This window comes from Oligoflexus sp., assembly GCF_035712445.1.
Taxonomy (GTDB): Bacteria; Bdellovibrionota_B; Oligoflexia; order Oligoflexales; family Oligoflexaceae; genus Oligoflexus.
The window spans coordinates 1-56312 of sequence record NZ_DASTAT010000066.1 but is presented as its reverse complement, the minus strand read 5'-3'; the positions used below and the strand labels follow the sequence as shown (position 1 = coordinate 56312).

56 protein-coding genes are annotated in these 56312 nt (G+C 54.9%); 27 read left to right on the top strand and 29 right to left on the bottom strand.

Going from position 1 to position 56312, the window contains the following annotated elements; genetic code table 11:
- Positions 1 to 65: 65 nt before the first annotated feature.
- The gene (locus VFO10_RS14350; protein WP_325141280.1) at positions 66 to 1034 is read left to right on the top strand and encodes a hypothetical protein; all 969 of its coding nucleotides are present in this window, start codon (positions 66 to 68) and stop codon (positions 1032 to 1034) included.
- A 2-nt stretch (positions 1035 to 1036) separates the two neighbouring features.
- Here VFO10_RS14350 and VFO10_RS14345 read toward each other — a convergent pair whose 3' ends face one another.
- Together VFO10_RS14345 and VFO10_RS14340 are read right to left on the bottom strand one after the other, a co-directional pair.
- Complete coding sequence (locus VFO10_RS14345; RefSeq protein WP_349259370.1) at positions 1037 to 1849, bottom strand: methyltransferase domain-containing protein; 813 nt, start codon at positions 1847 to 1849, stop codon at positions 1037 to 1039.
- Between the two features lie 98 nt (positions 1850 to 1947).
- Positions 1948 to 2157 carry a hypothetical protein gene (locus VFO10_RS14340; RefSeq protein WP_325141276.1) on the bottom strand — a complete coding sequence of 70 codons (210 nt, stop codon included), beginning with the start codon at positions 2155 to 2157 and terminating at the stop codon, positions 1948 to 1950.
- Positions 2158 to 2361: 204 nt separating this feature from the next.
- Here VFO10_RS14340 and VFO10_RS14335 point away from each other — a divergent pair, with 204 nt between their 5' ends.
- Both VFO10_RS14335 and VFO10_RS14330 read left to right on the top strand, forming a co-directional pair.
- Complete coding sequence (locus tag VFO10_RS14335) at positions 2362 to 3612, top strand: hypothetical protein (protein ID WP_325141274.1); 1251 nt, start codon at positions 2362 to 2364, stop codon at positions 3610 to 3612.
- A gap of 65 nt (positions 3613 to 3677) precedes the next feature.
- The gene (locus VFO10_RS14330; RefSeq protein ID WP_325141273.1) at positions 3678 to 5726 is read left to right on the top strand and encodes a S9 family peptidase; all 2049 of its coding nucleotides are present in this window, start codon (positions 3678 to 3680) and stop codon (positions 5724 to 5726) included.
- On the opposite strand, the gene VFO10_RS14325 is transcribed toward VFO10_RS14330, so the two are convergent.
- Positions 5723 to 6076: a hypothetical protein gene (locus VFO10_RS14325; protein WP_325141271.1), complete on the bottom strand. Its 354-nt coding sequence runs from the start codon at positions 6074 to 6076 to the stop codon at positions 5723 to 5725. The two genes, VFO10_RS14330 and VFO10_RS14325, sit on opposite strands and share 4 nt — an antisense overlap.
- A gap of 298 nt (positions 6077 to 6374) precedes the next feature.
- Between VFO10_RS14325 and VFO10_RS14320 the strand changes: the two genes are divergently transcribed.
- Positions 6375 to 8003 (top strand): CocE/NonD family hydrolase, encoded by a 1629-nt coding sequence (locus tag VFO10_RS14320; protein WP_325141269.1) that lies wholly within the window; start codon positions 6375 to 6377, stop codon positions 8001 to 8003.
- Between the two features lie 12 nt (positions 8004 to 8015).
- Here the strand turns inward: VFO10_RS14320 and VFO10_RS14315 are convergent, their stop codons facing one another.
- Positions 8016 to 8444 (bottom strand): Hpt domain-containing protein, encoded by a 429-nt coding sequence (locus VFO10_RS14315; protein WP_325141267.1) that lies wholly within the window; start codon positions 8442 to 8444, stop codon positions 8016 to 8018.
- Between the two features lie 146 nt (positions 8445 to 8590).
- Positions 8591 to 10291, bottom strand: coding sequence for a trypsin-like peptidase domain-containing protein (locus VFO10_RS14310; protein WP_325141266.1), 1701 nt, complete (start codon positions 10289 to 10291; stop codon positions 8591 to 8593).
- 114 nt (positions 10292 to 10405) lie between these two features.
- Here VFO10_RS14310 and VFO10_RS14305 point away from each other — a divergent pair, with 114 nt between their 5' ends.
- The 4 genes from VFO10_RS14305 (at position 10406) to VFO10_RS14290 (ending at position 13881) form a co-directional block, all read left to right on the top strand.
- Positions 10406 to 11395, top strand: coding sequence for a hypothetical protein (locus VFO10_RS14305; protein WP_325141264.1), 990 nt, complete (start codon positions 10406 to 10408; stop codon positions 11393 to 11395).
- Between the two features lie 213 nt (positions 11396 to 11608).
- Entirely contained in the window at positions 11609 to 12403 is a 795-nt protein-coding gene (locus tag VFO10_RS14300; RefSeq protein ID WP_349259369.1) for a 2,3,4,5-tetrahydropyridine-2,6-dicarboxylate N-succinyltransferase, read from the top strand.
- Positions 12404 to 12421: 18 nt separating this feature from the next.
- Entirely contained in the window at positions 12422 to 12757 is a 336-nt protein-coding gene (locus VFO10_RS14295; protein WP_325141260.1) for a 2Fe-2S iron-sulfur cluster-binding protein, read from the top strand.
- A gap of 83 nt (positions 12758 to 12840) precedes the next feature.
- Complete coding sequence (locus VFO10_RS14290; RefSeq protein WP_325141258.1) at positions 12841 to 13881, top strand: 3-deoxy-7-phosphoheptulonate synthase; 1041 nt, start codon at positions 12841 to 12843, stop codon at positions 13879 to 13881.
- A gap of 31 nt (positions 13882 to 13912) precedes the next feature.
- Here VFO10_RS14290 and rsmA read toward each other — a convergent pair whose 3' ends face one another.
- The 4 genes from rsmA to VFO10_RS14270 are packed head-to-tail and all read right to left on the bottom strand — an operon-like array spanning position 13913 to position 17114.
- Positions 13913 to 14725 carry a 16S rRNA (adenine(1518)-N(6)/adenine(1519)-N(6))-dimethyltransferase RsmA gene (gene rsmA, locus VFO10_RS14285; RefSeq protein WP_325141256.1) on the bottom strand — a complete coding sequence of 271 codons (813 nt, stop codon included), beginning with the start codon at positions 14723 to 14725 and terminating at the stop codon, positions 13913 to 13915.
- Positions 14726 to 14757: 32 nt separating this feature from the next.
- Entirely contained in the window at positions 14758 to 15780 is a 1023-nt protein-coding gene (gene tsaD, locus VFO10_RS14280; protein WP_325141254.1) for a tRNA (adenosine(37)-N6)-threonylcarbamoyltransferase complex transferase subunit TsaD, read from the bottom strand.
- 12 nt (positions 15781 to 15792) lie between these two features.
- Positions 15793 to 16656 carry a tetratricopeptide repeat protein gene (locus VFO10_RS14275; RefSeq protein WP_325141252.1) on the bottom strand — a complete coding sequence of 288 codons (864 nt, stop codon included), beginning with the start codon at positions 16654 to 16656 and terminating at the stop codon, positions 15793 to 15795.
- Positions 16657 to 16658: 2 nt separating this feature from the next.
- The gene (locus VFO10_RS14270) at positions 16659 to 17114 is read right to left on the bottom strand and encodes a hypothetical protein (RefSeq protein ID WP_325141250.1); all 456 of its coding nucleotides are present in this window, start codon (positions 17112 to 17114) and stop codon (positions 16659 to 16661) included.
- An 85-nt stretch (positions 17115 to 17199) separates the two neighbouring features.
- Here VFO10_RS14270 and VFO10_RS14265 point away from each other — a divergent pair, with 85 nt between their 5' ends.
- The gene (locus tag VFO10_RS14265; protein WP_325141248.1) at positions 17200 to 19110 is read left to right on the top strand and encodes a DEAD/DEAH box helicase; all 1911 of its coding nucleotides are present in this window, start codon (positions 17200 to 17202) and stop codon (positions 19108 to 19110) included.
- A gap of 42 nt (positions 19111 to 19152) precedes the next feature.
- Here VFO10_RS14265 and VFO10_RS14260 read toward each other — a convergent pair whose 3' ends face one another.
- From VFO10_RS14260 to VFO10_RS14230, 7 genes are all read right to left on the bottom strand, one after another.
- A complete protein-coding gene (locus VFO10_RS14260) occupies positions 19153 to 20043 on the bottom strand; it encodes an ATPase, T2SS/T4P/T4SS family (RefSeq protein WP_325141246.1) in 891 nt (296 codons plus the stop codon).
- A 39-nt stretch (positions 20044 to 20082) separates the two neighbouring features.
- Entirely contained in the window at positions 20083 to 20580 is a 498-nt protein-coding gene (locus tag VFO10_RS14255) for a DUF494 family protein (protein ID WP_325141244.1), read from the bottom strand.
- Positions 20581 to 20704: 124 nt separating this feature from the next.
- Positions 20705 to 21676, bottom strand: coding sequence for a DNA-processing protein DprA (locus VFO10_RS14250; RefSeq protein WP_325141242.1), 972 nt, complete (start codon positions 21674 to 21676; stop codon positions 20705 to 20707).
- Between the two features lie 86 nt (positions 21677 to 21762).
- Positions 21763 to 23187, bottom strand: coding sequence for a LysM peptidoglycan-binding domain-containing protein (locus VFO10_RS14245; protein WP_325141240.1), 1425 nt, complete (start codon positions 23185 to 23187; stop codon positions 21763 to 21765).
- Positions 23187 to 23981, bottom strand: a complete 795-nt coding sequence (locus VFO10_RS14240) for a hypothetical protein (RefSeq protein ID WP_325141238.1) — start codon at positions 23979 to 23981, stop codon at positions 23187 to 23189. The genes VFO10_RS14245 and VFO10_RS14240 overlap by 1 nt, the downstream gene beginning before the upstream one ends.
- 13 nt (positions 23982 to 23994) lie before the next feature.
- Positions 23995 to 24693, bottom strand: coding sequence for a PilZ domain-containing protein (locus VFO10_RS14235; RefSeq protein WP_325141236.1), 699 nt, complete (start codon positions 24691 to 24693; stop codon positions 23995 to 23997).
- On the bottom strand, positions 24665 to 25738 hold the full coding sequence (locus tag VFO10_RS14230; RefSeq protein ID WP_325141235.1) for an O-antigen ligase family protein: 1074 nt from the start codon (positions 25736 to 25738) through the stop codon (positions 24665 to 24667). The genes VFO10_RS14235 and VFO10_RS14230 overlap by 29 nt, the downstream gene beginning before the upstream one ends.
- A gap of 50 nt (positions 25739 to 25788) precedes the next feature.
- Here VFO10_RS14230 and VFO10_RS14225 point away from each other — a divergent pair, with 50 nt between their 5' ends.
- From VFO10_RS14225 to VFO10_RS14215, 3 genes are all read left to right on the top strand, one after another.
- Positions 25789 to 26004 carry a hypothetical protein gene (locus VFO10_RS14225; protein WP_325141233.1) on the top strand — a complete coding sequence of 72 codons (216 nt, stop codon included), beginning with the start codon at positions 25789 to 25791 and terminating at the stop codon, positions 26002 to 26004.
- Positions 26005 to 26092: 88 nt separating this feature from the next.
- On the top strand, positions 26093 to 26680 hold the full coding sequence (locus VFO10_RS14220) for a hypothetical protein (protein ID WP_325141231.1): 588 nt from the start codon (positions 26093 to 26095) through the stop codon (positions 26678 to 26680).
- 85 nt (positions 26681 to 26765) lie between these two features.
- Complete coding sequence (locus VFO10_RS14215) at positions 26766 to 27134, top strand: response regulator (RefSeq protein ID WP_325141229.1); 369 nt, start codon at positions 26766 to 26768, stop codon at positions 27132 to 27134.
- Between the two features lie 7 nt (positions 27135 to 27141).
- On the opposite strand, the gene VFO10_RS14210 is transcribed toward VFO10_RS14215, so the two are convergent.
- The 6 genes from VFO10_RS14210 to VFO10_RS14185 form a co-directional block, all read right to left on the bottom strand.
- Positions 27142 to 28125, bottom strand: coding sequence for a hypothetical protein (locus VFO10_RS14210; protein ID WP_325141227.1), 984 nt, complete (start codon positions 28123 to 28125; stop codon positions 27142 to 27144).
- Positions 28126 to 28127: 2 nt separating this feature from the next.
- On the bottom strand, positions 28128 to 29309 hold the full coding sequence (locus VFO10_RS14205) for an acyl-CoA dehydrogenase family protein (RefSeq protein ID WP_325141225.1): 1182 nt from the start codon (positions 29307 to 29309) through the stop codon (positions 28128 to 28130).
- Positions 29302 to 30504, bottom strand: coding sequence for a ribosome small subunit-dependent GTPase A (gene rsgA / locus VFO10_RS14200; RefSeq protein WP_325141223.1), 1203 nt, complete (start codon positions 30502 to 30504; stop codon positions 29302 to 29304). The genes VFO10_RS14205 and rsgA overlap by 8 nt, the downstream gene beginning before the upstream one ends.
- Positions 30476 to 32980: a glycerol-3-phosphate 1-O-acyltransferase PlsB gene (gene plsB, locus VFO10_RS14195; RefSeq protein WP_325141221.1), complete on the bottom strand. Its 2505-nt coding sequence runs from the start codon at positions 32978 to 32980 to the stop codon at positions 30476 to 30478. The genes rsgA and plsB overlap by 29 nt, the downstream gene beginning before the upstream one ends.
- Entirely contained in the window at positions 32977 to 33801 is an 825-nt protein-coding gene (panC, locus tag VFO10_RS14190; RefSeq protein ID WP_349259368.1) for a pantoate--beta-alanine ligase, read from the bottom strand. Before panC ends, plsB begins: the two co-directional genes overlap by 4 nt.
- Positions 33802 to 34241: 440 nt before the next feature.
- Positions 34242 to 35261 carry a helix-turn-helix domain-containing protein gene (locus tag VFO10_RS14185; protein ID WP_325141217.1) on the bottom strand — a complete coding sequence of 340 codons (1020 nt, stop codon included), beginning with the start codon at positions 35259 to 35261 and terminating at the stop codon, positions 34242 to 34244.
- A 132-nt stretch (positions 35262 to 35393) separates the two neighbouring features.
- Here VFO10_RS14185 and VFO10_RS14180 point away from each other — a divergent pair, with 132 nt between their 5' ends.
- Positions 35394 to 36362 carry a tetratricopeptide repeat protein gene (locus tag VFO10_RS14180; protein WP_325141216.1) on the top strand — a complete coding sequence of 323 codons (969 nt, stop codon included), beginning with the start codon at positions 35394 to 35396 and terminating at the stop codon, positions 36360 to 36362.
- Positions 36363 to 36499: 137 nt separating this feature from the next.
- Positions 36500 to 37792, top strand: coding sequence for a S41 family peptidase (locus VFO10_RS14175; protein WP_325141214.1), 1293 nt, complete (start codon positions 36500 to 36502; stop codon positions 37790 to 37792).
- 34 nt (positions 37793 to 37826) lie between these two features.
- Here VFO10_RS14175 and VFO10_RS14170 read toward each other — a convergent pair whose 3' ends face one another.
- The 4 genes from VFO10_RS14170 to hemE all read right to left on the bottom strand — a co-directional run bounded on the left by VFO10_RS14170 (position 37827) and on the right by hemE (position 40563).
- Positions 37827 to 38132 (bottom strand): hypothetical protein, encoded by a 306-nt coding sequence (locus VFO10_RS14170; protein ID WP_325141213.1) that lies wholly within the window; start codon positions 38130 to 38132, stop codon positions 37827 to 37829.
- A gap of 63 nt (positions 38133 to 38195) precedes the next feature.
- The gene (gene lipB, locus VFO10_RS14165; protein ID WP_325141211.1) at positions 38196 to 38876 is read right to left on the bottom strand and encodes a lipoyl(octanoyl) transferase LipB; all 681 of its coding nucleotides are present in this window, start codon (positions 38874 to 38876) and stop codon (positions 38196 to 38198) included.
- 3 nt (positions 38877 to 38879) lie between these two features.
- A complete protein-coding gene (locus tag VFO10_RS14160) occupies positions 38880 to 39506 on the bottom strand; it encodes an L-threonylcarbamoyladenylate synthase (RefSeq protein ID WP_325141209.1) in 627 nt (208 codons plus the stop codon).
- On the bottom strand, positions 39499 to 40563 hold the full coding sequence (hemE, locus tag VFO10_RS14155) for a uroporphyrinogen decarboxylase (protein WP_325141207.1): 1065 nt from the start codon (positions 40561 to 40563) through the stop codon (positions 39499 to 39501). Before hemE ends, VFO10_RS14160 begins: the two co-directional genes overlap by 8 nt.
- 144 nt (positions 40564 to 40707) lie before the next feature.
- On the opposite strand from hemE, the gene VFO10_RS14150 reads away from it, so the two are divergent.
- From VFO10_RS14150 to VFO10_RS14130, 5 genes are all read left to right on the top strand, one after another.
- Positions 40708 to 41556 (top strand): hypothetical protein, encoded by an 849-nt coding sequence (locus VFO10_RS14150; RefSeq protein ID WP_325141205.1) that lies wholly within the window; start codon positions 40708 to 40710, stop codon positions 41554 to 41556.
- Positions 41553 to 42494, top strand: coding sequence for a hypothetical protein (locus tag VFO10_RS14145; protein WP_325141203.1), 942 nt, complete (start codon positions 41553 to 41555; stop codon positions 42492 to 42494). Before VFO10_RS14150 ends, VFO10_RS14145 begins: the two co-directional genes overlap by 4 nt.
- 77 nt (positions 42495 to 42571) lie before the next feature.
- A complete protein-coding gene (locus tag VFO10_RS14140; RefSeq protein WP_325141201.1) occupies positions 42572 to 43720 on the top strand; it encodes an acyl-CoA dehydrogenase in 1149 nt (382 codons plus the stop codon).
- A gap of 44 nt (positions 43721 to 43764) precedes the next feature.
- Positions 43765 to 44748 (top strand): hypothetical protein, encoded by a 984-nt coding sequence (locus VFO10_RS14135; RefSeq protein ID WP_325141199.1) that lies wholly within the window; start codon positions 43765 to 43767, stop codon positions 44746 to 44748.
- A gap of 35 nt (positions 44749 to 44783) precedes the next feature.
- On the top strand, positions 44784 to 45266 hold the full coding sequence (locus VFO10_RS14130; RefSeq protein WP_325141197.1) for a DUF2058 family protein: 483 nt from the start codon (positions 44784 to 44786) through the stop codon (positions 45264 to 45266).
- Between the two features lie 75 nt (positions 45267 to 45341).
- Here the strand turns inward: VFO10_RS14130 and folD are convergent, their stop codons facing one another.
- Positions 45342 to 46202, bottom strand: coding sequence for a bifunctional methylenetetrahydrofolate dehydrogenase/methenyltetrahydrofolate cyclohydrolase FolD (gene folD, locus VFO10_RS14125; protein ID WP_325141194.1), 861 nt, complete (start codon positions 46200 to 46202; stop codon positions 45342 to 45344).
- A gap of 116 nt (positions 46203 to 46318) precedes the next feature.
- On the bottom strand, positions 46319 to 47584 hold the full coding sequence (locus VFO10_RS14120; protein ID WP_325141192.1) for a hypothetical protein: 1266 nt from the start codon (positions 47582 to 47584) through the stop codon (positions 46319 to 46321).
- A gap of 97 nt (positions 47585 to 47681) precedes the next feature.
- On the opposite strand from VFO10_RS14120, the gene VFO10_RS14115 reads away from it, so the two are divergent.
- Both VFO10_RS14115 and VFO10_RS14110 read left to right on the top strand, forming a co-directional pair.
- A complete protein-coding gene (locus VFO10_RS14115) occupies positions 47682 to 48614 on the top strand; it encodes an ABC transporter ATP-binding protein (RefSeq protein WP_325141190.1) in 933 nt (310 codons plus the stop codon).
- Positions 48607 to 49656, top strand: a complete 1050-nt coding sequence (locus VFO10_RS14110) for an ABC transporter permease (RefSeq protein ID WP_325141188.1) — start codon at positions 48607 to 48609, stop codon at positions 49654 to 49656. Before VFO10_RS14115 ends, VFO10_RS14110 begins: the two co-directional genes overlap by 8 nt.
- On the opposite strand, the gene VFO10_RS14105 is transcribed toward VFO10_RS14110, so the two are convergent.
- The gene (locus VFO10_RS14105) at positions 49643 to 50392 is read right to left on the bottom strand and encodes an MnmC family methyltransferase (RefSeq protein ID WP_325141186.1); all 750 of its coding nucleotides are present in this window, start codon (positions 50390 to 50392) and stop codon (positions 49643 to 49645) included. The genes VFO10_RS14110 and VFO10_RS14105 overlap by 14 nt on opposite strands.
- Positions 50393 to 50538: 146 nt before the next feature.
- On the opposite strand from VFO10_RS14105, the gene VFO10_RS14100 reads away from it, so the two are divergent.
- The 6 genes from VFO10_RS14100 to VFO10_RS14075 form a co-directional block, all read left to right on the top strand.
- Positions 50539 to 51888 carry a dihydrolipoyl dehydrogenase gene (locus tag VFO10_RS14100; protein WP_325141183.1) on the top strand — a complete coding sequence of 450 codons (1350 nt, stop codon included), beginning with the start codon at positions 50539 to 50541 and terminating at the stop codon, positions 51886 to 51888.
- Positions 51889 to 51927: 39 nt separating this feature from the next.
- Positions 51928 to 52446 (top strand): DUF2892 domain-containing protein, encoded by a 519-nt coding sequence (locus VFO10_RS14095; protein ID WP_325141181.1) that lies wholly within the window; start codon positions 51928 to 51930, stop codon positions 52444 to 52446.
- Between the two features lie 140 nt (positions 52447 to 52586).
- Positions 52587 to 53009, top strand: a complete 423-nt coding sequence (locus VFO10_RS14090) for a hypothetical protein (RefSeq protein WP_325141179.1) — start codon at positions 52587 to 52589, stop codon at positions 53007 to 53009.
- A 44-nt stretch (positions 53010 to 53053) separates the two neighbouring features.
- On the top strand, positions 53054 to 54382 hold the full coding sequence (locus VFO10_RS14085) for a hypothetical protein (protein ID WP_325141177.1): 1329 nt from the start codon (positions 53054 to 53056) through the stop codon (positions 54380 to 54382).
- A gap of 206 nt (positions 54383 to 54588) precedes the next feature.
- Entirely contained in the window at positions 54589 to 54996 is a 408-nt protein-coding gene (locus VFO10_RS14080) for a hypothetical protein (protein ID WP_325141175.1), read from the top strand.
- A gap of 21 nt (positions 54997 to 55017) precedes the next feature.
- A partial coding sequence (locus tag VFO10_RS14075) for a HAMP domain-containing protein (RefSeq protein WP_325141172.1) occupies positions 55018 to 56312 on the top strand: 1295 nt, incomplete at its 3' end.

Sequence of the window (56312 nt, the reverse complement as noted above, 5' to 3'; positions counted from 1 at the left end):
TACTGTCCATTATCACTCGTTCGTGCTAAGAAATCGCTGAACTTAACGTGTGCAAGGAAACCTTTATGCAGAGATTCATCCTCTCTTTTCTGCTGATAGCGCTGACTGCATGTACCGATTCCGGCTCGACGCCCAAACGCCCTGATCTGCCGGACGCCCCTGCACAGCAGCCCTTGCCGTCCCCTGCTCCCGTGACGCCAACGTCGACTCCCTTGCCTGCTCCGATGGATGACGATGGCGAGCCCATTCTTCCGCAGCTCGGAGATACCAATACCTTTGAATTCGGAACCTGGAACATTGAAAATTTTCCCAAGTCGGATCGCGCGGTGGATATTGCGAGCGACGTGGTGAAGCAGACGGACGTCGATGTCATGGCGCTTGAGGAAGTGGCGAGCGAAGTCGCCTTTCAGCAGCTTTTGGATGAACTGCCTGGTTTCAGCGGCGTGCTGTCCCCGCATCAGTATGGACCGAACGACTATCAGAAACTGGCCTTTATTTATCGGCAGGCCGACCTGGAGCTGGTGGACTGGGAACTTCTTTTCGTCAAACAGAACTACAGTTTTCCAAGGCCACCCCTGCAGGCTCATTTTCGAATCAAGACCGGCAGTCGCGCCGGACAGGATGTCTATCTGATCGCCGTTCATTTGAAAGCCACAACAAAAGATGATAGCCAGCAGCGCCGTGAGGCCGCCAACAAAGCTCTTGAAGGCTACGTAGCCGATCTCACGACGCGGGTTCCAGGAGCCCAGGTGACACTGCTCGGTGACTTCAATGAACTTGTGACCTGGCAGGCGGGACTCAATGTCTTCAAACCCTGGACGGATAAGCCGGAGAATTATACGTTCCACACCAAGCCTTTGGCCCTGAACGGTGAGTATACTTTTATTTCACCGAGCCGTCCCATGCTCGATCACATGATCAGTACGCGTAACGTGGAACTGAACCCCATCACCATCCCGAAACTGGAAAATATGATTCCATCCTATCGGGACCTGGTGTCGGACCACCTGCCTGTGATGGCCCGCCTGCCCTGAATTCAGCGCACGGCCTGCGCCTGCATGAAGGAAAAATAGAAGACTGCGTTAGGATCCTTGGCGACCTGACGCAATTCCTTCTGGGCCTGCTGCAGCGTCTCCTCGTCGATCACCTTCGCATTCAAAAGCTGATCCTTCGCACTCAAAAGCAGCGTCGTCCAGAATTCGATATAGAGTTTTCTCTTATCCGGATTCCTGTTGTCGAAGTGCCAGGTGTGGACCTTGGTGTCAATGTCAGTAAAACCCTGAGCCAGGAGAAGGTTGCCGAGCTTGGCGCCGATGAAGGGATCGCCGGTCTGTTCATGCTGGAAGTCGTTCATCGCCATCCAGTATTTCCAGACATTCGGTGAATAGGGCTCCAGGAAGAAGGAGTGATTCATCACTTCGGTGACAAAGATGCGGCTGCCTTTTTTAAGGACGCGCCGCACTTCACTTAAAACGCGCTCGGGCGTCGGAACATGCTCAAGCACCCAGCAGATGAAGGCGCCATCAAAGGTATGCGATTCGAAATCCATACTGGTGGCATCCATTTTCTGCAGCTCGTATCGGCCCTTGGCCCAGGGTATGGCATCCAGCGACCTTTGAGCGCTGGCGAGCTGCGCTTCATTCTGATCAATGCCGACGATTTTGATTTCGGGATAACGGCGCAGGATGATTTCCGACTGGGCTCCGACGCCCACGCCGACCTCAAGGAGGCGGTCGACGCCCGTGAGGTCGATGTTGCGATAGATGCTCTGTTCGGTGAAGCGAGCCTGATGACGCAAGCGTTCCTGCTCGACCGTGGTATAGCCGTGCAGGTAACTTTCATCGCTCATTTTATTGGTGCTTTTGGGGTCGGTCTTGCTCTTGCTCATGGGGATCCTCCTGGACATCATCACGCGATAAGGCGAGCGATTTCCAGTGTACAGGACCTTCAGAGCCAGAGCATACGCAAAAAGTCTTGAATAAACAGGGGCAAGGCCAAAGCCAGGAACGCGAGGCCGGTGAAGCCAAGCCAGATCCCGAGGACCTTCATTCGCTGCTTGCGGGTGTCACGTTTATACTGCTGCGCAAAAGTTTCGATCAGCATGGTTTCATAGGCCGCCAGACTGCGGCTCGAAAGGTATGTAACCTTGGAATTCATGGGTTCCTCGCCAAAAGCCGTTGTGTTGACAGGGCATAAATAGCCGTCGATTTGGGTAATGTCAAATTGTTTTTGATTTTTAATAAAGTAAAATATTTAATAAAAACAAAAAGTTATCAGGCTGAGAACGAAATCGCCCTTCACTTCCCCCAAAATCCGCCGATGGGGAGATGGGGGCTGATCCCTTTAAGGAACGAAGAAAACATGGCTTTTCCCAGGGCCATCGACAAAAACAAAGAGAACTCTGTCCGGCGGGTCGTCAAGCAGGGCCTCTTTTATATCTGCGGCATGTGCGGCACCCGTTACGGCAGCGAAGCCCAGGCCGACAATTGTTTAAAAGCCTGCATCAAACGCTATATGGATCAGTCTGCGGTACAGGATAAAAGCGAGAAATCAGGCAAGGTCTACCGCTGCACTTACTGCAAACGCGTTTATGAAAAAATGATTCAGGCCAAGGAATGCGCCCGCACCTGCAAGGATGAGATCCAGAAGAAAATAGATGCCGAGGCGCGCTACAAAAAAACGCAGACCGTGGAAGAAAAGTTGAAAAATCTGGCTGCGTTCGCCGGTGGGGAACATAAGCTCCCGCCGGTGAAAACCCCCGCTCCGCGCAGCGAAGCACCCACGCCTCCCAAAGCGGCCGCGAAAAAACCCAAGGACGCCGCACCGCCAGCACCCAAGGCCAGACGGCCTCAGGCTGAGGACGCAGCGGCGATGGACGCGCCTGTTCCTGGCCATGATGAAGCGCCCGTCCACCCCGCCGAAGGCAGTAAATTTGAAAGAGAAGGGAACAGCTACCGCTGTCATAGCTGTCATCAGAAATACAAAAAGTATCAGGAAGCGATTGCCTGCTATGACCGCCACCGGGAGCAGGAAAAAGCGGGTGTGGCCTCCAAAAAAGAAGGCGATGAAAAATTCTTCCGCGATGGCGCGAAGTATGTCTGTAAAAAGTGCAATGCGAAGTTCTTCGGCCGGACCGAAGTCTTGGCCTGCTTTGATGCGCATAAGCCCGAGGAAGACGTCTGGGTCACAGGTGCCGAGGAAAAACCGGCGAAGAAAGAAGCTCCGGCGCCTCAGGGCAAGGAGACGCTGGAACAGAGCCGGACACGGCGGGCGGCCGCTCGCAGCGAAGGCGAAAAATTCTTCCGCGACGGCGCCAAGTATGTGTGCCGTATCTGCAACAAAAAACTCTTCACGAAGTCCGAAGTCATCCAATGCTATGACAGCCACGAAGCCGAGCAGGAGGGCGCGGCTCCAGCGGAAAACGGGCCGACGTTGACCACAGCCGACATCGAAGCGGCAGCTGCGGAAAAAGCCATGCAGTCCGTCAAGACCGGAAGGAATCGCGATGGGGAAGAGAAGTTCTATCGCGATGGCGCCAAGTACGTTTGCAAGAAATGCAACAGCCGGCACTTTACCCGCAATGAAGTCATTCAGTGCTTTGACAAACACTGAAAACAGGGGCACAATGAGGCATCCCGCCAAGCGTATTTGGCAGATGAACTCGTGGAATTGTACGTATGAAACTGACTCCCCCGAAGGCCCGCAAACGCCGTCTGCGCCCCAAATCTCCCTTGCATCACATCGACGAATGGCGCTGGCTTGAAGACATCAAGGATCCTGCCACGCTTCCCTATTTGAAAGCCGAGAATGCTTACTTCAAAAAAGTGATGCAGCCGCTGCGTAAACGTCGCGACCAGATCTATCAGGAGCTGAAGGGACGCATTGCGGAAGATGATAGCAGCGTGCCGGAAAAGGATGACGATTTCTGGTACTACCACCGCTATAAGAAGGGGCATCAGTATCCCCTTTACTGCCGTAAATTGAACGACCTGGATGCCCCTGAAAAGGTCTACCTCGATCACAATAAACTGGCCGCTGATTCCGATTTCTGTGAGCTGGGCTTTGTCGATATCAGTCGGGATCACAAGCTGGTGGCCTATGGAATTGATACGGACGGCGACGAACGATACACCATAAGGGTAAAGGACCTCAAGACCGGCCGTACGCTGAAGGACGTGATCGAAGGCGCGTCCTCATGCTTCGAGTGGAAGAGTTCCGATGAATTTTTCTATGTGAAGCTCGATGAGCATGACCGCCCCCTTGAAGTCTATTACCATCGCCTGGGTACGAAGCAGGAGCAGGATATCCTTGTCTACAAGGAAGAGGATCCCGGCTTTTTCGTAGGGCTGGATGCCTCCGAGAGCGATGAATTCGTCTTCATCAGCTGCCATGGTTATGACGCCAACGAAATGCGCGCCCATCGGGTCAGCGAGCCCGGCACGAACTTTCAGCTGATCGAGCCGCGGCACACGGGTCATGAATATGAGGTGAGCCATCGCGGGGACGAATTCCTTATCGTGACCAACTGGGAGGCGGAGAATTTCCGTCTGGTGCGTGCGCCGGTGAATAATCCAGGTCGAGCCCAGTGGCGCGATCTCTTGCCCCATCAGGCGACCATCCTCCTGGAAGGCCTCGTCGTCTTTCACGACTATTACATCCTGCAGGAACGCAGCGAAGGTCTGCCGCGCCTGCGCCTGCAGCGTTTCGATGGTTTGGAGCCGCTCTTCATCAGCCTCGACGAGGAAGCATACGACCTGAGCGCATTCAGCGGCCGTGATTTTAAATCCTCGTGCTTCCGCTACTGGGCATCGACCCCGCGTATGCCGTCCTGCCTTTTCGAATACGATGTGAACACAGGACAGCGTATCCTTCTGAAGCAGCGGAACATTCCCGATCCGAACTTCAATCCTGACAACTATGCCGTCAAACGCATCTGGGCCAAGAGCCATGACGGGACCAGCGTTCCCGTGACGCTTCTTTATCATAAAAAGTTTGGACTGGAGGCGCCGCGGCCGGTGCTCCTGCACGCCTATGGATCCTATGGCGAAACCATGGACGCCGACTTCAGCAGCTATCGCCTGACGCTGGTGGATCGCGGCTATATCTATGCGCTCGCGCATGTGCGGGGTGGAATGGATATGGGGCGCCGCTGGTATCTGGACGGCAAGCTGGATAAGAAGTGGAATACCTTCCGGGATTATCTGGCCATCTGTGATCACATGATCAGCGCTGGCATCACAAAGCAGGGCTGGATCGTGGGCGAAGGCGGCAGCGCCGGAGGCATGCTGATGGGCGTGGTCGCCAACGAGCGTCCGGAATTATTCCTGGGCATCGTCGCTTCCGTGCCTTTTGTCGACGTTCTGAATACCATGCTCGATGATACGCTGCCGCTCACCCGGCTTGAATATCATGAGTGGGGCAATCCGAATAATCCCGGCGACTATGAACGGATTCGCAGCTATTCGCCTTATGAGAACGTGAAAAAGCAGGCCTATCCCTCGATGCTCGTGACCGCGGGTTTACATGATAAAAGGGTGCTTTACTGGGAAGCCGCGAAGTGGGTGGCGAAGCTCAGGCATATGAAGACGGATAAAAATCTTCTGCTGCTACGCACCGAGATCAGCGCAGGGCATGGGGGCGCATCGGGACGTTATGATGCTTTGAAGGAGCTGGCCGAGGAACTCTGTTTCATCGTAATGCTGCTCGACCAGCTGCCGCAGACTTAAAACTGTGGTTTGACGTTCAGCGTCGTCACGAAATAGATCTGATCAAAGGTTCGATTGAGCGACTTGCTGTGGAATTTATGCATGGTCTGAGGATCGGAAAACGAAACGCTGTCGCCTTTCTTCACCTTGGTTTTGCTGGTCGCCAGCCAGAACTTTTCCTTGCCATGCGCAAACTGCACGTAGGTATAATCTGCAACATCCATCGTATCAACAACCTTGCCACCAAATGATTCTTTATCATTTAGCAACTCACCCGTGAGTTGCCGGGTGGCCTGAAACCCTTCGTTATTGTCAGCAGCCTGCAGTGACAGGGGCAGAAGACCGAGCACGAACGCGAACGCATAATTCATAAGTATTCTCCTCTGGACCTAACCGGACAGCAGCCATTTTACTAGATTTCCAGGCTTTCGACCAGCGCTTCAAGAATCGATATTATGACTCTTTGGCAGTGTTCGCCTTTCAACTTTTTACTGGACAAAGCGGAAATGCATCGGTCATTCTAAACGTGCGCCCAATGTATTGACCTTCATACAGACAGTTTTACATAGTTTGACAGAATGAAGGACATAACACTGGTCAGGACTCGCCCTCCTGACCGGTGTGCCCATACGTTTCTCCATTTTCATTGTCACATCCGGGGGGATCACTATGACAGCGAATGGATTGCAGCGGTATCCTATTGTCTTTTTCCTACTGTTCCTGTTTGCCTGTGGCGGCCCGACGCCTGAAGAGTCATCCGATTCAGACCTGAAAGTCTGGGGTGATAAGTTCGAAACAACCCGCCTCCGCATCCCGTCTTTTGATGGCACTGAACTCGCCGCCATACTCTTCGAACCCAAGGCCAAGGATTTTCCTGGTGACCGTCCCGGTCTGATCTTTGTGAATTCGTGGACGCTGACCGAGGATGAATACCATCTGCAGGCGCGCCGATTCGCAGCCAAGGGCTATGTGGTGCTGAGTTATGCCACGCGGGGTTTCAGCACGTCTGAAGGCCTTGTGACCGTCGCCGGACCGAACGACCTGCGGGACGTCAGCACCATGATCGACTGGATGGAAGAGAACACGCGCCTCGACGTCACGCGGCTCGGCATGGCCGGCGTCTCCTATGGGGCCGGTATTTCCCTGATGGCCCTGGCCAACGAGGAGCGCATTCGAACCGCTGTGGCGATGAGCGGTTGGGGTAATCTGGAGCAGGCGCTTTACGGCAAGGAAACCATTCGCGAAGTGTGGATGAATCTTCTTTTGCTGTCAGGCAAGCTGCTTGGACGACTGGATCCGGAGGTGGGCATTCAGGCCCGTCGCCTGCGAAACAATGTGGAAGCGGACGTCGCGCGCGCCTGGGCTGTGGAACGTTCGCCTCTGAGTTACGTGGATAAGATCAACGCGCGCAAGGCTCCGGTCCTGGTCGCGAACAGCTATCAGGATGGGCTTTTTCCACCGGCGCAGATGCGGGAATTCTATGAGAAACTGCAGGGCCCCAAGCAGTTTTATTTGGACAAGGGAATCCACGCGAGTTCCGCGATTCCCGGGCTCTTTGGCTTTCCAAGCGACATCTGGAATGAAACGCACCGTTGGTTTGATACCTACCTGATGGAGCTTCCATCCAGCCTGCGCAGCCAGGCCCCCATCTCGATGCAGGCGCCGCGTGGACGGGAATTCTATGCCGAGTTTCCGACTCTGGTCAGCAAGCAGCCTCTGATGCAGCTGAAGCCCGTGAATAAGCTGGCGGATCTTGGAATCATCGAAGAGATTGCCGAGGACATTTCTGAAGCCATCAATGGCGTGGCCTTTACCGGCAGCGTGGACTCCGGTGCGACCAGTGGTCTGCCGCTGCTTTCCGATACGGCCGATGCAACTTTGAATCTGCCGATCATCAAGCAGCTCACCAAAATTGATCGACGCCACGCCGCGCTTTATATGACGGATAAATTCAAATCGTCCGCCCGACTGCGGGGTGCTCCACAGGTTCGCATCTGGTCCGCTGCCCACAAGATTCCCCAGCAGATGATCGCCTATCTCTATGACTGCGATCCTTGGGCCAAGGGCACTTTGATCACGCACGGAGTGGTCAGCGAGCGGTCCCCCTTGGATCGTTCCAACGAAGTCGTGGTTGACCTGAACATCGCAGCCTATGATATCCCGGCGGGACATCGACTCGTCGTGGTGGTGGACACGCGCGATCCACTCTATGCGAACTATGTGAACGAGCAGTATCCTGTGCAGTTGATTCAGACGGGAACGCGCCTCACAGAACTGGCTCTGCCATTGGTTCCCTGAATCAGCGGCGCCTTAGGAAGGATGGATTCCGGGAAGCTGCTGGCGCAATTGCTGGCAGCTTCTCAGAAAAAGATCCTCGCAATTTTTTCCAATCGCCTCAAGGCTCTCATCGGCTTCCTGGCCGTTGATGGGATCATCCTCGATGCGGCCGAGCACTTCAGCCAGACGCACAGCCCCAACATTCAAACAGCTGCCACGCCAACGATGGGCGACATGCCGTAGAGCAGCGGGGTCGCGCTTTTGCAAAGCGGCTTTCAATTCATCCAGACTTTGCTGACCATGTTTCTCGAAAAGTCCCAAAAGATACTGCAGGAAAGAAGCATCACCACCGTGATTGCTGACGACATTCAGGACTTCCATATCCACAATCACATCATCCTGCTGATCCTGGTCGGAACCATGATGACGTTCAGGCTGCGCTGGAGTAATATTTGACTGCATTTTTTCACCAGTCCCCACTATAGTTTTTCATCGCCCTTTGAGAATTGTCCGGATTATAGACCCAAAAAAAGCTGGGCGAAACTATTTCATCAGAAGAAATGCTGACGCTTTGCATATAATCACTGTTACAGGCTGACATCAAGGACTTAAGGTTGCTGGAAACTCCAGTCCGCCATGACGTCAGTTGCTTCGATTATTTCACGGCGGTTTGCCGCGCGGATTGGAAGGATGACCGGCTCCTCAGACCTGTTGCCTGCGCCATCCACAGCCCACACGCAGAGAGATGCAGGAAGCTGATCGACAGGAATTGAGAGCTGCGCGCCGCGATTTTCGTTTTTCACGGATCGGCAATCCTGGGCTTTGCCGTCGACAAGGCCGTGATAAAAATCAACGATTTCATAGGGCTGAATTTCAAGCGACAGCACCGCCACAGCGCACCGCCGCCTTTGCTCGAAGGTCGCGCGGAGCGGCAGATTCCGACAGCTTTTGCGCACGGCCATAAGGGGCTCCTGACTGTTGGGTTGCGTGACGAGCCGCGGCTTGAGCTGAGGCGCTTGATTGTCCACATTCAGAATAATCATGGCCGCATGCCTGAGATCCTGGTTCTCATATTCTTTCTCACTTACGATGCAAAGCGCATAGAGGCCAGCCGAAAGGGGCGCGGGAAGTTTACGAAGATCGGGTCCGGGCCAGGGAAGCCGTTCGCTGTAGCCATCCATTTGCTGGCACGATTGCATGGGCAGGCTTACAGTTTTGTAATGAAAACCACGGCTGCCCGAATCCACAGGCTGAAGAGTGACGCCCCATTCCCGTTCCGCTTCCGTCCGTGTTCCAGGATTCAAAGGCGTTGGAATTTGACTCAGCACCGTGGCCTGGCCGCGCCGTTCCAGTGTGCAGCGAGGCTCTTCAGGCGCAAAATTCCCCTGGGCATTGAAGCATGAGGGCAGATGGAGAACGAGCGTTCCATAATTGCGCGCGGCGGCGACCTGAAAACTCTTTTCCGTTAATTCACAGGGCTGCCCGAGGTAACAGTCTTGACTCAGAGCATTGCGGCTGCTGGTATTCACAATGGCGAAAAGAGCGGCATCCTTGTTTAAAACGGGTGCACCCGAAGCGCCGGGCAATATATCGTCACAGTTATTGCGGGCGACCCCATGCCAATGCCAGATGCTTTCGATGACATCGGCAAGCCCTTCATGACGACAGCGGTGCTCGCGCAGGATGTCCGCATCAGTCTCATCATCCACGGCCGCGCTGATGATGCGAATCTGATCACCGAACTCAGGAAGTTTTTTGGCCCAGGGCAAAGGTTCAATACCGCGTTCTTTCAACTGCCGCAGCGTGAGCGCACGCGGAGCCCGCGCGTCTTCCGCATCAAGCTCCTGCCTTTCCGTGAGGCGAAAGATGGAGGCCGCGTTATCGTCCTCCGTGATTTCCGCAATCGCCAGATCCACGCCCTTCATCGTCGCATAAAGAACGCGACCGATTCGAAAATCGCCCCGCTCAAAATGAATCGCATTGCGATCCGAGCGCGGCAACGCATCGCGGAAAATACGCTGGGACGAACGGATATCCTCAAGGTCCATGAGACAGTGACCGGCTGTTAAAAGATAGGCGGGACTGTCCGGTGCCGCGTCTTTGCCGATCAGGACGCCGCTGCAGGATTGATCCGAATCCACGCGAGCCATCGCCTGGAACAGGCGTCTTGTGTCCGCTGTGGCCAGCAGACGCGTAGCCTTTGATTCTGTCGCCATTCGCATGAATTGCGCGCTGGCATGCCGGTCATGCGGCAAGGATTTGCAGCTGAGTACGAAAACAGAAATAAGAATGGACCAGGGACGAAGCATGTCCGTGCCTCTTATGCTGACATTTTAGGGATGGATCTGTTAGAGTTCGGCTCCCATCCAGGGTATCATAGAAGGATGGCCTGTTTCCATAGACGGGGAGTGGAAGTCAAAAGCATGAAATCCAGGTGGCGCAAAGCCCTCACGCTCGTGTTCCTGGGCTGGGGTATTTATTCCGTTTTCGCGATGAAACGCGATTTTCAACACACCACGCGTTTGACTATTTTTTTATTGGCCCTGGTTCCCATGTTTCTTTTGCTGCACCTTGTGGGACGCATGGCCACGCAGCATGAAGCCAAGGGCCAGACTTCGCCGCGTCTGAAGGCCGTCAACTGGCTGAGTCAATCCCTGACGCAGAACATGACCCAGTATATTCTGATGTTCAGCCTGCCTTTTTTCAGCGTGAGCCATCGCTGGGTTTATCTTTGCGTCACCATGATTCTTCTGGCCACCACTCTTTGGGATGAATGGTGGAAGACTCTTCTGCCCATCACCATCTACCGTCAGCTCCTCCGGCTCTGGAGCATACTCTGCGCAGGCAGTTTTCTTTATCCTTTTGTCTGGCCGGGGCATCTTTCGAATTTTTACCTCGCCATGGCCTCGGCCGCCGCGCTCGCACTTTTTCCGACGCGCATCGACCGCACGCATCTGATCAGCTCCGCGATTCTGCAGGCGCTGACTCTTTTGAATCTTCTGGCTCTGCCTCCCGCCTTTCGTTTTCCCCTGCTTTCGGTTTGGGTGAACAAACCGCACTTCGGCACCAACGAGGATCAAAAAGATAATGGCGTTGAAAACCTGCCGGCGATCTGGTCGTCGCGTGAATTCAATGCGAAGCTCGCCGAAGGTTCGACCATCTGCTGCGTGGCTCCGGTCGTCGCGCCGCCGGGCGTCCGGGAGCGTATTACTCAGGAATGGACGCTGGATGGGCGTCTCTTGGAAAAGCCGCAGCTGAAAAGCACCATCCAAGGCAATGCCAACCAGCGCGGTTTTCATTCATTTTTTTGCAAAAAGAATTTTCCTCCCGTGAATGCGCAGCATGTCCTGCGTTGCCGTCTCACGCTGCAGGAGACTATTTTTCTAGGGGAAAGCTCATTGATCCTGCAGTGATGGCGTCCTGCGCGTGAAGGTCCTACATTTCCGTCCCGTGAAGGCCCAACCTGTCAGGACGGACGGGGTGCCATCACTGGGCTCTTGAAGATCCGGCTGCTTTTGAGCAAAACAGAGGGTGAAAAAGATAAGCTCAGCGGCTATCGAAACTCAGGGGTCTTATAAAGGACGGAAAATATGGACATTAAGCAATTGGAACGCGATATCCTGTCTATGGACGCGGCTGTGGCCAGCGGAAAACCCGAAGTCGCCCGTGAAGGCGACCATGTGATCAAGGAAGTTATCAAGCTGCTCGATCGCGGCGAACTGCGTGTCTGCAATCGCGTGGGTGACGGCTGGCAGGTGAACGCCTGGGTTAAAACCGCCATTCTTCTTTATTTCCGCGTCATGGATATGCAGCGCGTGGATTGCGGTCCCTTCGTTTACTACGATAAAATCCCTCTGAAACGAAACTATGATGAGTTGAAAGTCCGCGTCGTCCCACCCGCCACCGCGCGTTACGGCAGCTTCATGGAACCGGGCGTGGTGCTGATGCCGTCCTATGTGAATATCGGGGCCTATGTCGGCAAAAATACGATGGTCGACACCTGGGCGACCGTCGGGTCCTGCGCGCAGGTCGGAGCCAATGTGCACCTTTCCGGTGGCGTGGGCCTGGGTGGTGTGCTGGAACCGGCTAGCGCCAAGCCTGTGATTATCGGGGACGGCGCCTTTATCGGCTCCCGCTGCATCGTGGTCGAAGGCGTGGAAGTGGGAGACGAGGCTGTGCTGGCGGCAAACGTGACTCTGACCGCCTCCACACCCATCATTGATATCCGCGATGGCGAAATGAAAGAGACCCGGGGTAAAATTCCACCTAGAGCTGTGGTCGTCCCCGGCACCAAGGAAAAGGCCGTCGGGAGCGGCAAGATTTTCACATCCTGCGCTTACATCATCGGCAATCGGAAGGCATCGACCGACCTGAAAACGTCGCTCAATGATGCCCTGCGGGAGTTTGCTGTTTCGGTGTAAGGCTACGAAAGAGCCAATATGCCGCGGATCCTGTTTACACCCTCCCAGAAATTCGCTGAGGTCGATAGCAACACCAAGATCCTTTTGGCCGGCCGCAAGGCCGGTGCCGAGGTCCGCTTCGGCTGCGCATCCTGCCGTTGCGGGACCTGCGGCGTGAAAATCACCGAAGGCGCTCAGAATCTTTCCCCGATGAAGCCTGACGAGGAAAAGCTTCTGAAACGACTCAAGCTTCCGACCGACGGCACGGTAAGGCTCGCCTGCCAGGCCCGGATCAATGGCGATTGCGTGGTCGATCTCGACTTTCAGGACACCTACAATCCGGAAGATATCAACCTCCACGATGAGGACGATTGAAGGCGCGCCTCAGAACAATTCTTGCGTGAAACATTCAAACTACGCTAATTCTGAAGGCGGTCCTCACACACAAGGGAATCGCCATGCAGTCCATTGAAAATACGCGCGTCAGCGAGTTTATCCCGCTCCCGTCCCCGGTCCAGTTGAAAGCCAAAATCCCGGCTCCGGAAAGCATTTTGGAGAATGTTTCGAGCTGGCGCGAGGAACTCAGGCAGCTTCTGAGTGGTCAGGATCCAAGGCTCCTCGTGATCGTCGGGCCCTGTTCGATCCATGATGTGAAGGCCGGGCTGGAATATGCAAGGAAACTGGCGAAACTTTGTCATGACGTGAAAGACAGGATCGCGATCGTGATGCGGGTGTACTTTGAGAAACCGCGTACGACCATCGGCTGGAAAGGTCTGATCAATGACCCCGAGCTGGATGGCAGTCATGATATTCGCAGCGGACTGCAGATTGCGCGTGAGTTTCTTTTGAATGTGGCCTCGCTCAATCTTCCGGCCGGTACGGAATTTCTGGATCCGATCGTTCCGCAGTATATCGCCGACCTCATCAGCTGGGTTGCGATCGGGGCGCGCACCACGGAGAGTCAGACGCATAGGGAGATGGCCAGCGGCCTTTCCATGCCAGTCGGCTTTAAGAATGCGACCGACGGCGGCATGCAGGTGGCCCTGGATGCCATGACCTCGGCCCGGCATCCGCATCATTTCCTGGGGATTGATAGCGAGGGTATGACCGCGGTCGTGCAGACCAAGGGCAATCCGGATGCGCATATCATTCTGCGCGGCGGGAATCAGGGGCCCAACTATAGCGAAGCCCATATCGAAGACTGCCTTGTTCGCATCAAAGCGGCTGAAAGCCAGCGGCTTCTTTTGGTGGACTGCAGTCATGGCAACAGCAGCAAGGATTATAAACGGCAGCCCGAAGTCTTCCGCGAAGTCTTCCGCCAGTTCAAAAATGGCAACCGCCGTATTCTTGGAATGATGCTGGAGAGTCATCTGCGCGAGGGCAAGCAGGATCTGGCGCAAAAACCTTTGGTTTATGGCCAGAGCATTACCGACGGCTGCATTGCCTGGGAGAGTACCGAGGAGTTGATCCGTACCGCTTACGAACAGCTGGGATCATGAACCGATCCGCACGGCCTCGGAGCGAGTCCCATCATAGCGAATAAATGAACTTCGTCAGTTCCACATACTCTTCCGGCGTCAGGGTATCCGGTCGGCGATTCAGATCGATCGGACAGCCCTGCAGTCTTTCTTCCGTTAAAAATTGCCTGATGGCATTCCGCAGTTTTTTGCGGCGCTGCGTGAAGGACACGCGAGCGACCGTTTCCACCTTGCGTAAGAAATCATCCGGCATCGTATGCGCGCGCATCTTCATGAAAACGAGGGCGCTGTCGACAGCCGGCACCGGCGTGAAGCAGGTGCGTTCGACCTTGCACTCAATCTGCACCTGGGTGCGGAGCTGCGTGTAAACGGAAAGGCTGCCGTAATCCTTGGTGCCCGCGACACCGGCAAGGCGGGCGGCGAATTCCAGCTGCACAAGAAGCTCGACGCCCTTCACGCGATGCATAGAGGGAAGCACCCACATGACGATCGGCGTGGAGATCGCATAGGGAATGTTGCCGACGATGGCCGTTGGTTCATTCGATTCATCGAGCCATTCCTCAAGATCGAATTTCAGGACGTCCTCGTTCACGATGCGCAGGCTGCCAGGCAGCTCGCCCTTGCGTGCGGCATAGTACTCTTCGAGGCGGTCGGCAAAGCGATGGTCCTTCTCGACCGCTGTGACCTTCCAGGGCTGCTCGATCAGAGCCCGGGTCAGAACACCACCACCAGGGCCGATTTCCAGCACGCGGGTGATATGCAGGGACTGAAGGCGTTCGACGACTTTGCGCACGGGCCAATCGGTTTTCAAAAAGACCTGGCTCAGTGATTTCTTCTGTTTAATACGGTCTTCACCCATAGACATGGAGCAGCTCCTGCTGATGAATGTTGGTCGTTTCAGCTAAACTGATAACGGGAAAAGGCATCCCAGCCCAGTTGTTTAAAGACGGACGTATCGTTCGCCTTCACGTAGTGCTGATAACCCAGAGCTGCAATCATCGCGGCGTTGTCGGAGCAAAAGCGCAGTTGGGGAAAATATACGGGAATTTTTAATTTCGCCTGGGCCAAAGCCCGGAACCTTTGATTGGCCGCGACGCCCCCAGCGATCAGAATACTGCGGGCGGCTGGACGCTGCTGACTGGCACCGTCGAGCTTGCGAACAAGTTGGCCAAGGGCTTCTTCCTGAAAGGAGGCGCAGAAGTCGCGAAGTTTTTCTTCGCTCATATCTGCGGCATGCCTTCCACGCAAGTTTACCATATAGGTTTTCAGACCTGAATAACTAAAGAGGAGTTTGTTCTTCTGCTCCATCATGCGCGGCATCGGATAATGCTCGGCATGACCCTTTTGTGCCAGTTCCTCGATCACGGGCCCACCAGGGTATCCCAGTCCAAAGAGTTTGGCCACCTTGTCAAAGGACTCCCCACAGGCATCATCGATGCTATAGGCTAAAAGCTCATAAACCGTAGGCTCGGGCATATAGTAAATATTCGTATGACCGCCGGATACGACAAGGGCGAGGCAGGGGTAAAGTTCGGACTCGGGGACGTCCAGTCCCAGGACCGCGCCCTGCACGTGGGCTTCGACGTGATTCACGGGGATCAAGGGTTTGCCGCTGGCAAAGGCAAGGCCTTTGGCATACGCGATGCCGACCAGAAGCGCTCCGATCAGTCCGGGACCTTGGGTCACGGCGATCGCATCCAGCTGATCCAGAGTGCAGTCAGCTTCCCGCAGAGCCTGCTCGACGATGGCATCGATCAGCTTCAGATGCTCACGGGCCGCGATCTCGGGCACCACACCACCGAAGGCGCGATGCACGTCGATCTGCGATTTGATAACGGATGAAAGCGCCTGCCGTCCGTCACGGACCACCGAGGCGGCTGTTTCATCGCAGCTGGATTCGATACCAAGGATCAGGGTCATTTCACTTCCAGTTCAGAGTTTGGCCAGCTTATTCTTGGCTTGTTTCGCTTCAGCCGAGCTGCCGTATTTTTGAATCAGTTCCTGATAATAGATCTTCGCGGTTTCCGCATCGCCGAGCTGCTGGAAGCAGTCGCCCATGCGGAGCAGCGCCACGGACATGTTTTCCTTGGGCTTGCTTTCAATATAGTCGTTATATTTCAAAGCGGCTTCACGGATATTGCCGGACTTATAAAGGCTCTCGGCGATGATGTAGGTGGCTTCCTGCTTATCTTTCTTGGCCTTCAGGCTGCCGAGGACTTTCTCGCCCTCTTCAGCGATCGCCTTGAATTTCTTCTTATCGAAGGCGGTGCGCAGATCATCAAGATTTTTCAGCGAAGCGCTTTTTTTTTCTGTGGCTTTCGCGGCCTTCTCTTTGTCCTTCGCCTTCTCGTCTTTCTTATCCGACTTCTTGCTCGACTCCACCGACTTATCGATGACGCCGAGGATCTTGTTCTGGTTTTCTTCGACCAGCGTCATGCGTTCGTTGAGTTGAGTCAGAGTCTTGGCCACCGAACCTTCCTGGTCGGGATCGGTTCCTGGGAGCTGACCTGTCGTCACTCCAATGCGTAGTGCGTCGATATCACCCTTCATTCGCTGCAGCTCGATCGAGATCTTATCGAGCCTTGTACTGACCGAGGCCTCCTGCCGGCTGGTCGCGGTGTTGATCTCTTTCCCCTGCGCGCTCAGCTGGTTTTCCATCTGAAGAACGCGGGTTTGAAGACCAAAGATATCATCACGAAGCTGCTGCTCCTCGGCCGGAGTTACACAGGCGGCGAGGGATGCGAGGACGCCGCAGGTGAGGATCGGCCAGGGATTGATTCTGCGCAAACGGATCATTGTTAAGCCCTTTTCTTTTTCCTAAGAGTCTCAAGCCGCTTATTAATTATAACAAGTCGGCGGAAAAACAAATTGGCCTCTTTGGTCCAGTTATCGTAGTAGGGCCCCAGCGTATTGTGATGCATGGCGAGAAGTCGCATATCCTCCTTCCAGGCCATCAGCTCCGTCATAGCTTTTTTGGCGTCTTCAAGATCTGCGAAGAGTTTTTCCCGTTTCTCGTCCACTTTGGCAGCCTTCGGCGCCACGGATTCTGCCGCATCCGCGCCAAACGCTACGTTATTTTCTCCAGTGCCTGCGACTTCAGCTTGGAGCTGCGCGCTTTCCAAGGTATCCTTCTCGCTTTCGCCAGATGGCCCGTGAACCAACGCCGCCTCAGCGGTTTCATCGCCTGACTCGGGCTTGTCTGCTTGAGAGACATCCATCAATGCATCCAGGTCATCAGGGTGATTTTCTGCCATTCGTGCACCTTTTTTATGTGGCTGTATGCCTTGATATCGGTTAAATTCAAAAAAAAATTAGCTGCTTAACGCAGCGGAAGACGCGATGAGTGATAAAGAAGACCTTATGACAACTCACAAGCCAGTCTCAGATCCAATTCTCGAAGAAGCTCCGGAAGGTGCGGCGAATCCCGTCAACGACGAGGACCTGCCAGAGACTGGTGCGCTGCCTCCTGTCGAAACCCCTGACATTACTATCGATCACATACCTCTTTCGGTGATCGAACCAAGTCTTCCCATCCTCCCTGAGGATGATGATGATGACGAGGTCGTGGTTGTCAAAGACGAGCAGCTCTTTCCCGTTGAAACCTTTGAGGAATTGGCACTTGCGGAGGAATTGATTGCCGCCGTCCGCACCCTCAATTGGGAAAAACCCACTCTTATCCAGGGCTTATGCTTGCCCCAGACCATCCAGGGTCAGGACCTCGCAGGCTTTGCTCAAACCGGTACCGGCAAAACCGGGGTGTTCCTGATCACGATCGCCCATCAGCTTTTGAAGCTGAGGGAAGCAGGGGGCGAGAATAGTCTCTTGCCCAAGGCTTTGATTTTGGCCCCGACCCGCGAGCTGGCCCTGCAAATTTCCGCGGATGCGGAGCTGCTCTTCAATCAGCTGAATATTTCCTGCATGGCCGTCTTTGGTGGGGTGGATTACGACAAACAGGCCCAGCGCATCAAGCAGGGCATCGATGTTATCGTCGCGACTCCCGGGCGTCTGAAAGACTACTATCAGAAGAAGGTCTTCTCGGCCCAAGACCTCTGCCTTTTCATCTGTGATGAAGCCGACCGCATGCTGGACATGGGCTTTATCGAGGACGTGGAATTTTTCCTCAGCAAGCTCAGTCCCGAAACGCAAAAGCTCCTCTTCTCGGCCACGACCAACGAGAAGGTCAAGGAACTCGCTTTCGAGTATCTTGAAAATCCTAAATACATTTCTGCCAACCCCGAAGTGATGACGCCTGAGCGCATCGAGCAGCATGCCGTGATCTGTGATTCGACACAGAAGCTGCAAGTCATGCTCGGTCTTCTGCGGGATCATCAACCCGTGTGTTCGGTGGTTTTCGCCAATACCAAGATCGTGGCGGAATGGCTTCAGTACAAGCTCATGGGCAACGGCATCGAATGTGATCTGATCACAGGTGACCTGCCTCAGAAAAAAAGGATTGCCTTGATTCAAAGAATCAAGGAAGGCAAGGTCAAAGCCTTGATTGCCACCGACGTGGCAAGCCGCGGCCTGCATATTTCCAGCGTGACCCACGTTTATAATTTTGATTTGCCTGACGAAGCAGCGAACTATGTCCACCGCATCGGTCGTACCGCACGTGCGGGTGCCAGCGGTGCCGCTTACTCGCTGGTCTGTGAAGATTACGGCCACAATCTGATCGACATCGAAAAGTACCTTGGCGAAAACATCAAAATTAAAACCGAATGGTTCCCTGAATCCTATCTGCAGATCGAAGACAAAGCCGGCAATCCTTATAAAGATCCAGAATTCAAGGGTTCCCGTATGAATGACAAAGAGGAAAGAAGAGACGGTCGCCGCGGCGGTGATCGCTCGAAACGTCCGGATCGTGGCGGACCAAAAGCCGGCGCCAGTGCGCAGGGTGATAAGCCTAAGCACGAGCGGAAACCGAGCGGTGGTCCGCGCATCGAAGCTCGCCAGGATCGGGGCGGAGCCGAAGGCAAAGGACAGGAGCAGCAGCCGAAGGGACAGAAGGGCAAACGCCAGGATGCGCGCCAGCAACCAGCAGCAGCTGTTGCTGCACCTGCAGGGGCAGCCACGCATCCACGCGGAGGCAACCGCCACCGCAAGGCGCACACCAATCCCAATCAGCCAACGCCGACCATCCAGCCGCGTGGCAAGACGATTATCAAACCTGTGCAGCCTGAGGTCGTACCCAACTCCTTCCTCGGCATCTTCAAGAAGATCTTCGCGATTTTCTTCGGAAAGAAAAAGTAAGCCGGATTTGATGTCGAAGAAAGAAAAGAAGCGCCCTGAAATTCAGGGCGCTTTTTTTTGGGGTCCGTCCTCTGTGAATTGCCAGATGCCTGTGACGCGCGGAAAATTTCGACCCATCAGTATATAGTGCGCGTTCTGTTCACACAGAAGGCTCTGCCATATCCGAAGATCCTCGTCGGCAAGATCGGCGAGTCGAGCCGCCAGGGACTCGGGACTTCCGGCATGAAGCGTCACCCACACGCTTCCATGTCCTGCCAGCACAGCACGACGGAGCGCGCGCGCTTCCTCTTTCTGCCTTAATTCACCGATCACAATGCGATCAGGACGCAAGCGGAGCAGCTCATCAAAGCTCTGACTCAGACTGAATGCACCCTCGCCGCCAAGATCCGAAGTCTGAGCCAGAAGACGCATCCATCCCGGTCCCAGACGCGGAAGTTCGGCAAGCTGTTCCAGGATCGCCACGCGCATGTCCCGGGCCGTACGCTGTAAAAGAGCCATCATCAGCGAGGTTTTCCCCGCGCCGGTAGGTCCTGCAATCAAAAGAGGTGCGGACGCAGCGGCAACACGGTCCAGCTCCGTGATCATAAAAGATGTCACAAAATCTTTAAGATCAAGAGCACGGAGGCGATGACGCCGGAGACTCAAAAGTGGACCATCGCGTGAAACCGGAGGCAAGACGCAGTGCCAGCGGAAATGCTCGGCGTCCATCTCCAAAGCGCCACCCGCGGCCGGCATCAAAGGATCCAGACGCAGGTTCTGTGAAAAAGCCAGGTTCTGACAGGCTTCGATCATACTTTGAGTGGAGGAAAAAGGTGAAGATTCCATGCGCCTTTGAGCGCCAGAGAGAAGAAGGACCTGATCACAGCCATTGATCAGAACTTCATCCAAACAAGGGTCGCGAAAGTAGGATGCGAGAAGATTTTGTATGAGCAAGACAGCCCCTCCAGTAAGAGGGGACAGGTCTTTCGTCTATCAGCAATAGTAATCGGGCACGCAGGCGTGGAACATGTCATGGAAGTCGCCTTCCGATGTTCCAGGCAGCACGGCGATAAAGATTTCCGCCAGCAGGTTGCTGACTTCTTCATCATCCCAGTCACGAGTATCAATGACGCGGGCTCCTTCGAGCATGCGTTCAATGATGTCACTGGAAAGAATCCCTTTATGCCGGCACAGCTCAATCTTCGACCAGATCTTGTTGCTAAAGTTGATGCGTTCCATCGGATTGGTGATGCGAACGCCTTCGCCTTTGCTTTGCAGCATAGCGAGTGATTCCACGACGGTTCCCGAATTCACGGCTTTTTCCACCCAGTCGCAGGCCGCTTCGATATCCGTCGAAGAAAACCCTGCTTCCAGAAGCTCGTCGCGAACGTAACGTTCCGTCAGTTCCAGTTCGTCATAGCCAAAGATTACCATTTCGGCCATGGCACGGACCACAGACCACCACGTCGCCTGTGAAGTGACACTGTGCATGTCTCACTCCCCTCAACTGGATCCATCAATATCTTAAGTTCTGATATCAACGGTTCCGATATTAATGCTGAATGTACTTTCTTATAGACTAAGACTTTGTCCCCGGGAAAGCAAAACAAATTCCTTAAACACGATCGAAGCCAGAACCAGCTTCAAACCAATCCCTGCCGTCACAGCTCCAGGCCATGCGCATATAGTCCTGCGCGGAAAAGAAAGGTGTCGCGCCCTCCAGCAGCAACTGTTTCGAGCCGAGTGCGCGCACATCATCTTCGGGATGCACCATGACAAAGACCTCCCGACCCTGTTCCAATGCGAGCTGGGCGGTCACTTTTGCGCCAGATCGTTCACCTGCGAGCATCAGAAGAAGACGCGGCGAAAGCCCTGTGATGATGCGGTTTCGTACCGGAAAATCATAAGGTCTGGCAGGATATTCCCAGAGTCTTTCGCTAATGAAAACCGCTCCGGATTTTTGCAGGAGTCGAAAGACGTTTTCGTTGCAACGCGGATAGAAGCGTGAGAGTCCGCCCGCGAGCACCACAATCGTTGGACAGGGCCTTTCTCCCGAGCGCAGCGCTCCCCGATGCCCTGTGATGTCGCAACCCAAAGCTCCACCACTGACAATGACACCCCCTTCCGCGGCCAGGGCGGCAGCCAGCTCTTCCGTTTCCCGCAGAGCAAAACCAGACGCACGGCGCGAGCCCACAATGCTGATCGAAGGCTTGCTCAAGGTCTCGGGCGGACCCAAAACGGTCAGGCAGTTGGGTGGATCTTTGATACATGCAAGAAGCGCCGGATAAAGCGGATGATAGAAGTCGATCAGCTGCGCACCGGCACGCGTGGTCTGCTTGATATTTTCATGAATCAAAGTGGCGAGAGCGATCGGACTCGCTTGAGCTGAGCGCATGAGATTCGTCCACGGTACGGTCCCTGCCTCCAAACGATAGTGAATATAATCAGCCCAATCGCTCACCCCGAGCGCTTCGATCGTAACGCGCGGGTCTTCGCTCTCCTGATGTAACGGCAGAGACAGCCAGCGATACATCCATTGGGATAGGACATGAGAACAATGCGCTTCGAGTTGGGGAATGACGGACATGAAACCTCCTTCGCACAAACGAAAAGAGGTTTAAATTTTCTGAAAGGGAAAAACCACGGACATGGAATCAAGGCTCGGACAAATACTCAGGGACTCGCCTTATCACCCAGTCGAACTTCGAGCACATCGCTCAAAATAAAACCGAGGGCACCGGACGCGGAGGCATCCACGATGTAGGCCTTGGCCACCTGACTCTCCGTATCCGGCAGATCACCGCGCAGAAAACTCGGCGCGGCCACCTTCACGTTCTGCATGATGTTGTAGACCTGGCCTTCCTGCAGCTTGTTTTCGTTCTGCTCAAGGAAGACGAAGGCCCCACGGCCGCCGACCGCCATGAAGGGCTCGGTAAACGCCACGACCTGCTGATTCGCGCCCTGAATGCTTTGCGGAGGATTCACGGGCATGCTGCGCTTGGTCGAACGGTACGCGATCACCATGTCGCCGGGCATCACGCCGAGCCTGTTGTAAATGACCTGGGCCCGGAACACGTCCTCGTCTTCGTCCTTGGAATTCACCTGGATATGCGCGATGAATTCATAACGGTAGCCCACGAAGTCGTTGCCGTTTTTGGTCCGCACTTTACCGGTTTCCCGCACGATCGTATAGCTGGTGCCGGTCTTCAGGCTGTCGTCGTCTTCAGGCTCCACGATCAGGAACTGGCCTTTGTCGATCAGATAGGAACCAGCCGAGCCACCCACGATACGACCCAGCTCTTCGAATTCATCCGCCACGATAAAAGCTGGTACGATAAGTGGCACCTTATCAGGACGCTCGCGCTCGCCCACGACTTCGATCATATCGTCGATGCCGGCGACGGACTCCAGATCCTTCGCATCGGTGATCTGCTGATTGGTCGGAATCTCGGAACGCATGAGCATGCCGTTGATATCCTCACGCACCAGCTCGGCTTCCTTCATGCCGCCTTTATCCACGGGCACGATATCGTCTTCCGTTACGACCTGAAGAAAAGGGGGATTGTCAGCATCACCTGCATAAAAACGCAGCTTCATGCCGGGATAAATAAAGTGCGGGTTGGCAATGCCTGGGTTGAACGACCAGAGCTTCGGCCAGTAGTTCGGCTCGTCGATGAGCTGGTCGCAGATATCAAAAAGGTTATCGCCTTCCTGAACCGCATACTCTTCCGGAGCTTCACCAGGGGCCATATTGCGCAAGGTTCCCGGCACCGGGGGAGCACCCGCGAAAAGATTCGGCTCCAGGACTTTTTTGATGCGGCTGCGGACATCGACGGGTTCCAGGCCGCTGGTATCGGTGGCCGGTGCATTCTGATTCGGCTGGCTCATTGAAGCTGCCTCGGCCTGAGCCGCCTCATCCGGTACGGACGCTTCAATCCCCTGAGCAGGAGGCGGCGGGGGCGGCGTATTCATTTCGCCTTCATCCATTTCCGCGCCCATTCTTTCAAGGTCTTCCAGGGACGGTTCCTGGGCCATAACACTTCCCCAGGGAAGCAGGGCGAGACAAAGGCTGAAAATATAGGAAGCCGGCCTTGCCATCAAAGCTTCTCCCTCATGCGGTCGATTTCCATGCGCGCCATTTCCCCAAGATCCTGATTGGGATATTCATCGATCAGCAGTTTGAACTGATCACGAGCGCGCCCCGACAGCCCTCGATTCAAATCAATCTTGGCCATATAGAAGCGGGCATAGGGCACCCATGAATTGTGATTGAACTGGTCGATGAGTTTTTTGAAGCTCTGCTCGGCAAGCTGCATTTCCTTCAGATAGAACCAGCTGAGGCCGATCCAATAGTTATGGCTGCCTTCCGTTAAACCATCATCGAACTTCTCGCCGATTTCACCGTACTGAACGATGGCCTGGCCGTAGTTGGCGGCATTGAATTTTTCCTGGGCCGCCCGCAGAAGACGCTGATATTCCGCAAGGTCCTTGCTTTTTTCACCCGCAAGGGCCGGTGGAGGCGTGGTGGCCTGGACGGACGCGGGCGTCTCTTCGGGATCAGGCTCCGGCTTTTTCGTGTCATGCTTCAAGGGTTTGTCGGTCTTCAGCTCGTCGGGAATGATGCCGAGCATGAGGCCCTTCTCCAGGAGCTTCATCCTTTCCTTCTGCCGAATCTGTTGATTTTCAAGGTCATCGACCCGGGCCCACAGTTTGGCGAGTCGCAGCTCAAGATCGGAGGCCGGCGCCACACTGGGCGCGGAGACGGGAACGGGCGCTGGCTGAGCACGGGTCACGGGGGCTGACGGCTGAATTTCATCAGGCGCTTCGTCTGCGAAAGGATTGTATCCCGCGCAGGCAGTCAGCATAAAAACGATGACAATCAAAGCGCGCATGCACACCGCTCCTTCAAATCGCATCCGCCACACTCAGCTGGCGCAGATAGTTGCGAATCTTGACCTGATACTCTTCCGATAAATCCAAAAATTCGATGCCCAGGCGAAAATCAAGCTGATAGCGTTCGCGGTTGTCTTCGCTGAACCGATTCTTGATCCGGCGTTTCCAGCGGATCGCGGCCTGGACCGGCATGGGCGCGCTCATCGGCAGATGCAGCTTCGCCTTCGGATCCACGTCCACCGTTTCCAGGACGTTGATGAACGAAGGGAAGTGACTCTGCACGCATACGCCGCCGGCGCTGATGTCCATGATGGGAATCCATCCGGCAAGGCTGCGATAGGCATCAAAGAATGGCGGGGCCGAAGGATCATCATCCTCGGGCACCCACTGGCTGAAACTCAAATAGGCCATAGCCGACGGGGTCACGCGGTAACGCGAATTCTGCCGTCTTTCAATGGTGACCAGCGAGGCGGGCAGACTGCAGACGACGCCATCGTCCGTCTTGTCCAGGATGGTGGTCACGAACATGACCTTCGAAGGCATGCCGATGACTTCGATTTTCACCGCCGTGCCTTTTTCCAGCTTCTGCAGACCGATATCAGAGATTTTATCGAACACGATCTGGGGCGGACTCTTTTGACCTTCGAAACGGGCGAAATTCGCCCGGATTCCGACTTTGATATTATCCTTGGTCCGAATCAACGCCTGCATGTGACCGTCGCTCATGCGCATGACGATCCGCGAGATCCTCTCCGGATTGGTGATCTTGGAGGTGGCTTCGGCCGTTTGATTCATCGGGCACTCCTCCAGCTATGAGGCAGCCGCAACAAAGGCCCATGCTGGTCCAAAGAGCATAAAGATATTCGCTATCCCGCAGCGTGTTTTGAAGCAGACCACCGAAGAGCGTTCCGAGAGCGATCAGAAGAAAGCCCTGGTGCCGAAAGTCCTTCAGCGTTCGAAAGGCCGCACGGAAAAGAACTGCGAAGATGACCAGCAGAGCCAGCGATCCCACAATTCCGGAGTCCGCTAAAGTTTGCAGCAGGATATTATGCGCCGTGTATTTTCTCTCAATATGAGTGTATCCGGCCTGGTCATAATAGTCCAGGAGCAGCCTGTCGTAATTGGCCAACCCGGTTCCCAGCCAGGGCTGATCCATAAAAATTTGCAGATGCACTTTCCAGAAAATCCAACGATCAAAACGCTCTTCCCAGGGCAGCCTGGGATCCATGAGTTCCTGCACACGCCCCATCATCACGGGATCGAATAGAAAAAGACCGCTTATGATCACAAAAGCCAAAAGTCCGAGGCCCAGAATGTTTTGCAGATTGGCGAGACGGGTTTGGATAAGGATGCCGAGCACCATGAGGGCCACTGTCAGCACCAGGGGATATCTTGAGCCGGTCAGAGCGATCAGACCCAGGTTGACCGCACTGATCAGCAGCCAGGTCCAGCTTTGCCGCCTCTGGCTGCGAAACATCCAAAGGCCCTGCGCGAAGGTCACAAGCGCGAGCAGCATGCAATTATACGCAAGACTCAAAGGATGGCCCATGAGTCCCGAGGCGCGATAGACGCCGTACGCAAAGCGATGCTCACCAATCCTGGCTTGAAAACCGTGGATCCAATCCCAGCCGAAATTCCTTTGTCCCAGCATGTAAAGCCCCAGAACGAGCGAGGCCATCAAAAGCCCCCGGGCCTGCCAGGTGAAGAGGTTCAGGCCGTGCTCCCGGAAACTTTTTGCGGCCAGGATGAATGTCAAGATAAGAAAAGTTCCGTAAAACCCCTGTTTTCCCAATAGACGAAGATGGGATGATAGAGTTAGTGTCAATGGATCGTCGGCGAGGAAAGCTCGCACCAGCTGTAAAAGCAGCAAAAGAATCTGCGCAGCCAAAAGCAGCAGGATGCCTTGCCAAAGACCCCGGAGAAGGTTTTGAATCTTTTGCATTGCAGGATGGTCAGGCCAGGGCTGAAGCAGAGACTTCCAACCGCGAATCCATAAAAAGCGCGGACCGACAATCCCTGTGAGAGAAGCTTGAGCACCCGCTGGCAGGAGCGTGGCAAGCAGCATGAGAAAAATAAGTATCCGATTCCTTGCAGAAGGCACGTTTTCGCTATGACTTTGCACCCAGTATGGTCCTTCCTCATCATCAGCAGCCTTGGGCTTTTCGCGGCCCGTCTGCGCGCAGCGGATTCAACGACTGAAGACTTGACGATACCGGAGTCCTATCCTAAAGACTATATTTTCGCGCTTTATAGCCATAACGAACCGGTGGGCCCAAGTCAAAGCGAGCTACGCACCCATCAGAACTCTCCAGGCATTGCTTACATGCACCGCCTGGGTCATCCGTGGGTCGTTAATGTCGGCTATCGGTCCCAGGCCTTCATCAATCGCGCGCAGAATCGTCCGGTCTCGCTGATCACAGTCTTCAATTCGACCCAAAGGATGTTTCGCCTTTATCATCCACTCTATGCATTGGTGGGAACGGAAATCCTTTATCTCATACCTGTGCAGAAGGCCAACCCACCCATCACCAAGGATGCTGACTTCAGCACCGAGATTGGAATTGGGGCGGCTGGGTCACTCTGGTATCTTATGAGTCAAAATAGCGTTTTGGCCCTGGATATTCAACGCTGGAGAGGAACCAAGACTGACCGCCTTCACGGCGTGTCGATGACTCTGGGATTGGGCTGGGGTTTTTGACGAAAAGCAGGGGGTTCCTGCGTATTGCTCGGATGTTGGAATTGAGTGACAATAATGGTTGGGACGGGCTACGCCGAGGTGTTTGATGAGTCCAAGGACGAAAATACTAATTGTTGATGATGAACCTGAGGTCGGTGAGATCCTGGGTGTGCTGCTTGAAGAGCAGTTCGACTGCGAAGTCTTCACCGATGCGGGACGGGCCCTGGAAGCATTGCGCCGCACTGATTTCCCGCTGATCATCACCGATCTTGAGATGCCGCAGATCAATGGCGTGCGCTTTATCAAGGAAGTGCGCGAGCTGAATCAAAGCACATCCATCCTGATCAGTACCGGCCATGACTCGGCTCATCCGAAAGTGCAGGAAGCCCTCAAGGCCGGCGCGAACGGAATTTTAACCAAGCCCTTCATGGATCCTGACGACCTCATCCGCTCGGTCCGAAACCTGATTCATTAAAAGAGCCTCAGCTGGCGGGGCAGCGCTGCAGTCTTAAATCCGCAAGCCAGCCATACACACGGCTGGCCCAAAGACGCTGCAGGCCATAAGGTCCGCCGTAGACTGTCTTATCTTTCATTTTATTCATGACCACATTGCTGAACGAGACGAGCGCATCGCGATGCACCATGATGCGTTCGGAGTGCGAAGGGGATTGGCCCTGGGCGGTCGCCATGAAAAGATCGTTTTGATTGGAACTTGTGAGGCAGTCGGAGGCCGCTTCACAAAAGCCGGTCGCCGTATCCTTCAGCTCGAATGTTTCCGTGAATTCGGCAAAGCCGGGCCAGACGACGCCACCCGGAAGGTAACCTGAAACCACAAGGCGCTGCTTGCAGATGCCGAGTTCCTTCAGAAGATTCTGCAGCTCCGTGGAAACGAACTTATACCAATGATCCACCTTCTGCGCGCTGATCGGCATCGAAATATTGATCAGGAGGATGGGCTGCTGATCCAGCTCCAAAAGCGAATAATTCATAAAGCCGTCAATGCCTATGGGCCAGTGCTTTTTCTCGACCTTGTCCGAAGACGAGAGTTTCACCGGCAGCCCGACGGCGGCGGCGTTATACTGCATTTCCTGGGTGTCCTTGTAAAAGGCCACCATCTCCGCATCCCACTCGTAGCCTTCGAGCGCACCGAAATTCAGGATATTGATATCGGATTCACTCGGGCTGCCGCGACGGGTTAAGAGTTCCTGGAACACGACGATATCCGGCCGCGAAATGCGCAGCTGCTCGTCGATCAGCTCCAGGCGCTCCCGGCGGAAGAGCCAGTCGCCTCGCCAGTTTTTATTGGTGATGGTCGAGGGAATGCGCTGATTGAAGAGATTCAGATTGAGGATGCTGAAGCTGCGATCATCATAACGCTCGGAAGTGCGGATGCCGAAGAGGGCACAGCCGTTCACCCATAAACAAAGACTCAGAAAAGCCAAGGGGAACAGCTGCGCACGCTGCATGCTTAACAACCCAGGTAGCGTGAGATCACAAGGCGTTGGATCTCACTGGTTCCTTCACCAATTCTGAGCAGGGCGGCGTCGCGGTAGAAGCGCTCGATCGGATATTCCTTCATCAGGCCGTATCCACCGAACGTCTGCTGACCTTCACGCGCGCAATACTCAGCGACTTCTGAACAATAAAGTTTAGCCATGGCGGCATGCTTTTGGAAGGCTTTACCCTTCTGCTTCAGCCAGGCGGCTTTGTAGAGAAGGCCTTCAGCCGCTTCGATGCGGGTCGCCATTTCCGCCAGTTTAAAGGCCACGGCCTGATGTTTGGCAATGGCCACACCGAAGGTCTTGCGTTCCTTCGCATACTTGACGGTCATATCCAAAGCGCCTTTGGCAAGTCCAAGGCCCATGGCACCGATGGAAAGACGCCCATTATCGAGGGTCTCCATCATGATCTTGAAGCCCTGCCCCTTCTGTCCCAGCATCGCCGAATTCGGCACGCGGACGTCGTCGAAGTAAAGCTCGCCGGTGTTCGAGGCACGCCACATCATTTTACCATGCATCGTCTTGCGTGTAAGGCCAGGGGCATTGGAGGGCACGATGAAGCAGCTGAGTTCCGCCCGACCATCGGCCTTCTGGCCGGTCACAGCCTGGACTGTGATGCCTTCGGTGGTCTTCGCTGCGCTGTTCGTAATCCAGATTTTGGAGCCATTGATGACCCACTCGTCCCGGGAGGCGTCGTAAACCGCGCGGGTCTTGCTCGACTGCGCGTCACTGCCGGCTTCAGGCTCGGTCAAACCAAAGGCCCACATGCCTTTGCCTGTACAGAGGCTCGGGATATATTTTCGCTTCTGCTCTTCCGTTCCGTAATAGTAAAGGGGGGCCACGCCAAGGCTATTGTGAGCGGCGATGGTCGCCGCGTGCGAACCGTCGACCCGCGCCAGTTCCTCGACCGCCACCACGTACTGGACGTAATCCATGCCCTGGCCGCCGTATTCGGTGGGAATCACGGTTCCAAAGAGTCCCAGCTCACCCATTTTTTCGGTCAGCTCATAGGAAAATTCCTCTTTTTCATCGAGCTGATGCGCGCGCGGGGCAATTTCCTTTTCCGCGAAGCTGCGGACGGTTTGCCGCAAAAGAGTCAGCTCTTCATTCTCGCTGTAATCGTAACTCATGGAATGGTGTTCGCTACTCATCGCCTTCCTCTTCCTTATCCTTCCCAGTTATTTGATCACGGATCCGACCCTCGCGACCCGTATCCCCCAAGAGTATGCCTTTATACGATTTATAACGGCGCTCGCTGATATCACCAGCGGCCACAGCCCTTACCACCGCACAGTCCGGCTCATCAATATGCCGGCATTCACGGAATTTGCATTGATTCATCAGGGCCCGCATTTCCACGAAACCGTGACTCAGATCGATGGCGTTTCGTTCACTCAAGACAAAGCTGCGAATACCGGGTGTATCGATCACATAACCGCCGCGGCCGAGCTTGATCATGCTGGCGTAAGTTGTCGTGTGTCGACCCTTGTAAAAAATATCCGAGTTCTCTTCCACTTCCTGCGTGATCTCGGGTTTAAAGAGATTCACGAGCGAGGACTTGCCGACCCCGGAGTGCCCGCTCAGGATGGTGACCTTGCCTTCCAGCTGACTGTGCAGCTCTTTGATCAAAGGATGCTGGAAGTTCTGGAATTCAACCTGGAGCGAGAAAACGGTGTACCCCAATTTACGGAAATATTCCGCTTCTCTTTTGCATTCCTCGCGGAATTCTTCGCTTTCATCGGCCAGGAGATCTTCCTTGTTCATAACGATAATCGCCGGAATTTCCTGCTCTTCCGCCAGAATCAGATAACGGTCGATAAGGCCCCATTTGATCAGCGGATTTTTATAGCTGGCGACGATCATCAGCTGGTCGACGTTGCTGGCCAGAATATGCTCACGCTCCGGCACAGCCGGGTCACGACGTGCGATCCGGCTTTTCCGCGGGGACAGATTTTCAATCACACAGCAGGGGATGTCCGTCCCCAGGTCGACATCGCGATCATCGGTCGGGCGGCAGAGCACGCGGTCGCCGACGCAGATCGTGTTGCGTTCCCCGCGACGGCTCTGCAGATAACGTCGCGCGACCGTTGCGAGCCAGACGTCACGCGTCTGGACATCGCCGATATCCTTTTCCGGCGAGACGAACGCATAGCGCTTATGCACCTCGACCACGCGGGCCGGGAACCATTCGGGATGGGCTTCGAAATCCCATTTGTCCTCGGGCTGTTCGAAGTCGGCTTCGGAGGCTTTGTGCTTTTTTCGTTTGTCGCGACCGCGACGAATTTTATCGTACGTGGGAAGACGATCGCTCGCGTCGTCATTCCCCGTGTATTTCCATTTGGCCATGCTGCTCTTCTTCCTTGTCCTCATGCGTGGTTCTGAAAATGCGCTCGATACTGCGCAAGGCATCAGGCGAAAGGAGTCTTTGGGAGTTCTGCGCCATCACCGCCACGCGCTCATCAATCCGCAATTTCTTCTCGTCCACCTGGATCAGAAGACCCTTGCGTTTGAGGAGCTGGATATGTTTTTGAATAAAAGTTTTTTCGACGATCTCGGGGTTGTTAAGCCCGCTCAGGATCGCAAGGCGCTGGGCCATGCGATGACATTGCTGCAAAAATTCGTCACTATCCACCAGCCCGCGCTGACTGTGTTTGGCCAGAAGCACGGCGGTGATGATGAAGCGATCGAAGGTAAGTCCCAGCGCCTGGGACAGGATGTCGAGGGCCACGAAATCATCCGACTGCGCCGGCGGCCGGTGATAGATCTGCGGCGCGACCTTGTAGAGAAGCCCCACAGCGGCCATAGACTCGGCATAGCGTTTGACGACGCCTTCAATGGCGTCCTCCTCCCAGCTCAAGTAAAGCTCTTCGCGCAGAACGCTATAAATCTCGGCACAGGCGCGCACCAGAGAATCCTCGTCAATCGTATCGTCCCTTTGGAAGAAACGCGCGATGAGCGACGGAATAGCGAAGAGGTGGATGATATTGTTTCGATAGTAGCTTATGAGAGCCCCATCAATATCATTCACGAACACGACATCTCCCGCCGCATGATGGAAAAGGGATATGCTTTTCAATTTCATGGCCAGGGTGAAGATCGCGTTCACATCATCATTCACGAGCCGCACGTTGGGATGATAGGGCAGCTGCCTTTGCAGAGTGATCATGCGCTGCATGAAGATGAACAGCTCCTCTTTGGGAAGAGCCTTCTGCCAGGCTGCCAGAAGACCTACCCCGATCAGCCCGATCGGGGCGATGACGGCCGCTTCATTCATCCGGCGCGAAATGAGATGGGCCAGATCGTGAACGGCTCCGGAAAGCCATTCGGGTCTTTCCTCGTCGGCCTCACGCCAGCCGATGTAGTTATGGTCCAGGAAATTTTCAAGGATGATGGGCTCTCCATAGGAAAGATAGGCCTTCCCATAGAACTGCTGGAGCACCTTACGGGCCTGCAGGAGTTGAAGGATGGATTCCTTCTTCTTCGCCCCTCCACCGAGTTCGGTGAGATAACTCTTCACCTCCATGACCTTGTCATAGGCCAGGAACACGGGAACAAGGGCTATGGGCCGCTCGGTGTTCCTGAGATAACTCCGCACCACCATGGACAGCATCCCGGTTTTAAGCGGCAAAAGCCGACCTGTGCGGCTCCGTCCGCCTTCCGGGAAGAAGGAGATCGGATAACCCTGGGTCAGAAGGTAATGCATGTACTCTTCCACGACGGCCGCGTAAAGGCGATTGCCGTGAAAGGAACGCCGGATGAAGAAGGCGCCCGCGCGCCGCAGAAACCAACCCATCGGGAAAAAGTTCAGGTTGATGCCGGCCGCGGTATGCGGCGTCGGCAGCCCGCTTTTGTAGACGGTATAGTTCACGAGCAGGTAATCGAGGTGGCTTCTGTGCGTGGGGACATAGACGATTTCATAATTCTGAGACGCAAGACGCGTAACGTTTTCCACGTTCACCGCATCGACGCCCGAGAAAATCTTGTTCCAGAGTTTCCCGAGCACGAGTTCAAAGACCCGCACGATGGAATAGGTCTGGTCCGCGGAGAGTTCCCGCGCATAGCCGCGCGCCCTGGTTTCCAGGCTGCGGGTGAGCTGCGGTCGTCCCTTGCCTTCCTTCTCGATCTCCTGGCGCACGAGTTTACCGGCCACGACGCGGGAAATGACCTGCTCACGCACGTAAAGTTTCTGACCCAGAATCGTATTGCGCACGCGGCGGAAGTGGATGCGCAGGATCCTTCGGATCTTGCGCGCGGCGTTATTCACATCCTCTTCGCTCTGCAGGATTTCATTGATCTGAAAGGGCTTGGCAAAATAAAGTTTATTGTTGCGGCCCTGAGCCATCACGATGAAAAATTTCTGCAGCCAGCCGGCGTCCTCGTCATCATTGAAGATGAGTTTGAAGATCGACGGTTCTTCCGTCCCAGGATCCTTGCCCCAGAAGGGTGAGACCGGAACAATCTGCGGCTTCTCGCCGGTTTGTTCCTGGACCTGACGCACAAGGTGCAGGAGCACCTGGCTGGGTCGCAGACGCCTCACCCGTTTTATCGCCGTCGTCTTTTCCAGGAAGAGACAGACCGCACGCCGATGCCGGTTGAAGTCGAGCCCCAGATCCGGCTCGGGCAGACCGAATTTGCGGCAGGTGGTGAGCAGCACAAGGTAATCAATGATGGAACGCTTCGGCAAAACATAGATCACCGGACCGCCCGTCAGATCCAGGTGCTCCTTCAGGTTTTCCGGCTGCGCTGTGGTGTTGACCCAGAGCAGAACCGGCCGCAGAAGATAGGACAGCATAAGATGAAAAAATCGAATCAGCTCTTTCATGGACTGGACAGCTCCAGGTTATCAATCAAACGTACCGAACCCAGATGCGCGGCCACCAGAAGAACCGCAGGCCGATCAATCGCCTCGCTGAAATCAGCAAGGTCCGAAGCGCCGCGGATCTCGGCATATTCCACGCGGAAGGCGGGAAAATGTTTCATCTGTTCGGCAAAGATATCGAGCAGGACCTTCCTTTGCGTCTCGCCGCCCTTGAGCGCCTCATTCACCATTTGCATCGCGCGATGCAGTTCGGGAGCGAGCGCTCTTTCCTCGGGGGTCAGACGCAGATTGCGGCTGCTCATGGCGAGTCCATCCGGATCACGCAGAGTCGGGCAGCCGATCACTTCAATCGGGAAACAAAGGTCCTGGGCCATTTTTTTAAGAAGCGTGAACTGCTGATAATCCTTCTTTCCGAAGAGCGCGAAGTCAGGCTCGACGATATGAAAGAGTTTGCATACAACCGTGAGCACACCTTGGAAATGCCCTGGGCGGAAATGACCACAAAGGATATCCGAACGCTTTTCGTTGAAGACGTAGGTTTCATAACCGGCCGGATACATGTCTGCGGCATTCGGAGCAAAGAGCGCATTCACGCCGAGACTGCTGAGTTTCTCGCTGTCGGCCTGTAGCATCCTTGGATAGGACGCAAAGTCCTCTTTGGGGCCGAATTGAATGGGGTTCACAAAGATGCTGACGACCACGCGCTCGGCTTTTTTCTGCGCTTCCTTCACCAGGGCCAAATGCCCGTCATGCAGAGCCCCCATGGTCGGCACAAAGGCCACTTTTTCTCCGGCGGCACGCCACTCTCGACTCAATTGACGCATATCAGCAGGCGCTATAATGGTTCTGATTGGCACGGATACCCTCCACGACGGCCGCAGGTTCCCCTTTGGACTTAAAAAGTGGAGGTAGTATTACACTTTTTGCAGGCATAAGGGCAATAAAGAGAGGCGATCGGGAAAGGCGCCGCATAGGGCGAAAACGCAGTCGAAGAAGGAATTAAGGACTGGCGAAGGAATGATAGGTGAGGAGTCTCTGAAAACTGCCCTCCTGGCAATTCGGCTCTTCCTGAGCCCGCACTTGGGTTCTCTGAACCCCCATCTGCTCCGTAGGAACCCACATCAGGTTCCGTCCCACCCAGTCCTATGAAGAATCAATCTTCATACCTTACTGTTCGGAAAGAGCCTCACAAACTTAAGGGCTCCTAGAAAAAACGAAGGGCCGCTCGTGAGCAGCCCTTGGTGTTTTGAAAAATTCGCGGTGATTAACGCAGTGAAGTTCCGGGCACTGCTTTTTTCGCAATCGCGCTCTCGGCGCTTTGGAAGGTGATGCGTTTGGGTTCGCCCTTCACGGTCGAGGTGGGGACGCGCTGACCTTTGAAATAGATTTCCACGACCGACGAATCATCCACATAAAACTTCAGCTGGTCTTTGAAGCGGTAACGATAAGTGTCAGGCTTCAATTGGCCGGTGATTTGCTTGTCGTTATCTCTTGTGATTTTCACAGTCACGGGCTCTTTCACCGTTAATTGCACAAGGGTGCCGCCTTCCAGCGTGTCCTCTTGATCCGCGGGAGCCGGAGCGGCCGCAGGAGCGGGGGTATTGTCCGCTACAGCCGGAGCCACGGGAGTCGAGACGGCCGCCGTGGTTTCAGGAGCGGCGGCGGGTGCTGGCGTGACATCAGCGGATGGAGCGGTCGCTGCAGGAACGGCTGGCGTTTCGCTGCGTTCTTGCGTTTGTGCCAATTCGCTGGCGGAATCACGCGTCGCGATATCGATCTGATTGATGATGATCGCACCGACCACGAGGGCTGCCACCAAAAGAATCAGGGGTTTGGCGCGCAGATAATGATGCGGGGCCAAAGCCTTGATGCGGCCTTTCCATTCGTTGGGCTGGATGAGGAGCACGCCTTTTTTCAGCTGCTGATGACGTTTTTCATCCCGCACGCTGGGGCTGATGACGTCCTTGCCTTTGCCGGGGCTGGGTGGATTGATGCTGCGATCAAAAGCGGCAAGAATTTCTGCCGAATCCACGCCATAGACTTTGCAGAGGTTCCGAATGAATCCGCGACCGAAAACGGCGCCGGGCAGTTGGGCGAAATTCCCTTGTTCCAGGGCTTCGACAAAAGGCGGGGAAATCCGCGTCGCCATCGCTGCTCGTTCGATTGTAAAGCCCGACTGTTCACGGGCGGCGCGCAGCATGGCTCCAAAGGGGCGCTCATCTACGGGCGCTTTACCCTCAAGTGGTTTGTTGGATTCGGCCTGCTCATTGTCGATTTTCGTCATATTGGGCTCCGTCGCGTTTCTAAAAGCGGCACGATCATCGGCTTTCGATCGTGCAGGCCTTCCATCCGGAAGTTAACCATATTAAGCTGGAATGAAGAACCATAAACTTACGACGCTTTTGAGGGAACAACCATGCAACAGCTGCAGGCTCAAATCCCTGGTTTGGATTCATTCGCACACGCGGCCTGGCGTCGTGTTCTGGCTTCGTTCATCACGGCCCCGCGTCGTGTTCTGGCTTCGTTCATCACGGCACCGCGTCGTGTTCTGGCATCATTCAACATCATTCTTTTTATCCTATGTATGCCAGGGTGTCAAACTCTCAAAGACCAGGCGGGTGAAGCGAGGCGCGAGGACGAGCTCCTCAATACCCAAAAAAACCTGGTGATCGGTTATATCAACCAGGGTCAGCCCAACATGGCCTTGCGCGAACTCCGTCCACTGCTGACCAAATACCCGCAGGACGCGGACTTCAAGAATTTGATGGGACTCACCTATCTCTCTTTACAGAATCCCAAAATGGCGCTTGGTTTTTTTGAAGAATCCCATCGTCTGCAGCCCCGGGCTTCGGTTGCGCTGAATTTAAGCTCGGCCTATATCGAGACAAAGCAGTTCGCCAAAGCCATGAAGACTCTGAAAGATCTGCGCAATTCCCCGGCCGGCAAGGAGTACCAGTATCCCGAGCGCATTCTGCATAACATCGCGCTCTGTGCGGAACGTATGGATAAATACAAAATCGCAGAGAAATATTACAAGCTTGCGATTGAAGTCAATCCCTACTATTACCTGTCGCTGATGCGACTTGGTCAGTTGTACGAGCACACGCGCAACACCGATCTCGCCCTGAGTGAATATCAGAAAGCCCGCGACGCCTGCATGAAGTGCTTCGATCCGATTCACGCCCTCGTGACCCAATGGACTGCACGGGGCGACACCAGCAAAGCCATGGCGCTGATCCAGGAATATCTTGCGGACAAGGAGCTGGATGCGGCGGATCGCATGAAGGCGCGCAAGCTTCTTGCGAACACGACCAAAAGCGATCCCAAAAATATCATTCACGCTCAGAACGGCCGCGTACGCCCAGCCCGGACCGGGACCAACTGAGAGTGGGCCTCATGGCCGCAAAAAAATCCTAGCCTGATGTGGTTGTTCCCGAGCAAAATGTTAGAGGCCACCATCCAATCTTCAGTCTCACACTGATCGCCTTAACCGTGACCCACGGCTGCGCGAAAGGAACGTCCATGTCTGTTCGCAAATTCTGGCTTTTGCTGTCTTTACTTGGCTCCGCACCATCCCATGCCGCGAGTGACTCGGAAGTCGCTGACACCCGCTACCGCTCGCTGGAAACCCTGGCGCGCGGCCTTTATTATCTTGAAAACCTTTATGTCGATCCCACCAAGGTCAAAGCCGATGACATGGTCTACAACGCGCTGAAGGGCGTCGTCAGCAACCTCGATCCGCATACCATGGTCATGCCGCGCAGAGCCTTCGATCAGCTGACCTCGGATACCCAAGGGAAATTCGGGGGCGTCGGCATCATCGTCTCGACCGAACGCGGAAAGATGATCGTGGTCTCGCCGATCGAGGATACTCCGGCCTATCGGGCCGGGATCAAATCCGGTGATGAAATCATCGCGATCGACGACACCCCCGTGGATCAGATCAAATCCGGTGACGCGTCCGAACTCATGCGCGGAAAACCGGACAGCAAGATCAAGCTTACGGTTCGCCGAAAAGGTGAGGAGAAGCCGCTTCAATTCACCCTGGTTCGCGAGATCATCAAGGTGAAATCGGTGCGCTCCGCCGACCTCGGCAACGGCATTTTCTATGCCCGCATTTCAAGCTTTCAGGACAACACGGCTGATGAGCTGAAGGACGTCGTGGAAAAGTACGCCCAGGCCAGCAAGGGCATGGTCTTCGACCTGCGGGACAATCCCGGAGGCCTTCTGGATCAGGCGGTGAAGGTGGCCGATCTATTCATCGAGTCCGGCGTCATTGTTTCCACAGTGGGCCGCAGCAATAAGGATATCGAGCGCGAATTTGCGCATAAGCGGGGCACTTACGCGGATCTGCCGATCGTGGTCCTGATCAATGGCGGCAGCGCCAGCGCGTCGGAAATCGTGGCAGGCGCTCTGCAGGATCATGAAAGGGCCCTGATCATGGGTTCCACGTCCTTTGGCAAGGGTTCAGTGCAAACGCTCGTGTCGCTGCCCGATCACAGCGGACTCAAGATCACGGTCGCCCGCTACTATACGCCGAAGGATCGTTCGATCCAGGCCAAGGGCATCACGCCTGACGTCGTGGTCCCGCCGCAGCAGTTTGAAGTCAAGAATGCTACGACACGCAAGGAAGCGGATCTGAAGGGCCACATTGAAAGCGGTGACCTGTCCGATCTGGCCAAGAGTTCCGGCATTCAGACTGAAATCGAAAAATGGCCTGACATCCAGAAGGAAGACTACCAACTGGTTTCCGCGTATTCGTTTCTGAGGAGTGTGCGCTTTTTCGGACCGAAAGGTGTGAAGGCGAAGATTTGAAGAGGAGCGACCCAAGGGTCGCTCTCCCTCCCGTTCAGGCCGAATAACTGTCGTAATTTTTAAAAATCACCACATGTTGATCGCCAAATGGAGTCGCTAGAAAGCGACGATGGCGTGATGCGCAAAAACGCTGGTAGTTTCGATAAGCCTTATCGTTATCGAAGACCTTGATAATTTTCTTGCACTCACCGCATACCATCATCGGATTGTTCTTGGCGTGCATGCCAATTGTTCTTTTGCAGCATTCCAGCAGCTCAGGAGGATCGTCGTTGAGGTCGGGCGCAGCCACGCGCACCACTTTCCCATCGTTCACGACTTCGCCCGATTCGAAAAGATCCATGTTCCATCTCTCCCTTGCAGACAGTACGCATGTTTCCGCCGAGAAACACTCGGGTCAACGATTCTACGGATTCCGCATCAATTTGTCTACGGTCTGGATTTTAACTGAAAGATCCATGACTTCTGAAAATTTCTGCAACCAAACTCGCGTCACATCGGATAGGTCTGGTCCTGATCCTAAAAGATTTTCCATGGACGTGACACCTCTTTCTCGAATGCCGCAGGGCACGATCAGGCGAAAAAGCTTTAAGTCATTCACAACATTGAGAGCAATCCCGTGAAGACTGACCCGCTCTTTGACCCTGATACCGATCGCACAGATTTTATCACGTCCTACCCACACTCCAGGGTAATCGGGATCGCTTCGGCCGGCGATACCAAAATGCTGAAGTGTGAGAATCACAGTCTCCAGCAAGCGATCCACATAACGCTTGGGCGGCAGACGCAGCTCGTGAAGAGGAAGGATGGGATAGACGACGAGTTGTCCTGGTTCATGCGCGGTGACTTCACCGCCGCGATCGGTTGTGACCACTTCGATACCAGCGGCCTCAAGAGACTCCGGTTGGGTCAGGACAAGTCCCGCGTCGGCATTTTTTCCCAAGGTCAGAACCGGCTGATGCTGGAGCATCATGATAGCCCCAAACCTTTGGCCTTCGCGGACTTCGCGATGAAGTTGATGTTGGATTTCAAGCGCTTTGCCATAAGGAAGCAACGCGCAATCGAAAACGTCGAGGGACCTCTGCAAAGACTAGCCTCCAAATTGCTCGGGATCACCGACCCCGGGCCGAACCACCACCGGTTCGTCCTCTGAGAAGTCGATCACCGTCGACTCCAGTCCAGGCAATTCGTCGCCTAAATCCATCAGGAGATCAATACCGTGCCCAAATTCTTCAATGATTTGGTAGCCGAACTTCGGAATCTCCCCGTCAGCCAGCTCGGGCACCGAGGTCGTGGCCAGAGGCCGCCCGAAGCGGGTCACAAGGTCACGGATGAGCGGGGATTCGGGAATACGGACCCCAACGACCTGACGCTTGTCCTTGATCTGGCGGACCAGGTTCCGGGCTCTTTTCAGAATCACGGTGTAAGGTCCCGGCCAGCATTTTTTCAGAACGCGGTACTGATTGTTGTCGATCGTGGCGACGTTGGCCGCCATCGAAATATCGGAACAGATCAGACTGAAAGGTCGTTCCCTGGGATGGGTGGGCTTCAGACGCCGAATGCGATCGAGCGCCTTCACGCTGCCCGCATCGCATCCGAAGGCCCAGTTATGATCCATCGGATAGGCGATCACGCCGTCACGTTCCAGGAGTCGACAGACGCGGTCCAGGTCCTTTTCCGATGTGGGATTGATATAGGTGTAAAGATGTTCAGCCATGTCCTTGTTTTGCTCGTTCCGCCTCGAAGCGTCTCACTTCATCAATCGCAATCGCCACCGCCTGAGGAGGGGTATGCGGCTGCAGGCCATGCCCGACATTAAATATATGTCCGCGCGCCTTGGTGCCCGCTTCCAGCACATCGCGCACCATCTGTCTCAGCAAAGGTTCCGGAGCCAGCATGGCCTGCGGATCCAGGTTGCCCTGCACACTGACATTGAGACCCAGATTCTCGATCAAAGCGACCGCCCGAGGCATACGCGCCCGCCAATCGATAGCCAAAACATCGGCCCGAATGCCATTCAATTCGAAAAGGAGTTCCAAACTCTGACCGGGATAATAAATCACCGGCCCATCCCAGCGAGCCTTCACGGCTTCAATGACCTTGTTGACCGCCGGAAACACGAAGTCCCGATAATCGGCCGACGTCAGCTGGTTCGCCCAGGTATCAAAAAGCATGAGGCATTCAGCTCCGGCCTGGACCTGCATCAGAAGGTATTCCGTCGTGACATCAGCCAGGAGGTCCAAAAGACCTTTAAACGTTTGCGGCTCCAAATACCTTAGTTTTTTAACTTCGGTGAAGGTCTTGCTGCCCGAACCTTCGATCATGTAACTCGCGACGGTAAAGGGCGCGCCGGCGAAGCCTATCATGGTCTGCGCGGGTTTCATGCTCTGCTTCGTCAAAGCGATGGCATCCCCCACATAGCCGAGTTCCTTTTGAACGTTCGGATGCCGGAGTCGGGCAAGGTCCGCGGCCGAGCGCACGGTGTTGCTGAGTTCAGGTCCGTGACCCTTATCAAAGGTCAGGGTCTGGCCCATGGCCGTACAGGGAATCAAAATGTCCGAGAAGATGATGGCTGCATCCACATCGTAGCGACGCAAAGGCTGGAGCGTGACTTCCGCGGCCAGGGACGGCGTGCGGCAGAGTTCCACGAAGTCCACTTTTCTGCGAATTTCCATATATTCCGGCAGATAACGACCGGCCTGACGCAAAAACCAGATGGGAATGCGTGGAGTTTTATAACCAAATGCAGCATCAACCAAGGGCTTCTTGTTCAATTTGAATACTCCTCTCAATACGGTCCGACCTGGAACATGACACTGTGGCTCGGAGTCTGGACATGTCTCAGCTTACCATGAGACAATCCTAGAGCAGAGCCCAATCATTCGAGGCTGCTGCTCTGCTTTCGTGTGGAGTCCTTCATGGCAGGGTTCAGGCCTCATACAAGCGCAGCGTCTGATGCTGAGCGCGTAAGGCGCCTGTTTCACAAGCTCGACTCCTGGGAAGTCCTCCTGGAGTCGCCGGGTGCGCAGGACAAGGATTGGCAAAGACGCCGCAGAAGACTCGAGGATCTGCGTCAACGTCTTGAGCTTGTACGTCTGCGTTTGGAAGCTCCGAAGGTCTTGGAACAGGGCAAATCCTTTCAATTGCCTCCGCTCGATATCTGCACCAGCGATGAACATACCCTTTGCGATCAATATCTCGAAGCTCAACTCAAGATCAGCCAGCACCTTTGCGAACAGTTCACGCGCGTCAATCGCTGGGTCGATGATGCGACGGCGGCTGGCAAAAGCTCATGGCGCATGAAGCTGCGCCTGACCAAGATCCGCCGTTATCTGAGCGATCTGGACCAGGAGCGGCAGGCTCTGGAACCGCATCGGGTGCGGCAGCTGCAAAATTGGGAGAAACTCGTCGATAAAATGCTGCTCTATCGCGATCAGTTCCAGGACACGAACGATACGCACCTCGCCTTTGAAAAAATCGTGCGCCTGACCGATTCCGTTGCGGGCCTTCAGGACAAGGTGCATGCGCTGCAGAACAAGATTCAGCGCATGGACGCCTGGCTGAAACAGGCCGCCCGACGACTGACCCAGAGCAAGACACCCGCGCCGCCCTTGGCCGAAGACCTGCGCATGGCCGCGGTGAAAATTGATGGCCTGGGTCTTGAGGATCTGCACCGATCCAAATCGCGCCTCGCCCTGGCCCGTAAATATCTGGAAAAATACCTGAGTCGCACGCCCGACCTGCCGTCGGTGGAGGATGATCCATGATCAGCCCGGAACGTTTCGATGCGGACCTGGATCGCTTCGAGCAGGAGCTGGCCCAGCTTGAGCAGATGACGCCCAATCCCGTGCAGCAAAAACTTCAGGGCCTTTATGGAAAACTCAAACGCATCGAGCAGCAGCACGAACAGCTTGCGCAGATGATCGAGCATTGCCGCTATGCCGAGGCCACGGAGATCCCAACCGTGGCCACCGCCCGGGCCATGCTTTTTTGGGCGCGGGAATGGGCCGATCGGGTCGAGGACTTTCAGCTGCGTTACGCCGATTATCTTGATAAACTCCTTTGGCTCAACCTTCTGCGCGGCCGTCTTCTGGGCCGTAAAAATCCTTTCCGCCTGGATATCGCCGATACCGATGTCGCGGCTCTTCTGCAAAAAAAGCAGAGCCTCGAACAGACGGAAATCACGCTGGTCGAAGACCTTGAAGAGCTCAAACGCCAGGAAAACAAACTCCGTCAGCAGTATCAGCGTTTTCAATTCGAGGAAAGCAATCGACTGGCCGCCCAGAGTTTTGCCAGCTTCTCGCGCAGCATGACCAGCCAGCGGCCAACCTTCGAGGCCTTCAGCCGACTGCTGCGAACACTGGGTGTTCACATGAGTCATAGTCGCGGCCAGGCTAAAAAAATTCAGCAACTGACCGTCAACTTCACCAAGCGTTCGCAAACTTTGATGGAAGAATGCAGCGCCCTTTTGCGACAGGATCCGACCGCCAATACCTCGCAGAAACGGCGGGATTTGCGCCTTATGCAGCAGAACCTGGCCGAGATGAAACGTCTTGAAATGGAAATCGAAACCACTCTTTCCGCACTGAGCCCTGGGCCGCGGAACGGTCCGGTCCTGCGCCTCAAGAAAACATCAAAGCCGACGGTTTCGGCCTTCCTCGAACATCCTCTCGACAGAACTGACACCCCTTATCCCAAAGGTTAGAGGTGAAAAATGCTCCGGTCCGCGCTACAACCTAGTGACGAAAACTGTTTGTTGTTCACTAGAACCGGAGTTTTGCCATGACCCAGATCTCGGCTCTGACTGCCCTGAACGAGGATGAAAAGATGTTTCAGGGCGAAATCGCCCGCTTTGCCCAACAGGTAATCAAACCCAAAGTCCTGCACATGGATGAAACCGAAACCATGGATCCGGGACTGATCAAACAGCTGTTTGAAACAGGCCTCATGGGCATCGAGATGCCGGAAGAATTGGGAGGCGCTGGCGGCAGCTTTTTCATGGCGATTTTAGCCATCGAAGAACTGAGCAAGGTCGATCCTTCCGTGGGCGTGCTCGTCGACGTACAGAATACACTTGTGAATAATATCTTCCTTCGTTTTGCGACCGATGCGCAGAAGAAAAAATACGGTCCGATGCTGGCCGCTTCGAAGGTCGGTTGCTACTGCCTGACCGAACCCAACTCCGGTTCGGATGCGTTCGCCATGAAAGCCCGCGCCTATGACGAAGGCTCGCACTGGCGACTGGAAGGCAAAAAGATCTTCATCACCAACGCGAAGGAAGCGGAAATCTTCATCGTGTTCGCCAACGCCAACCCTGAGAAGGGATATAAAGGCATCACCGCCTTTATCGTGGAGAAAGGCACGCCCGGCCTCGCTCTGGGCAAAAAAGAAGTGAAGCTCGGCATCCGCGCGTCGTCGACCTGCGAAGTCCTGCTCGACAATGTGAAAATCCCCAAGGAAAACCTGATGGGTGAGTACGGCAAGGGTTATAAGATCGCGATTGAAACCCTGAATGAAGGCCGCATCGGCATCGCGGCCCAGATGCTGGGTCTTGCGCAGGGCGCGTTTGATGGCGCTTTGAAGTATTCGAAAGAACGCGAGCAATTCGGCAAGCAACTGGCTGATTTCCAGGGCATTCAGTTCCAGATCTCGGAAATGGCCACGGAAATCGAAGCGGCGCGCCTTATGGTTTATAACGCGGCGCGTCTGAAGGATGCCGGCCTGCCCTTTGTGAAGGAAGCGGCCATGGCCAAGTACTTCGTGTCGGACGTTGCGGAACGCGTGGCTTCGAAAGCCCTCGAAATCTACGGCGGTTACGGCTTTATCAAGGAATTCCCGGCTGAAAAGTTCTATCGGGATGCGAAGATTGGTAAACTGTACGAAGGCACTTCGAACATGCAGCTCCAAACGATCTTTAAACTCCTCGACTGAACCGCGATTCCATCGGAATCCCGGTTCGCATTACCGGGGTTCCTATGAAAAAATTCCTGTTCCTTCTTCTGATGTCCTCGAATGCCCTTTGGGCCCAGACCCTGCGGAGCGACCTGCAGGCGACGCTGCCCCAACTCCTTTGCAAACAAGCGCGCAGCATTCCCACCACGCGCGAGCTGTGGCAGCACAATTTTTTTGAAACGCAGCTCGATGCCGCCTGGATTCGCAGCGCTGATGCCTCCGTGCCTTTGGTGGCGGATGATATCGGAGCCCTGGCTCGGGAGCAGGCGCTTGCGAAAAAGCATCAGGGCTATGCCTATGGGCTTTGCTCGTCCGAGGAAGCCTGGATCCTTTCCTCACCTTCCCGCAGCGCCTTGAGTCAGTGGACGGCGGAGGGGCTTAAAATTGATCTGAAAGCGATGCAGGGTTATTGCGGGAAGGTGGCGCTTCATTATGCGAAAGTCAGCGGCGATCTTCCCAAGGAGCTGATGAAAATAAAAAGCGGGGCCGAGGATACGCTTGTCCTGCATCCCGAGCTGCTGGAACCGGGAACGATTGGTCTTACGTGTTATCCAGCAAAAGCCGGGAAGGGTCCTGAGCTTTGGTCGCTCGTGCCTATTCATAATGCAAAAACCGAAGCGATCCCATTCTTTGCATCCCACCATCGGGAAGGAACGGAAGGCCTGATTCAATGGATTCAGGACATCCGCAAAGCCCAGGGTCTGCCGCTTCTGAAAACCGAAATTCCTTTGCTTCGGAATTTTGCGAAGCAACTTGTGGCGGAGCCTTCGATTCGGCATCCACACGCCAAACTCATGGCACAGAAGCGTTTGCTGGCGAAGAAAAAGATCAATATCCTTGGCGAAAACCGTGTCAAAGCGACAACAAATGAGGAGATGGCCTGGCTTTTGTGGTATTCACCGACCCATAGGCGACTTCTCCTGCATAAGAGTGCGAGCGCACTCGGCTTTGATGTGGCGCGACTTCCGCATGAAAAACTGCTTGTCTTGGTGCTCGCCAAAATCTAGCATGACGCGCGAACGGCATTTTCCGGGAGCGTGTTATGAGTTTGAGAGATCAACTCCTCAAATCCGGTTTGGCAGACAAAAACAAAGCGAAAAAAGCTGAAAAAGAAGCGAAAAAGCGTCAGCATCAGAGCCTTGTGTCGCAAGATGCCATACAAGACGAAATCAGTCAGGAGATTGCGGAAAAGGCGAGGCGTCAGCAGGAAGCCGATCGTGAACGCAATCGTCAGCGTGAAGAGGAACGGCAGAAGCGCGAAGCCATCCATCGCGCGATGGATATCATGATCGCCGGCGATCTGCGGGAAAGCGGAGCGCAGGTTCCTTATTATTTCATTCATAGGGAAAACAGGATCAGTGAAATCCTGGTGACCGAGTTGCAGCAAACGCAGCTGGCGTCAGGAGAGTTGGCTATCGTCGCCTTCGATCCTGACTTCCGCGTTTACCTCGTGGACGCCAGCAACGCCGGGAAGATTCGCGACGCGGCGCCGCATTTTGTGCTGTGCTGGCATCCGGCGCCTTGAAACCTGGACCAAAACCCCGGAGAGGCCGGGCGACGAAGGCAACGAAGCATATCCGAGGGTTTTCAGCTGGGCGCCTTAGCGCTGCATGCGTCTTTCATAAGCCGTCATGCAGTTGCTCAGAAGGCTGGCGATGGTCATGGGACCGACGCCGCCTGGAACCGGCGTGATCCAACCGGCTTTCTGCATAGCTTCTTCATAGACGACATCGCCGACCAGTTTTTTGCCATCACCATCGCGATGGATGCCGACGTCGATCACAAGAGCGCCGGGCTTGATCCAATCGCCTTTGACCATATGCTTCACACCGGCTGCGACGACCAGAATATCGGCATGACGACAGATTTCTTCCGGCTTCACCGTCTTGGAGTTGATGCTGGTGACCGTGGCGCCGGCGTTACCGAGCAAAACAGCAACGGGCAAACCGACGAGCACGCTGCGGCCGATCACAACCGCACGCTTGCCTCTCAGATCCACGCCGGTGGAATTGATCAGTTCCATAATGCCCAGCGGCGTGCAGGATGTAAGTCCCGGTCGCTTCCAGTTCAATAGACCCTGGCTGTAAGGCGTCAGTCCATCGACATCCTTTTCCGGAGAAATCAGGTCGATGGCCTCATCGCTTTTCAAATGCTTAGGAAGAGGCAGCTGCAGAAGAATGCCGTCGACATTCGGATCGGCATTCAATTTACGCAGGTGTTCACTCAATGTTTCCTGGCTGACGTCGGCCGGCAGCGTCACCGAACGACTTTCAATGCCGACTTCCGCGCAGGCTTTTTTCTTATGGCCCACATACACTTCGCTGGCGGGATCATTGCCGACCAGCATCACGGCAAGACAGGGCGGACGCTTGCCTGCAGCCTGAATTGCCGTAATTTTCTGCTTCAATTCGTTCTTGATGTTCTGAGCAATCACTTTGCCGTCGATGATGTGCGCGGTCATGAGAGGCACCTTAGTGAAAGATTGTAACGTGGGTGGTTCGAACGCGGGGACTATAGGCGATGCCCTGTCTGATGACAAGCAAGATCGTCATCGCATCGCCTTGTCTGGAAGGGGAATCAGCTCATGGCCTCGCACACAGCCTTGACCGATGCCATCAGATTGCGATCGCTGTCCGCCTCCGCCCCATAGGCATCGCCACAATATCCAAGATGGCTGCGTTGAACATTCGCGCCATCCATTTTTTCCAGCCAACGCTGCTCGGCTGGAGCCACGGTCTGCGCCCAGGCTACGGGCAGGAGCGCAATGTGCTCACCTTCCGATTTCAGCTCGGGCATCACCGTTTCGAGCTTTTTACGAGCCCTTTTCAAGCGTTTCACCGCCTTCACAACAGCCGGGGCCTGGACGGTGAGTTCGAAATTAAGCGTGGCCTGGTAGCAGATCTGCTGCGCATCAATCTGCACCTGCACCTCTTCCGCGGGAATCATCAGAGTCTGCGGCAAATCGGCCTTATCATCGGTGCGATGCTGTGACAAAATGACAAGACTTACGGGCTTGGTCTTGCTCGCGATATTCAAAAGTTTGCTGGGCCACACATCCTTGGGCAACCAGGGCGTAGCTTCCCAGGGACTCTGCGCCACGACAAGGCGGTCGCCGCGGATCGGTCCGACCGTGGTGGCCAGCTGCCAGACATCATCCTCACGGCGGGCGGCCATGATCTGCGCGCGGGTGTGAAGGGTCAGGCGGTCCTGCGACCTGAGGTCGGCAATAAGGGGTTCGAACAGCCGATCCCAGGGTCCTGTCCATTGTCCCTTGGCGCTTTGCAGAGCACGAGCAGCAAGGACTTGCGCGGACGCGGGAGACAGTTCAGGCACACCCCAAAGATGGGCCAGATGTTCGAGCACGATCAGAGCTGCACTTTTTTTATCGCCCTTCCAGACCTGATTGAAAGCCTGGGCATGTTCCTGCTCGGTTGCCGCTTCCTTTTCCATCAGCTCAAGGAGCATGGCCCAATCCCGCGTGGCAGCCGTGCCGCCCACGGCTTTGGCGACATCAGGGGCCAGGATGGAAGTGCCTTGGGCTGTCGTTATTTTTTGCGCAGCCAGAACTCCAAAACCGGAGCGTGGATGAAAAGCCTGCAAAATCTCCGCAGCGCTGCTTTGCAAGACACTCTGCACATAATCGAAAAGTTCAGCGCCCATCGCATGAAGTCCACAGCTCCAGCTGCCATGTTCGCGTGACGAAAGCCTTAAGCGGCCACCGATCCAGGGCTCGCGTTCAACCAGGGCGAAGGTCCAATCGGGATGACGGCGGCTCAGTTCACATAGCGTCAGAAGACCGGCCAGCCCTGCGCCTGCGATGATGACGTCTGCTGGTTTTTGCATAGTTTCTTTCCTTCAAGTCCAGTGCGACTCTGTACTGCCGCTTGTTTTCATAGGCGCCGCCCATTACAATCCCCGTTTTAACACCTGGGAGACGCGGATGGAACCCCTTCTCACCGCACAGCACCTGCAGAAGAAGTTTGGCAAGCTGACTGCTGTCGATGATATCACAATAAGCGTAAAAGCCGGAGAATGTCTGGCGCTTCTCGGACCCAATGGCGCTGGCAAAACCACGACCGTTGAAATGCTGGAAGGTCTGCAATCGCCGGACGCCGGTGAAATCAGGATATTCGGTCAATCCCTGCGCACGCATCGCCAGGAGATCATGCAGAACGTGGGCGTGATGCTGCAGGAAACGCAGCTTTACAAGAAATTGACTGTGAAGGAAACCCTCGAACTTTTCGCGAGCTTTTTTCATAAAAGTTTGAAGCCCGACGAAGCGATCGCCATGGTCGAACTCAGCGACAAGGCTGATGTTCGTCTTGAGCATCTCTCGGGCGGACAGAAACAGCGGGCCTATCTGGCTTGCAGTCTGATCAATGAGCCCCGCCTTCTTTTTTTGGATGAACCCACGACCGGACTTGATCCCCAATCGCGCCGCATGATCTGGGATCTTCTGCAGAAACACAAGGGCCGTGATCGCGGCATTCTTCTGACCACGCATTACATGGACGAGGCTGAAAAACTCGCCGATCGCGTGGCCGTGGTCGATCATGGTCGCATCATCGCCGAAGGAACGCCGACGGAATTGATTCACAAGGTCTGCGGTGAACAGGTCGTCTGCTTCCGTTATCTTGGTCTCGATCCCCTTACGGTAAGAGAACGCCTGCAGCCGCATCTTCCCTGGCTGAAAGAGGCTGCGGTGATCGACCAGGGCTTTGAACTTGTGGCCCGCGATCCGGTCGCCACCATCACCGAACTCAGCCGCGCCTCGGATCAACAGAATTTGAAGCTCGCGCAGCTCGAAATGCGCCGTTCCACGCTGGAAGATGTCTTTATTAAATTGACGGGAAGGAGCATTCGGGATGCTTAGTCGCAGCCTTTGGCAGCAGATCAAATGTCGTTGGCGGGAATTCCGCCGGGAACCGTCCGCGTTTTTCTGGGTGATGTTCATGCCCGTCCTGTGGATGGTCGTGCTCGGTTTTGCCTTCTCGAAACCGCGGCCGGAATCCTATGGCGTCGGTTGGCTGGCACCGGCCAGCGTTTCCGAACTCAGCGAGAAAACGCATAAGGCGCTCACGGAGAATCCCCAGATTAAATTGCGCGAGGCGGACCTTGCGGAACTGGAGACCCGCATCAAACGCGGCGAGATTTCGATGATTCTGCAGTTTGACGCGCAAAATAAAGCCGTTTACCGTCTGGATCAAAACAATCCCGAGGCGATGAGGGCGCGCAACTTCGTCAATGATGTGGTGCAGAATCAGGGCGGGCGCATGGATCCCGTTCCCCAGGAATCGACCAATATCCAGGCCGAGGGTGGGCGTTACGTCGACTTTCTGATCCCAGGTCTTTTGGGACTCAGCATCATGACTTCCAGCCTTTTCGGTGTGGGCATGACCATAGTCAGCAACCGGAAGGAAAACCTCCTGAAGCGTTATCTTGCGACGCCGATGCGCTCGTATGAATTCATCGTCTCGCATATCTTCGGCCGTCTGATTATCCTGGCCGCTGAATTCTCGGCCGTGATGATCGCCGGTTATCTGATCTTTCATTTCCGGCTTTATGGAAACTTCTTCCAATACGTCCTGTTCGCGATCCTCGGTGCGGCCGCCTTCACGTCCCTCGCGCTCCTTTGTGCCTCGCGCACACGCAGCGTGCCGATGATATCGGGTCTGACCAACTTGATTTCGCTGCCGATGATGATGCTGTCAGGGGTTTTCTTTTCGAAGAATAATTTTCCGGATTGGCTTCGTGAAGCGACCGCTTATCTGCCGCTGACAGCCCTCAACGATGGTCTGCGTAAAATCGCTTTGGAAGGTCTGGCGCTTACTGATCTCGGCCCTGAAATCGCCGTGCTCGGAGTTTACACGATCGTCTGCGCGGTGATTGCCCAGCGCCTTTTCAAGTGGTTTTAAGCCGCGCCAGCAGCCACTGTCTTTTTCCCGTTCCTTCTCCGCTTTGGGCCTGGGGCGTTTTCACGCGCTCCTGGGTCCATGATGCGGCTTCCAGATGATCCCGCACAAGACGCGCGACCGAATAGGTCACGAGCTGAACGGCGGGATCACTGACTGCCCGCAGCTTTTCAAACCATTCCACCGACCAAAGCTCTGGATTCTTTTTGGGCGAGAACGCATCCTGCCAGATGTAATGAAACGTCCAGGGGGAAAGATTCGCGTCACGCGCGTCACCGACCAGGACCCGCCATCGTAAAGTTTTTCCACTAAGGGGATGCTGGAACACGGCCGTCCAAACCTCCTCATCAGTCTTTTTTTGCAGGCTTTGCGACCAGCTCTTCCAGGTCTCGGGCCAGCCCTCTTTCCACGCGCAGGCGGGGTCGGCAAGCGATCGGACCAGCTCCGGCGTATGTTCGAGGCTGATAAGATCCAGATCCTGAGCCCCTTGTCCCAGCATCCAGCATTCCATGGTCATCAGTGCATTGTATCCCAGTCCCAGCCCCACATCCAAAACACCGAGGGTCTCCGCCGACGTAATCGTCTGAAGATGCGAGCGAAAGCCGCTGGCCTCCATATAAAGGCTATCGGCCTCGAAACGGGCCCCCTTGATGGAGTGAAAGTCCTCATCATAATCAGGATGACGCAGAGTTATCGTGCCATCCTGGGTCACTACCAGGTCATCAAGAATCAGGGTCATACAGTGGTCCTCTTAAGCCTGCCAATCGCAGCCTGTCTATCATGGGCACTGGCTGATTGCAACGAAGCTCTGGCTGTCATTTTGCATACACAAATCAATGGTCAAGCGACCTTGTTTGTTCCGTTCATGCGCTTGGAGGTTTCGATATGCAGAAAAAGTTCGATGTCGTGATTTTGGGAGCGGGCACAGCGGGACTGGCGGCTTTAAAAGAGGTCAAGCGTCATACGAAAAGCGTTCTGATGATCGACCCTGGGCCGCTCGGGACGACCTGTGCACGGGTGGGCTGCATGCCCTCCAAGGTCTTTATCCAGGTGGCTCATGATGTCCACCGTGCCCGGCTTTTGGAAAAGAAAGGGATTATGCCTGAAAATGGCCGCGTTCAGCTGAGCCGCGTGATGGAAGATGTGCGCCGGTACCGGGATTATTTTGTCGAGCCGATTGTTCGGGATATTAAGGCGTCGAGCGAACACTTTCTTCAGGGGCATGCTCGCTTTACCGGCCCTCAGTCCCTCTCGGTGGACGGCAAACATCAGCTCGAAGCGAAAAGCATTATCATCGCGACCGGAAGCCGCCCGGTGATTCCCGCGTCCTGGCCGCGCAATCATCCCAAGATCGTCACGACCGACGATTTCTTCGAGTGGAAAAGCCTTCCGCAAAAATGGGCCGTGGTCGGCCTTGGTCCTATTGGACTTGAGCTGGGTCAGGCGCTGGCGCATCTGGGCCTCGATGTTCACGGCTATGATCGCAATAAAACACTTGGCGGCCTCGCCGGATCGCAGTTGAATGAACAGGCTTATGACATTTTCCAGCGCGATATGAAAATCAACCGAGGTGATGATGTGACCATCCGCGACCAGGGTGAACAGTTGGAGATCAACTTCGGAAACAAGGTGCAGCGCGTGGATGCGGTCCTGGCCGCCATGGGTCGTCAGCCGAATCTTGACGATCTGGACCTTGAGCAGACAGGTTGCGAAAAAGGCGAGGATGGTTTGCCCATTAGGGATGAGGCGACCCTTTCATTTCGGGGTCTATCCATTTATCTTGCCGGCGACGTCGATAAGACCAATCCGCTCCTTCATGAGGCATCCGACGAAGGCCGAATTGCCGGCTACAACGCCTCTCATGAGGTACCCATTCCCATGGCGAGGCGAACGCCGCTGGCGGTTGTGTTCACGCATCCAGGAATTGCAGCGGTGGGAAAACGTGAGGCCGAAAGCGGCAGGACCATCATCGGCAAGGCGTCCTATGACGATCAAGGACGCGCGAAAATCATGGGCGAGAATCAGGGTGCCGTGCATCTTCACGTTGCGGCGCCTGAAGGGCAGCTGCTCGGAGCCGATATCCTGGCGCCAGGAGCCGAGCACCTCGCGCATCTTCTCGCTCTGGCTGTTGACCGGCAGTTGACCGTATCCGAGATGCTGGAGCTGCCGTTCTATCATCCAACTTTGGAAGAAGGCATTCGGACGGCTCTGCGGGATGCCGCGCGTCAGCTCTAAAGGATAGGTTCCCTAACGATTCAGTATGGAGGCGTGTTTATGCAACCCAACCTCTCGCATCATGAACGTCTGGCGTCGATAGCTTTGGGTTCCCTGGCATTCGTGAATGGTTTCTCCCGGCGTTCTTCCATACCGCATCATCTGCAAAAAGCAGCGGGTATGGCTATGATCGTGCGTGGGCTCACGGGTTACTGTCCGCTCTATCGGGCCTTGCATCGCAGGCCGCTGCATGCACCCCATGCCATCGAAAGGTCCATCATCATCGATCGGCCGATCGAGGACTTGCGCAGCATGCTGGATGAAGGCGATCCCATGCTGCATGAAAGCAGTCGCAAAATATTTCCGATCACGGCGGGCTACCTCCTTTGGAATTTGGAACTTGAACCCATAGGTGATGGTCTCATGACCCATGTGCGGGCGCGACTCTCGGATCAGAACGAATCGCTTGAAATCAAGACCTACCTTTCCCGCCAGGTGATTCGCTCCCTGGCCGATCAGGAATTGCAGCGCATCAAACAGCTGCTCGACGAAAAAAGACCCGCCTCTCATAGCTCCTGAAAAAAGACGCCGGAGTATTCCGGCTGTTTTTTCGCATTACGAAAAACAACACAAAGCTCCGAAACACCACGGAATAAAGGCTCGCAGACGAACACCCTGTGCTATAATTTGAAAAATTCTTGAGACATTGGAGGGCAAACTTGCGAAAGCTTGTTTGGGGCTTATTATTGCCGAGTCTTCTCGCGACTGCCGTGCACGCAGATCCCATTTCGATCGTGGTCAGCGCCGACTCAAAGCTGACGCAAATAACGGAAGATGATGTGGCGAGGCTCTATCTCGGCCGATCGTCCACCATCAATGACATCGAAGTGACTCCGATCGACTTCAAGGAGGACACGCCCCTGGCCCTGGATTTTCATTCGAAAGTCCTGAAGAAAAACCCTCTTCAGTATCAGCAGTATTGGGCGCGCCTGCTCTTCACGGGCAAGGCCAAGCCCCCCGTTGCGAATATGGATACGCCTGAAGCGATGGTTAAGTTTATTTCCACGAACAAAGGCACGCTTGGATACACCAATCAAAAGACAGTCCCAGCCGAAGTCAAAGTCATACTGGTGATCGAGTGATGCATCGAGTGAGACATAAATTAAATCAGAATACGGGGAAACATATGCGCACGCTTCTCTATTTGGCTTTCGGCCTCTCCGTGAGCGCCGCGGCCAGCGCCGAAGATAAACTCTCCATTCGAGGTTTTGGCACCGTGGGATACACCCAGATGCTGACATCGGAGGGCGGCGAGGAATTCGATCCGACCGTCATGAGCTATAAGTCGAGCAAGACCAACAAATACTGGGGCGTGGGAAAACCAGGGTCCTTCACCCGCGACACCCGTTTTGGTCTTAATATTGATGCCCCTTTGATGAAGGGGAAGATGCACCTGACGGCCCAGTTCTATGCCGAAGGCGCGAATCAGACCAATGGTTTCCATAAATATTTCACCCAGCGGCTCTCGCTCCTCTCGCTGCGGGCGGAACCCGTGAATAACCTTCATGTGACGGTCGGCCTTCTGCAGGCCCCCATGTGGATGATCTCCGAAGAACGCTACGTGGGCTTCACCTTCCCCTATATACGCCCGCCCAGTGAAGTCGTCGGGATCACACGTAATGGCGACACCATCGAAGGCGGGAGCGTTTATTACAACTGGAATATCGGCAGTTGGACGATAAGGCCAAGGTTGGGCTACGGCAGCTATAACAATAAAGGTCCTTACGACAACACATCGGACGTTGAAAACGAAGCGCAAATCTTCTTCAATATCCTGCAGCTCGAATACGAGAATATTCTGATATCAGGTGCCTACCACACCTTCCGCGGCAACAGCACCCAGGATCTTTATCAGATCGTGAACCAGGCGGGTATGGACATGCGTTTCACCATGGTCAATCACCTGGACTACAATGGCTATGATACGGTTCTTGGCATCAAGGCTGAATTCCCCCATCTTTTCCTGATGGCTGAATACAGCAACAACACTGTGAACACCTATAACTTCGAGGGTTTTCTGTATCCGATGGAGGACTCTTCGCAGAATGTCACAGGAAGTTACGCGTTGATCGGCGTGCCCATGGGAAACTGGATGCCTCGCGTGACGGTCGCAGCGGCCAAGCGCACGTTTAATCTGGACGCCAATAATGTGGAAAAGATGGCGGAAACACTGATTACCAATAATCCGGATATTCCCGACGCTCAAAAACCTTTGGCGCGGCAGGCCATTCGCGCTCAGGGCACCGATGGTTTCCGCAAGTTCTATCGCACGGAATCCCAGCAGATGACCATCAACCTTGGCCTGAACTACCAGTGGAGTTCCACCACGGTTCTGAAAGCGGAGCTGGAGCGGGTGAATTCTCCCGCCAAAGGCACGATCGGTGAAGGTCTTTTTGGTTTGAAGCGCGGCAGCACGATCAGTCTTGCGAATTTCGCGATCGACTTCGTTTTCTGAAGCCCTCGCAAATTTACTTTTAAGGCAGACGGCCCTTCCGGAATTCCATCCCGGAAGGGCCTTTTTTTTATTCCAATGAAACTCGCAAAAAGCGGCTGTTGTTGAACACTCACTCTCACGCTTCGCGAAGCGAAGGCACTTATCTCACTCACGAAATCACCGATAGGGGCTTCACTATGGACGCTTGATTGCGAAAAGGAATGCCTATGAAAATGAATGCTGCTCTCTTCTCCTTTATTTTTGCCGGTTTTCTTGCAAGCTGCGGTGGTAGCGATAGCGACAGTGACACAGCCGCCGCCACAGCCGCCGGTTTGAAAGGCAAGTGCATCACCACGATTCCTATGAACGGAATGAACCTTGTCGCCTGCGCGGAAGTCAATCAAGTGAATGCGGATCAGCTTGCTGCTTTTGAAACCGTAGTCTGCAACAATGAAGAACTTCCCGGCACCTATACGGCGGATCAACTGTGCGCCACCGAAGCCGTCGTCAGCACCTGTGATGTGACCGTGGCCGCCTTGGCCTTGGATATGAAAATTTCCTACTATGCCGACTACACGGCTCAGATCGCTGAAGCCGACTGCGCGCAAAGAAAAGAGCAGGCGAGTCGCCAATAAGCATCAGCTGAAGGATGGATCATGTTGGGAAGCAAGTTGAGCAGCATCAAGCATCGCAGCTTTCTGGCTGTTGGTTTGATCATGACCCTTTTCGGGGTGATGTTTACTTCCCACTTTATCCTGACCAAGGAGAGTCTGGAGCTCCTGCATAGTTCGGAAAGCAAAACCTTTCCCATCCTCCAGATCCTGGACCAATCCCTGGCCCGACTGAAAGACTATCAGGAATCGCTCCAGGCTGCGGTAGCGACCAATGATGTCTATGCAATTGATGATGCCCATCTGATCGGCGAAGAGATCCAGGCCCTCCTTCAAAGAGTGGAGAGCCTGGATCCTAAGCTCACGTCCCGGGCCGCTCCCATCCTGACCCAATTCAAGTCCTACCGCCAAAGCGCGGAAGACCTCACGCGTCGCGTGATTGCCAAGGAAATCAGCTTTTCCGGCGAGAATGCCCAGATCAAGAGCCACTTCGCGATTCAGGAGGAAAATTTCCAGCGCATTCATGGCTTTCGCGATGAAATCCATTCCTACTACATTCATGAAATTCGCCAGACATCGGATCGCGGCGAAACCACGATATCCCGCGGCATCATCCTGATCATCGTCAGCCTGGCGATCGCGTTCTTTATCCTGATCTTCCTTCAAAAATCCATCATCACGCCTATCATGCTGCTGGCCAACGCCAGCAGGAAGGTCGCTTTGGGGAGCTTCTCGCGCGTCCCCGAGCGCAGGGGTCAGGATGAAGTTTCGCAGCTCACCAATGACTTCAACCGAATGATCACGTCGCTGGAACTCAGCTCACACACCATGCTGTCCATTATCGAGCACGGTCGCCGTATGGCGGTGAGTTCCTCCCTGCCGCGCCTCAGGACGGCTCTGGCGGATGGCCTGGGCGCATATTCCGATGCGCCGCTGCCGCATGAATTCTGGGTCTCCCTGCGCACGCTGGTTCGTGGTGAAAGCGTTGACAATCGTTTCATCCTGGTCAGTGCCGAAGGGGAGCTTCTGAGCGACACCTGCCTTCTGGACGAGCTGCAGAAGCGGACTCATATCCCTGTCCGCAACCACTATGATGAATCCATCATGGCGATGATCGTGTGTTTCGAACCGGATTTCGAGTCCTCGCCAGTGAAGAGCTTCATCGAGGCCGTTGCCATTCATGTGGCGAGCGCGCTGGATTCGATCAAACTGCAGGACACGATGAACCTTGTGAAAGAGCAGTCGCAGTCCATGCGCACACTGCTTGAAAACATAGACCAGGGTATTTGCACGATAGATTCGTCTCTTAATATCCACGGACCCTATTCACCCTTTCTGGA

Bases quoted from the DNA above. Each gene is read 5' to 3' on its own strand.
- VFO10_RS14150 (WP_325141205.1), top strand. From the start codon at position 40,708: ATGGCAGGGTTCAGGCCTCATACAAGCGCAGCGTCTGATGCTGAGCGC.
- VFO10_RS14295 (WP_325141260.1), top strand. From the start codon at position 12,422: ATGCCGCGGATCCTGTTTACACCCTCCCAGAAATTCGCTGAGGTCGAT.
- VFO10_RS14335 (WP_325141274.1), top strand. From the start codon at position 2,362: ATGGCTTTTCCCAGGGCCATCGACAAAAACAAAGAGAACTCTGTCCGG.
- VFO10_RS14340 (WP_325141276.1), bottom strand. From the start codon at position 2,157: ATGAATTCCAAGGTTACATACCTTTCGAGCCGCAGTCTGGCGGCCTAT.
- VFO10_RS14350 (WP_325141280.1), top strand. From the start codon at position 66: ATGCAGAGATTCATCCTCTCTTTTCTGCTGATAGCGCTGACTGCATGT.
- VFO10_RS14310 (WP_325141266.1), bottom strand. From the start codon at position 10,291: ATGCTTCGTCCCTGGTCCATTCTTATTTCTGTTTTCGTACTCAGCTGC.
- VFO10_RS14180 (WP_325141216.1), top strand. From the start codon at position 35,394: ATGCAACAGCTGCAGGCTCAAATCCCTGGTTTGGATTCATTCGCACAC.
- VFO10_RS14210 (WP_325141227.1), bottom strand. From the start codon at position 28,125: ATGCAGCGTGCGCAGCTGTTCCCCTTGGCTTTTCTGAGTCTTTGTTTA.
- VFO10_RS14135 (WP_325141199.1), top strand. From the start codon at position 43,765: ATGAAAAAATTCCTGTTCCTTCTTCTGATGTCCTCGAATGCCCTTTGG.
- VFO10_RS14100 (WP_325141183.1), top strand. From the start codon at position 50,539: ATGCAGAAAAAGTTCGATGTCGTGATTTTGGGAGCGGGCACAGCGGGA.
- VFO10_RS14275 (WP_325141252.1), bottom strand. From the start codon at position 16,656: ATGATCCGTTTGCGCAGAATCAATCCCTGGCCGATCCTCACCTGCGGC.
- VFO10_RS14255 (WP_325141244.1), bottom strand. From the start codon at position 20,580: ATGCACAGTGTCACTTCACAGGCGACGTGGTGGTCTGTGGTCCGTGCC.
- panC (WP_349259368.1), bottom strand. From the start codon at position 33,801: ATGCGTCAATTGAGTCGAGAGTGGCGTGCCGCCGGAGAAAAAGTGGCC.
- VFO10_RS14315 (WP_325141267.1), bottom strand. From the start codon at position 8,444: ATGCAGTCAAATATTACTCCAGCGCAGCCTGAACGTCATCATGGTTCC.
- VFO10_RS14325 (WP_325141271.1), bottom strand. From the start codon at position 6,076: ATGAATTATGCGTTCGCGTTCGTGCTCGGTCTTCTGCCCCTGTCACTG.
- VFO10_RS14185 (WP_325141217.1), bottom strand. From the start codon at position 35,261: ATGACGAAAATCGACAATGAGCAGGCCGAATCCAACAAACCACTTGAG.
- VFO10_RS14160 (WP_325141209.1), bottom strand. From the start codon at position 39,506: ATGGCTGAACATCTTTACACCTATATCAATCCCACATCGGAAAAGGAC.
- VFO10_RS14145 (WP_325141203.1), top strand. From the start codon at position 41,553: ATGATCAGCCCGGAACGTTTCGATGCGGACCTGGATCGCTTCGAGCAG.
- VFO10_RS14105 (WP_325141186.1), bottom strand. From the start codon at position 50,392: ATGACCCTGATTCTTGATGACCTGGTAGTGACCCAGGATGGCACGATA.
- VFO10_RS14170 (WP_325141213.1), bottom strand. From the start codon at position 38,132: ATGGATCTTTTCGAATCGGGCGAAGTCGTGAACGATGGGAAAGTGGTG.
- VFO10_RS14305 (WP_325141264.1), top strand. From the start codon at position 10,406: ATGAAATCCAGGTGGCGCAAAGCCCTCACGCTCGTGTTCCTGGGCTGG.
- rsgA (WP_325141223.1), bottom strand. From the start codon at position 30,504: ATGGCCAAATGGAAATACACGGGGAATGACGACGCGAGCGATCGTCTT.
- VFO10_RS14225 (WP_325141233.1), top strand. From the start codon at position 25,789: ATGATAGAGTTAGTGTCAATGGATCGTCGGCGAGGAAAGCTCGCACCA.
- VFO10_RS14175 (WP_325141214.1), top strand. From the start codon at position 36,500: ATGTCTGTTCGCAAATTCTGGCTTTTGCTGTCTTTACTTGGCTCCGCA.
- VFO10_RS14130 (WP_325141197.1), top strand. From the start codon at position 44,784: ATGAGTTTGAGAGATCAACTCCTCAAATCCGGTTTGGCAGACAAAAAC.
- VFO10_RS14345 (WP_349259370.1), bottom strand. From the start codon at position 1,849: ATGAGCGATGAAAGTTACCTGCACGGCTATACCACGGTCGAGCAGGAA.
- folD (WP_325141194.1), bottom strand. From the start codon at position 46,202: ATGACCGCGCACATCATCGACGGCAAAGTGATTGCTCAGAACATCAAG.
- tsaD (WP_325141254.1), bottom strand. From the start codon at position 15,780: ATGACCCTGATCCTTGGTATCGAATCCAGCTGCGATGAAACAGCCGCC.
- VFO10_RS14250 (WP_325141242.1), bottom strand. From the start codon at position 21,676: ATGTCCGTCATTCCCCAACTCGAAGCGCATTGTTCTCATGTCCTATCC.
- VFO10_RS14290 (WP_325141258.1), top strand. From the start codon at position 12,841: ATGCAGTCCATTGAAAATACGCGCGTCAGCGAGTTTATCCCGCTCCCG.
- VFO10_RS14330 (WP_325141273.1), top strand. From the start codon at position 3,678: ATGAAACTGACTCCCCCGAAGGCCCGCAAACGCCGTCTGCGCCCCAAA.
- rsmA (WP_325141256.1), bottom strand. From the start codon at position 14,725: ATGTCTATGGGTGAAGACCGTATTAAACAGAAGAAATCACTGAGCCAG.
- VFO10_RS14140 (WP_325141201.1), top strand. From the start codon at position 42,572: ATGACCCAGATCTCGGCTCTGACTGCCCTGAACGAGGATGAAAAGATG.
- VFO10_RS14085 (WP_325141177.1), top strand. From the start codon at position 53,054: ATGCGCACGCTTCTCTATTTGGCTTTCGGCCTCTCCGTGAGCGCCGCG.
- plsB (WP_325141221.1), bottom strand. From the start codon at position 32,980: ATGAAAGAGCTGATTCGATTTTTTCATCTTATGCTGTCCTATCTTCTG.
- VFO10_RS14235 (WP_325141236.1), bottom strand. From the start codon at position 24,693: ATGCAGGCGTTGATTCGGACCAAGGATAATATCAAAGTCGGAATCCGG.
- VFO10_RS14205 (WP_325141225.1), bottom strand. From the start codon at position 29,309: ATGAGTAGCGAACACCATTCCATGAGTTACGATTACAGCGAGAATGAA.
- VFO10_RS14270 (WP_325141250.1), bottom strand. From the start codon at position 17,114: ATGGCAGAAAATCACCCTGATGACCTGGATGCATTGATGGATGTCTCT.
- VFO10_RS14265 (WP_325141248.1), top strand. From the start codon at position 17,200: ATGAGTGATAAAGAAGACCTTATGACAACTCACAAGCCAGTCTCAGAT.
- VFO10_RS14120 (WP_325141192.1), bottom strand. From the start codon at position 47,584: ATGCAAAAACCAGCAGACGTCATCATCGCAGGCGCAGGGCTGGCCGGT.
- VFO10_RS14215 (WP_325141229.1), top strand. From the start codon at position 26,766: ATGAGTCCAAGGACGAAAATACTAATTGTTGATGATGAACCTGAGGTC.
- VFO10_RS14110 (WP_325141188.1), top strand. From the start codon at position 48,607: ATGCTTAGTCGCAGCCTTTGGCAGCAGATCAAATGTCGTTGGCGGGAA.
- VFO10_RS14320 (WP_325141269.1), top strand. From the start codon at position 6,375: ATGACAGCGAATGGATTGCAGCGGTATCCTATTGTCTTTTTCCTACTG.
- VFO10_RS14220 (WP_325141231.1), top strand. From the start codon at position 26,093: ATGACTTTGCACCCAGTATGGTCCTTCCTCATCATCAGCAGCCTTGGG.
- VFO10_RS14245 (WP_325141240.1), bottom strand. From the start codon at position 23,187: ATGGCAAGGCCGGCTTCCTATATTTTCAGCCTTTGTCTCGCCCTGCTT.
- VFO10_RS14300 (WP_349259369.1), top strand. From the start codon at position 11,609: ATGGACGCGGCTGTGGCCAGCGGAAAACCCGAAGTCGCCCGTGAAGGC.
- VFO10_RS14095 (WP_325141181.1), top strand. From the start codon at position 51,928: ATGCAACCCAACCTCTCGCATCATGAACGTCTGGCGTCGATAGCTTTG.
- VFO10_RS14240 (WP_325141238.1), bottom strand. From the start codon at position 23,981: ATGCGCGCTTTGATTGTCATCGTTTTTATGCTGACTGCCTGCGCGGGA.
- VFO10_RS14080 (WP_325141175.1), top strand. From the start codon at position 54,589: ATGAAAATGAATGCTGCTCTCTTCTCCTTTATTTTTGCCGGTTTTCTT.
- VFO10_RS14115 (WP_325141190.1), top strand. From the start codon at position 47,682: ATGGAACCCCTTCTCACCGCACAGCACCTGCAGAAGAAGTTTGGCAAG.